The organism is Neorhizobium sp. BT27B (assembly GCF_050455485.1).
GTDB lineage: Bacteria > Pseudomonadota > Alphaproteobacteria > Rhizobiales > Rhizobiaceae > Neorhizobium.
In genome coordinates this window covers 1-55,253 of record NZ_JBCIYT010000010.1, presented here as the reverse complement: position 1 = coordinate 55,253, position 55,253 = coordinate 1, and the positions used below count along the sequence as shown (strand labels likewise).

At 60.0% G+C, this 55,253-nt stretch carries 58 protein-coding genes and 1 riboswitch (1 of these 59 running past the window's edge); of the genes, 42 read left to right on the top strand and 16 right to left on the bottom strand.

Translation table 11 applies throughout. From position 1 onward, the window contains the following. A protein-coding gene (locus AAIH70_RS23375) for a hypothetical protein (protein ID WP_132278343.1) crosses the window boundary here: on the bottom strand, nt 1-114 show its 5' portion. It extends 72 nt beyond the left edge of the window; the window shows 114 of its 186 coding nt (coding positions 1-114); the start codon lies at nt 112-114; its stop codon lies beyond the left edge, outside the window. Between the two features lie 199 nt (nt 115-313). Beyond that, the gene (locus AAIH70_RS23370) at nt 314-1,648 is read right to left on the bottom strand and encodes an aspartate aminotransferase family protein (RefSeq protein ID WP_132278345.1); all 1,335 of its coding nucleotides are present in this window, start codon (nt 1,646-1,648) and stop codon (nt 314-316) included. A 142-nt stretch (nt 1,649-1,790) separates the two neighbouring features. Between AAIH70_RS23370 and AAIH70_RS23365 the strand changes: the two genes are divergently transcribed. Further along, nucleotides 1,791-2,339, top strand: a complete 549-nt coding sequence (locus tag AAIH70_RS23365; RefSeq protein ID WP_132278348.1) for a cupin domain-containing protein — start codon at nt 1,791-1,793, stop codon at nt 2,337-2,339. On the opposite strand, the gene AAIH70_RS23360 is transcribed toward AAIH70_RS23365, so the two are convergent. From AAIH70_RS23360 to AAIH70_RS23350, 3 genes are all read right to left on the bottom strand, one after another. Beyond that, the gene (locus AAIH70_RS23360) at nt 2,336-2,992 is read right to left on the bottom strand and encodes a glutathione S-transferase family protein (RefSeq protein ID WP_132278350.1); all 657 of its coding nucleotides are present in this window, start codon (nt 2,990-2,992) and stop codon (nt 2,336-2,338) included. The genes AAIH70_RS23365 and AAIH70_RS23360 overlap by 4 nt on opposite strands. A 79-nt stretch (nt 2,993-3,071) precedes the next feature. Further along, on the bottom strand, nt 3,072-4,535 hold the full coding sequence (locus tag AAIH70_RS23355) for a phospholipase D-like domain-containing protein (RefSeq protein ID WP_132278352.1): 1,464 nt from the start codon (nt 4,533-4,535) through the stop codon (nt 3,072-3,074). Between the two features lie 88 nt (nt 4,536-4,623). After that, nucleotides 4,624-5,319, bottom strand: coding sequence for a gamma-glutamylcyclotransferase (locus tag AAIH70_RS23350; RefSeq protein WP_132278354.1), 696 nt, complete (start codon nt 5,317-5,319; stop codon nt 4,624-4,626). A gap of 260 nt (nt 5,320-5,579) precedes the next feature. Between AAIH70_RS23350 and AAIH70_RS23345 the strand changes: the two genes are divergently transcribed. Then, complete coding sequence (locus tag AAIH70_RS23345; protein WP_165932109.1) at nt 5,580-5,738, top strand: hypothetical protein; 159 nt, start codon at nt 5,580-5,582, stop codon at nt 5,736-5,738. 4 nt (nt 5,739-5,742) lie between these two features. Here AAIH70_RS23345 and tam read toward each other — a convergent pair whose 3' ends face one another. Beyond that, nucleotides 5,743-6,519: a trans-aconitate 2-methyltransferase gene (tam, locus tag AAIH70_RS23340; protein ID WP_132278356.1), complete on the bottom strand. Its 777-nt coding sequence runs from the start codon at nt 6,517-6,519 to the stop codon at nt 5,743-5,745. Between the two features lie 259 nt (nt 6,520-6,778). Between tam and AAIH70_RS23335 the strand changes: the two genes are divergently transcribed. The 21 genes from AAIH70_RS23335 (at nt 6,779) to AAIH70_RS23235 (ending at nt 31,638) form a co-directional block, all read left to right on the top strand. Next, entirely contained in the window at nt 6,779-7,666 is an 888-nt protein-coding gene (locus tag AAIH70_RS23335; protein ID WP_132278358.1) for a branched-chain amino acid aminotransferase, read from the top strand. 296 nt (nt 7,667-7,962) lie between these two features. Beyond that, nucleotides 7,963-8,934, top strand: coding sequence for a LysR family transcriptional regulator (locus AAIH70_RS23330; RefSeq protein WP_132278360.1), 972 nt, complete (start codon nt 7,963-7,965; stop codon nt 8,932-8,934). Then, on the top strand, nt 8,918-10,420 hold the full coding sequence (locus AAIH70_RS23325; protein ID WP_430035811.1) for an NAD(P)-binding domain-containing protein: 1,503 nt from the start codon (nt 8,918-8,920) through the stop codon (nt 10,418-10,420). The genes AAIH70_RS23330 and AAIH70_RS23325 overlap by 17 nt, the downstream gene beginning before the upstream one ends. Before the next feature lie 40 nt (nt 10,421-10,460). Then, nucleotides 10,461-11,378 (top strand): ABC transporter permease, encoded by a 918-nt coding sequence (locus AAIH70_RS23320; protein WP_132278364.1) that lies wholly within the window; start codon nt 10,461-10,463, stop codon nt 11,376-11,378. Nucleotides 11,379-11,388: 10 nt separating this feature from the next. Then, complete coding sequence (locus tag AAIH70_RS23315) at nt 11,389-12,246, top strand: ABC transporter permease (RefSeq protein ID WP_132278366.1); 858 nt, start codon at nt 11,389-11,391, stop codon at nt 12,244-12,246. After that, on the top strand, nt 12,243-13,427 hold the full coding sequence (locus AAIH70_RS23310) for a M24 family metallopeptidase (RefSeq protein ID WP_132278368.1): 1,185 nt from the start codon (nt 12,243-12,245) through the stop codon (nt 13,425-13,427). The genes AAIH70_RS23315 and AAIH70_RS23310 overlap by 4 nt, the downstream gene beginning before the upstream one ends. 8 nt (nt 13,428-13,435) lie before the next feature. Beyond that, complete coding sequence (locus AAIH70_RS23305; protein WP_132278370.1) at nt 13,436-14,446, top strand: ABC transporter ATP-binding protein; 1,011 nt, start codon at nt 13,436-13,438, stop codon at nt 14,444-14,446. Beyond that, a complete protein-coding gene (locus AAIH70_RS23300) occupies nt 14,443-15,375 on the top strand; it encodes an ABC transporter ATP-binding protein (RefSeq protein WP_207908302.1) in 933 nt (310 codons plus the stop codon). Before AAIH70_RS23305 ends, AAIH70_RS23300 begins: the two co-directional genes overlap by 4 nt. Nucleotides 15,376-15,378: 3 nt before the next feature. Further along, nucleotides 15,379-17,640: a molybdopterin-dependent oxidoreductase gene (locus AAIH70_RS23295; RefSeq protein WP_132278372.1), complete on the top strand. Its 2,262-nt coding sequence runs from the start codon at nt 15,379-15,381 to the stop codon at nt 17,638-17,640. 11 nt (nt 17,641-17,651) lie between these two features. Next, nucleotides 17,652-18,143: a CMD domain-containing protein gene (locus tag AAIH70_RS23290; protein ID WP_132278374.1), complete on the top strand. Its 492-nt coding sequence runs from the start codon at nt 17,652-17,654 to the stop codon at nt 18,141-18,143. Further along, nucleotides 18,140-18,718 carry a peroxidase-related enzyme gene (locus AAIH70_RS23285; protein WP_132278376.1) on the top strand — a complete coding sequence of 193 codons (579 nt, stop codon included), beginning with the start codon at nt 18,140-18,142 and terminating at the stop codon, nt 18,716-18,718. The genes AAIH70_RS23290 and AAIH70_RS23285 overlap by 4 nt, the downstream gene beginning before the upstream one ends. A 156-nt stretch (nt 18,719-18,874) precedes the next feature. Then, nucleotides 18,875-20,380 carry an ABC transporter substrate-binding protein gene (locus tag AAIH70_RS23280; RefSeq protein ID WP_132278378.1) on the top strand — a complete coding sequence of 502 codons (1,506 nt, stop codon included), beginning with the start codon at nt 18,875-18,877 and terminating at the stop codon, nt 20,378-20,380. A gap of 86 nt (nt 20,381-20,466) precedes the next feature. Next, nucleotides 20,467-22,164, top strand: coding sequence for a DUF885 domain-containing protein (locus AAIH70_RS23275; RefSeq protein WP_132278380.1), 1,698 nt, complete (start codon nt 20,467-20,469; stop codon nt 22,162-22,164). A 22-nt stretch (nt 22,165-22,186) separates the two neighbouring features. After that, nucleotides 22,187-23,035 (top strand): alpha/beta fold hydrolase, encoded by an 849-nt coding sequence (locus AAIH70_RS23270; protein ID WP_132278382.1) that lies wholly within the window; start codon nt 22,187-22,189, stop codon nt 23,033-23,035. A gap of 111 nt (nt 23,036-23,146) precedes the next feature. Further along, nucleotides 23,147-24,052 (top strand): LysR family transcriptional regulator, encoded by a 906-nt coding sequence (locus AAIH70_RS23265; RefSeq protein WP_132278384.1) that lies wholly within the window; start codon nt 23,147-23,149, stop codon nt 24,050-24,052. A gap of 179 nt (nt 24,053-24,231) precedes the next feature. Beyond that, nucleotides 24,232-25,176: an ABC transporter permease gene (locus AAIH70_RS23260; protein ID WP_132278386.1), complete on the top strand. Its 945-nt coding sequence runs from the start codon at nt 24,232-24,234 to the stop codon at nt 25,174-25,176. Further along, nucleotides 25,173-25,991 (top strand): ABC transporter permease, encoded by an 819-nt coding sequence (locus AAIH70_RS23255; protein ID WP_132278388.1) that lies wholly within the window; start codon nt 25,173-25,175, stop codon nt 25,989-25,991. The genes AAIH70_RS23260 and AAIH70_RS23255 overlap by 4 nt, the downstream gene beginning before the upstream one ends. After that, complete coding sequence (locus AAIH70_RS23250; protein WP_132278390.1) at nt 25,988-27,622, top strand: ABC transporter ATP-binding protein; 1,635 nt, start codon at nt 25,988-25,990, stop codon at nt 27,620-27,622. The genes AAIH70_RS23255 and AAIH70_RS23250 overlap by 4 nt, the downstream gene beginning before the upstream one ends. Nucleotides 27,623-27,635: 13 nt before the next feature. After that, nucleotides 27,636-28,478: a serine hydrolase gene (locus tag AAIH70_RS23245; protein WP_132278392.1), complete on the top strand. Its 843-nt coding sequence runs from the start codon at nt 27,636-27,638 to the stop codon at nt 28,476-28,478. Nucleotides 28,479-28,508: 30 nt separating this feature from the next. Next, nucleotides 28,509-30,053 (top strand): ABC transporter substrate-binding protein, encoded by a 1,545-nt coding sequence (locus AAIH70_RS23240; RefSeq protein ID WP_132278394.1) that lies wholly within the window; start codon nt 28,509-28,511, stop codon nt 30,051-30,053. Between the two features lie 130 nt (nt 30,054-30,183). After that, entirely contained in the window at nt 30,184-31,638 is a 1,455-nt protein-coding gene (locus tag AAIH70_RS23235) for a M20 family metallopeptidase (RefSeq protein ID WP_132278396.1), read from the top strand. Between the two features lie 6 nt (nt 31,639-31,644). Here AAIH70_RS23235 and AAIH70_RS23230 read toward each other — a convergent pair whose 3' ends face one another. The 8 genes from AAIH70_RS23230 to AAIH70_RS23195 all read right to left on the bottom strand — a co-directional run bounded on the left by AAIH70_RS23230 (nt 31,645) and on the right by AAIH70_RS23195 (nt 37,867). Continuing rightward, on the bottom strand, nt 31,645-32,583 hold the full coding sequence (locus AAIH70_RS23230; protein ID WP_132278398.1) for a FecR family protein: 939 nt from the start codon (nt 32,581-32,583) through the stop codon (nt 31,645-31,647). Nucleotides 32,584-32,670: 87 nt separating this feature from the next. After that, nucleotides 32,671-33,186: an RNA polymerase sigma factor gene (locus tag AAIH70_RS23225; protein ID WP_132278400.1), complete on the bottom strand. Its 516-nt coding sequence runs from the start codon at nt 33,184-33,186 to the stop codon at nt 32,671-32,673. A 123-nt stretch (nt 33,187-33,309) separates the two neighbouring features. Further along, nucleotides 33,310-33,927 carry an alpha/beta hydrolase gene (locus AAIH70_RS23220; RefSeq protein WP_132278402.1) on the bottom strand — a complete coding sequence of 206 codons (618 nt, stop codon included), beginning with the start codon at nt 33,925-33,927 and terminating at the stop codon, nt 33,310-33,312. 144 nt (nt 33,928-34,071) lie between these two features. Beyond that, a complete protein-coding gene (locus AAIH70_RS23215) occupies nt 34,072-35,814 on the bottom strand; it encodes a putative bifunctional diguanylate cyclase/phosphodiesterase (RefSeq protein WP_430035803.1) in 1,743 nt (580 codons plus the stop codon). Between the two features lie 128 nt (nt 35,815-35,942). Further along, nucleotides 35,943-36,668 (bottom strand): hypothetical protein, encoded by a 726-nt coding sequence (locus AAIH70_RS23210; RefSeq protein WP_132278404.1) that lies wholly within the window; start codon nt 36,666-36,668, stop codon nt 35,943-35,945. A gap of 122 nt (nt 36,669-36,790) precedes the next feature. After that, nucleotides 36,791-37,192 (bottom strand): c-type cytochrome, encoded by a 402-nt coding sequence (locus AAIH70_RS23205; protein WP_132278406.1) that lies wholly within the window; start codon nt 37,190-37,192, stop codon nt 36,791-36,793. Between the two features lie 72 nt (nt 37,193-37,264). Next, on the bottom strand, nt 37,265-37,612 hold the full coding sequence (locus AAIH70_RS23200; RefSeq protein WP_132278408.1) for a hypothetical protein: 348 nt from the start codon (nt 37,610-37,612) through the stop codon (nt 37,265-37,267). 51 nt (nt 37,613-37,663) lie between these two features. Then, entirely contained in the window at nt 37,664-37,867 is a 204-nt protein-coding gene (locus AAIH70_RS23195; protein ID WP_132278409.1) for a hypothetical protein, read from the bottom strand. A gap of 11 nt (nt 37,868-37,878) precedes the next feature. Between AAIH70_RS23195 and AAIH70_RS23190 the strand changes: the two genes are divergently transcribed. From AAIH70_RS23190 to AAIH70_RS23180, 3 genes are all read left to right on the top strand, one after another. Beyond that, a complete protein-coding gene (locus AAIH70_RS23190) occupies nt 37,879-38,481 on the top strand; it encodes a superoxide dismutase (RefSeq protein WP_132278411.1) in 603 nt (200 codons plus the stop codon). 112 nt (nt 38,482-38,593) lie between these two features. Continuing rightward, a complete protein-coding gene (locus AAIH70_RS23185; protein ID WP_245519306.1) occupies nt 38,594-39,460 on the top strand; it encodes a metallophosphoesterase in 867 nt (288 codons plus the stop codon). A gap of 315 nt (nt 39,461-39,775) precedes the next feature. Then, entirely contained in the window at nt 39,776-40,393 is a 618-nt protein-coding gene (locus AAIH70_RS23180) for a cytochrome b (RefSeq protein ID WP_132278413.1), read from the top strand. 33 nt (nt 40,394-40,426) lie between these two features. On the opposite strand, the gene AAIH70_RS23175 is transcribed toward AAIH70_RS23180, so the two are convergent. Continuing rightward, nucleotides 40,427-41,110, bottom strand: coding sequence for a helix-turn-helix transcriptional regulator (locus AAIH70_RS23175; protein ID WP_132278415.1), 684 nt, complete (start codon nt 41,108-41,110; stop codon nt 40,427-40,429). 128 nt (nt 41,111-41,238) lie between these two features. On the opposite strand from AAIH70_RS23175, the gene AAIH70_RS23170 reads away from it, so the two are divergent. From AAIH70_RS23170 to AAIH70_RS23135, 8 genes are all read left to right on the top strand, one after another. Beyond that, nucleotides 41,239-41,874, top strand: a complete 636-nt coding sequence (locus tag AAIH70_RS23170) for a LysE family translocator (RefSeq protein ID WP_132278417.1) — start codon at nt 41,239-41,241, stop codon at nt 41,872-41,874. Between the two features lie 180 nt (nt 41,875-42,054). After that, the gene (locus AAIH70_RS23165; protein WP_132278419.1) at nt 42,055-42,495 is read left to right on the top strand and encodes a c-type cytochrome; all 441 of its coding nucleotides are present in this window, start codon (nt 42,055-42,057) and stop codon (nt 42,493-42,495) included. A 60-nt stretch (nt 42,496-42,555) separates the two neighbouring features. Next, nucleotides 42,556-43,470, top strand: coding sequence for a c-type cytochrome (locus AAIH70_RS23160; protein WP_132278421.1), 915 nt, complete (start codon nt 42,556-42,558; stop codon nt 43,468-43,470). A gap of 77 nt (nt 43,471-43,547) precedes the next feature. Continuing rightward, nucleotides 43,548-43,757: riboswitch (cobalamin riboswitch) on the top strand. A 25-nt stretch (nt 43,758-43,782) separates the two neighbouring features. Then, a complete protein-coding gene (locus AAIH70_RS23155) occupies nt 43,783-43,971 on the top strand; it encodes a CbtB domain-containing protein (RefSeq protein ID WP_132278423.1) in 189 nt (62 codons plus the stop codon). A 15-nt stretch (nt 43,972-43,986) separates the two neighbouring features. Next, on the top strand, nt 43,987-44,736 hold the full coding sequence (locus tag AAIH70_RS23150) for a CbtA family protein (RefSeq protein WP_430035798.1): 750 nt from the start codon (nt 43,987-43,989) through the stop codon (nt 44,734-44,736). A 7-nt stretch (nt 44,737-44,743) separates the two neighbouring features. Next, nucleotides 44,744-45,091, top strand: a complete 348-nt coding sequence (locus AAIH70_RS23145) for a hypothetical protein (RefSeq protein WP_132278427.1) — start codon at nt 44,744-44,746, stop codon at nt 45,089-45,091. Nucleotides 45,092-45,128: 37 nt separating this feature from the next. Continuing rightward, on the top strand, nt 45,129-45,383 hold the full coding sequence (locus AAIH70_RS23140; protein ID WP_132278429.1) for a type II toxin-antitoxin system HicA family toxin: 255 nt from the start codon (nt 45,129-45,131) through the stop codon (nt 45,381-45,383). After that, a complete protein-coding gene (locus AAIH70_RS23135) occupies nt 45,380-45,712 on the top strand; it encodes a type II toxin-antitoxin system HicB family antitoxin (RefSeq protein WP_132278431.1) in 333 nt (110 codons plus the stop codon). The genes AAIH70_RS23140 and AAIH70_RS23135 overlap by 4 nt, the downstream gene beginning before the upstream one ends. A gap of 52 nt (nt 45,713-45,764) precedes the next feature. On the opposite strand, the gene AAIH70_RS23130 is transcribed toward AAIH70_RS23135, so the two are convergent. Beyond that, nucleotides 45,765-46,301: a GNAT family N-acetyltransferase gene (locus AAIH70_RS23130; RefSeq protein ID WP_132278433.1), complete on the bottom strand. Its 537-nt coding sequence runs from the start codon at nt 46,299-46,301 to the stop codon at nt 45,765-45,767. Between the two features lie 301 nt (nt 46,302-46,602). Between AAIH70_RS23130 and AAIH70_RS23125 the strand changes: the two genes are divergently transcribed. The 8 genes from AAIH70_RS23125 to AAIH70_RS23090 all read left to right on the top strand — a co-directional run bounded on the left by AAIH70_RS23125 (nt 46,603) and on the right by AAIH70_RS23090 (nt 55,048). After that, on the top strand, nt 46,603-47,364 hold the full coding sequence (locus AAIH70_RS23125; RefSeq protein ID WP_132278435.1) for a DeoR/GlpR family DNA-binding transcription regulator: 762 nt from the start codon (nt 46,603-46,605) through the stop codon (nt 47,362-47,364). Nucleotides 47,365-47,493: 129 nt separating this feature from the next. Next, on the top strand, nt 47,494-49,002 hold the full coding sequence (glpD, locus tag AAIH70_RS23120) for a glycerol-3-phosphate dehydrogenase (protein ID WP_132278437.1): 1,509 nt from the start codon (nt 47,494-47,496) through the stop codon (nt 49,000-49,002). A gap of 51 nt (nt 49,003-49,053) precedes the next feature. Then, nucleotides 49,054-50,136: an ABC transporter ATP-binding protein gene (locus tag AAIH70_RS23115; protein ID WP_132278439.1), complete on the top strand. Its 1,083-nt coding sequence runs from the start codon at nt 49,054-49,056 to the stop codon at nt 50,134-50,136. Nucleotides 50,137-50,147: 11 nt separating this feature from the next. Next, complete coding sequence (locus AAIH70_RS23110; protein WP_132278441.1) at nt 50,148-51,233, top strand: ABC transporter ATP-binding protein; 1,086 nt, start codon at nt 50,148-50,150, stop codon at nt 51,231-51,233. Nucleotides 51,234-51,235: 2 nt separating this feature from the next. Next, the gene (locus AAIH70_RS23105) at nt 51,236-52,105 is read left to right on the top strand and encodes a carbohydrate ABC transporter permease (protein ID WP_132278443.1); all 870 of its coding nucleotides are present in this window, start codon (nt 51,236-51,238) and stop codon (nt 52,103-52,105) included. Nucleotides 52,106-52,115: 10 nt separating this feature from the next. Then, the gene (locus tag AAIH70_RS23100) at nt 52,116-52,946 is read left to right on the top strand and encodes a carbohydrate ABC transporter permease (RefSeq protein ID WP_132278445.1); all 831 of its coding nucleotides are present in this window, start codon (nt 52,116-52,118) and stop codon (nt 52,944-52,946) included. Nucleotides 52,947-52,962: 16 nt separating this feature from the next. Next, nucleotides 52,963-53,244 carry a DUF2160 domain-containing protein gene (locus tag AAIH70_RS23095; RefSeq protein ID WP_132278447.1) on the top strand — a complete coding sequence of 94 codons (282 nt, stop codon included), beginning with the start codon at nt 52,963-52,965 and terminating at the stop codon, nt 53,242-53,244. A gap of 82 nt (nt 53,245-53,326) precedes the next feature. Continuing rightward, on the top strand, nt 53,327-55,048 hold the full coding sequence (locus AAIH70_RS23090) for an ABC transporter substrate-binding protein (protein ID WP_132278449.1): 1,722 nt from the start codon (nt 53,327-53,329) through the stop codon (nt 55,046-55,048). Nucleotides 55,049-55,253: the final 205 nt, after the last annotated feature.

Sequence of the window (55,253 nt, the reverse complement as noted above, 5' to 3'; positions counted from 1 at the left end):
CAGGAATGCGCCGATCGCACCGGCGATGATCAGCGCCTTCCGCATCCACGGAGGCGTCTGACGCGGCGGCTTTGGCGTTTCTTTTTTGCGAAACTTGATGACGTTATCGTTCATGGCTTTTTACTGCGTGCGTGTGACCTGCGATGTGCCGCCATACTTAAACGAGGTGAGTGAGCAACGCCATCGCAATACAGGCACTTTCGGCCCATAAAACCCCGCTTGCCTGCAAATACAATCGAGCTGTGGTATCTGGATTGCGCCTTTTGGAAAAGCGGGCCGTCGGCAGTTCTCCGGCCCGCTTTGCTTGTCAGGCTCAGGCCACGCGTTTCAGCGCGTCGGCGATCATCGAGACGATCGTGCCGATCTGCTCGCGTTCGATGATCAATGGTGGCGACAAGGCAATGATGTCGCCGGTGACGCGGATCAGCAGTCCCTTCTCGAAGCAATCGACGAACACGTCATAGGCGCGTGTTCCGGGAGCACCGTCGCGGGGGCTGAGCTCGATCGCACCGACCAGGCCGAGATTGCGGATATCGACCACATGCGGCAGGCCCTTCAGGGAATGCAGCGCATTTTCCCAATCCGTTGCCAGATCGGCAGCGCGCGTCAGCAGTCCTTCTTCCTCGTAGATCTCCATCGTCGCAAGGCCGGCAGCGCAGGCCACCGGATGGCCGGAATAGGTGTAACCGTGGAAGAGTTCGATGGCGTTTTCAGGCCCGGTCATCAGGCTATCGTAAACTTTGCGGCTGGCGTAGACGGCACCCATTGGAATGGTGCCGTTGGTGATGCCCTTGGCCGTGGTGATCAGGTCTGGCACGACACCGAAATAATCGGTGGCGAACGGCGTGCCCAGACGACCGAAACCGGTGATGACTTCATCGAAGATCAACAGAATGCCGTGCTTGTCGGCAATTGCCCGCAGCCGCTCCAGATAGCCCTTGGGCGGCAGGATAACGCCGGCCGAACCGGACATCGGTTCGACGATGACGGCGGCGATGGTTTCTGCGCCATGAAGCTGGACCAGCCGTTCCAGATCCTCGGCAAGCTCGACACCGTGCGTCGGCAGCCCCTTCGTGAATGCATTGCGTTCGACATCCAGCGTATGGCGCATGTGATCCGCCGGGATCTGCGGAAAAACGCGGCGGTTGTTGACGAGGCCGCCCACGGAAATCCCGCCGAAACCAACGCCGTGATAGCCTTTTTCACGGCCGATGATGCGTGAGCGTGTGCCCTGGCCGATGGCGCGCTGATAGGCGATGGCAATTTTCAGTGCCGTATCGACGGATTCCGAACCGGATCCGGTGAAGAACACGCGGTCGAGCTTCGAGCCGGGACCGCCGGGGGCATGCTCCGCCAGTTTGGCGGCAAAATCGAAGGCGATCGGATGGCCCATCTGGAACGTCGGGGCAAAGTCCAGTGTCGCCAGCTGGCGTTCGACGGCCTGCGAAATTTTCTTGCGGCCGTGGCCGGCATTGCAGCACCACAGGCCTGCTGTGCCATCAAGCACCTTGTTGCCGTCGACATCGGTATAATACATGCCGTCGGCCGCAGCCAGCAGGCGAGGCGCCGCCTTGAACTGCCGGTTGGCCGTGAACGGCATCCAGAAGTTTTCGAGATTGACCGTGTTTGCCTTGCTGGCGTGATCCATGATTGCCTCCATTGAGTGAAGGCGAGTTTGGCTATTTGGCTGTTTTGAACAAGTCGTTTTCTTGTGCTCGTCAAGCAACTGATTTTGTTGACAGCTGGCAACTTGTTTTCGATATTTCGAACATGGACAACAGGAGGTGGTCATGTCGCTCGATGTCGGAAGCCGTTTGCGGCAATTGCGCATGGCGCGCAACCTTTCCCAGCGCGAGCTCGCGAAGCGCGCAGGCGTTACTAACTCGACCATTTCGCTGATCGAGTCGAACTCCGCCAATCCCTCCGTGGGGGCCTTGAAACGCATTCTCGACGGCCTGCCGATCGGGCTTGCGGAGTTTTTTGCCTTCGAACCGGAAAAATCCAGGCAGGCCTTTTATGCGGCCGAAGATCTGGTCGAGATCGGCAAGGGCCCGATCTCCTACCGGCAGGTCGGTGAAAACCTCTTTGGTCGCAGTCTGCAGATCCTCAAGGAATGTTACCAGCCAGGTGCCGACACCGGCAAAGTGCCGCTCGTTCACGAGGGAGAGGAGGGTGGTATCGTCCTGTCCGGTCGGCTGGAGGTGACGGTCGAGGACGAGCGTCGGATATTGGGGCCGGGCGATGCCTATTATTTCGAAAGCCGCAGGCCGCACAGGTTCCGGTGTGTCGGCCCGGTGCCGTGCGAGGTCATCAGCGCCTGCACCCCGCCGACTTTCTAGTCGCGATCCGGTGCGCCGAGCGGAAAGTTCTTGCGGTAAGGCCGCGCTTCATCGACGGCACGCGCAAACGATGGCCGTGCCAGAAGCCGCTGTCGATAGGCGGTGACGTGCGGGAAACGATCTTCTAGCGGATGTGACCAGTCGGCGTAAAATAGCGATGGCGCCGCCGCGCAATCGGCCAGCGTAAAAACCTCGCCGGCGGCCCATTGGCGGTTTTCCATATGGCGATCCAGCCAGCCATAAGCGGCATCCAGCATGTCGCGCGCCTCCTTGACGCCGTAGGGATCGCGGTTTTCCGATTTCCGTAAGGCGTCGAACACGATCTTCTGTTGTGGTGTCGAGATGTAATTGTCGAAGAAGCGGTCGAACATGCGCACGTCGACTGCAAAGGCTTCGTTGACGGGGATCAGGCGCACCGGGCCGGGATAGTGGACCTGAAGATATTCGATAATACTCGTGGCCTCATGGACCAGACGCTTGCCATCCCTCAGCATGGGAAACCGTTTGACGGGCCATGCCGCCACCAGTTCCTCATAGGCGCCTTCATCCTCGCCCAGTATGCGGGCCTCGAAATCCGTACCGTTTTCGTAAAGCGCGATCAGCACTTTCTGGCAGTAGGACGAAAACGGATGCGAATAGAGAACAGGTCGCATGTCAGGCCTCCCGAACCGATTGCGAAGTGAAATCGGTTCGATCGTAACATCGCGTCTGCTCCTTACAAGCTGTTGGCGCTCAGATGGCGGCTTTCAGCTTGTGCCCGAACCGATGCTTGAGAAAACGCGAGGCGCGATAGCGTACGCCGCTTGGACGCTCCGGATCAGCGATGTCGCTTTCGGCAAAAATCTCCTCGTCCGCCGTCAGGTCCCGCATCGGCACGGGCAGAAGTCCTCGCCCGGTCTTGGCGTTGAGAGCCTCGATTGCGCCGATCAGCGAGCCGCCATGCGCGGCGATCGCTTCGCTGACCTCCTCCGGTGAGCAGCCCAGATGTTCCGCCAGAAGGTCGTCACGCGTGGCGATGATCTTTTCCCGCAAGACGTCCTGACCTTCCTGCGCTGAAAGGATCACGTCGCATTCGGTGTCATACCCCATCGAGCGGTTGTTGAGATTGGCGGAGCCGATCTTGATGACGCGGTCGTCGGCAAACATCATCTTGGCATGCACATAGATCGGCGTGCGGGCATCGTTGACCGGATAATATAACCTAAAACGGCCGAACCGGTCGGCATCCTGCACCAGTTTCATGAGCCGGATGCGGGCGCTGTCCATCGCCTTGGCCTCGAGATATCCCTCGCAGCCTTCCGGGTTGATCAGAACAATTTCCGGACCATCTTCTTCCTTCAGTCGTTCCGCCATCGCCTCGGCCACGCGGCGCGAGGCAAAATACTGGCTCTCGACATAAAGCGTCTTTTTCACTGCGGCGATGATTGCCAGCTTGGCTGTCTCGATTTCGACGATCTGCTTGCGATCATCATATTCAGGGGCCGTGCGGGCAATGCCGATATCGACATCCTCGAACCCGACCTCAAGACCGTCCGGCCAGGGATCGCCGTCGCACTCCTTCGGTTCGAGGTCCTCGTCCGTTGCGAGTTTCCACCGGCGCCGTGCCACCTCACCCAGAGCTGCTGCGGCAGGGCCGGAAAGGCAGGTGGTCGCGTCGTGCCAGGGCTCCTGCGCAAATCCCATCGGCGAACGGCGGCCCGGTGCATTTTCGGCGTGGTCGCGTGTGTCCCAGCGCCCGACAGTCATGTCAATGCCACCGCAGAATGCCACGCGATCGTCGATGACGAGAAGCTTCATGTGGTGAGCCGACATGCCGGGATGCGCACCATCGAGTTTCAGGTGGATGCGCTTGTCAAAAATCCATTTCAGCAGATAAAACGGCGTTTCGCCACGCGTAAACGAATTGATCAGACCGATATCCCATTTGAGAATGCGGACATCGAGATCGTCGTTGCGGCGGGCAAGCGCATTGATGAACGAGCCGAGCTGATCCGGCCATTCGCCATGTTTTTCGCCGTCCGGTTCCAGCCTGATGCGGGTATCGAAATCCCAGCCGATCAGATAGATCGAGCGCTGCGCCTTGATCATGGCGCTTTTGGCGGAACGGAAGAAATCGGCAGCATCGACAATGATCGACAGTCGCTCCGCCTTGGCGATCCGCCAGCACGTTTCGCCTTCTTTGAGAATATCGTGCATGTTGTCCGGCCCGCCTCGATTGTATTGAGGAGGCGCATATAGGGCAGCTGCAGGCGGCGACCATTGCTGCAGCGCACAAGAATTGGATTTATACAGTCGCGATGTTTGTCAGGCCGTGCAAAGAGCGGATTTCTTCAGCAACAAGCTTTTGCAGACGCCATAGATTGCGGTCGCGGATACCAAAATCCTCCAGATGAACGACCGTATTGTAAAGGTATTCGGCGCCGGAACCGCCATGGCCGCAGGCGCGCGCCAGAATTTTGGCGACCTCTGGAAGTGGCAGCAGCGGCAGGGTGCTGCGCTCGGTGTGTCCGACCCAGAAGCAAAGGACTTTCTTTTCGCCGTCCGGCGTTTTGACCTTCAGCCAGCGGATCGACGCCAGCATCTCGTGGCTGTCCACTTCGCGGCGAAGAACGCGCTCTATCTGGACCAGTCGGTCTTCCTGCGGCATGCGGTAGATCATGCCGTCGCAGCGTCCGCCGCGCGACAGCGCCATCATCAGGCCCGGCTGGACGGGTGAGCCGCGCCAGCGGTTTATCTTGAGGGTGAACGCGCGGTGCCAGCCATAAGCAGTTGCGCGCTGGCGTGCATCACTGTCGAAGCCGGGTTTCCAGATCAATGATCCATAAGCGAATACCCAAAGCGGCTCGCTTCCCGCTTCGTCACTCAGCTTCTGCGCAATGGCGGCATAGTCTTCGTCGGTCAATGCCGTCCAGAGCGGCTCACGCCCGGGGTCGCATTCCTCCCGGAAGCACAGCTTCACAAGCTCGGCCGTCAGCGCCATTTCGCCACGTTTTCCCAGAGGCGACGTGCTGCGCGGCAAGGTGTCGAGAACATCTTTTCGCATCGCATCAAAATGATGTTTTGGCGGCGCTGCGTCAAGGCTGCGGCAGAGGCGGCAATTCACGGGATGTAACGGTTGTTAATAAAAAAGGCGTCACATTCCTTTTTTTGATCGCATCACGGCCCAAGTCTCTGTCTCATATTAAAGCAGATTTGAATGAACCGCCGGCAGGCGGTCGATGCTGACTGGAGGTTGGGGAAATGCGGATAACATGGTTTCTGTTGGTGGCCATTCTTGTGGCCATGGTTTTGAGTATTCTGCTGATCGACACGCGTCAGCCGGCGCCGATGGGTGTGCAGCCGGGCCAGACCGAGCCGGCTCCGGCCAACCCGCTGGCGCCGCCGCCTGCGCAACAATGACGTTTCAGTCCTGCCCTTTGACCGCGACCAGAAAGAAGCGAGGAAAGGCCAGCAACCTTCGGCCATCCGCCATCGGCGGATAGGCCTTGTCGATGCGGGCTTCGTAATCGGCCAGAAAAGCCTCCCTGTGGTCAGCACCGGCGGCGTCGAGATAGGGGCGAAGGCCGGTACCCTTCACCCATTCGACGATCGCCGCCGCATCCGCCATCGGGTGGTAATAGACCGTATGCCAGACATCGACGAGCAAGGATTTGGATGACAGCCTGTCGAGATAGGCGGCGGGTGCCGGCAGTGGCTTGCGCCGCACCTTGCCGCCTTCGAACGCTTGCGACCATGGTCCGGCAAGTCCGCTTTCCTCCATCATCAGGTGGGAAGGTTCGGAAAGATTGTCGGGCATCTGCACGGCCAGAACGCCTCCCGGTTTCAAATGGTCCATCAGCTTTGCCAGTACTGAAATATGGTCCGGCACCCACTGGAACACGGCATTGGCATAAAGCAGGTCCACCGGCGTTTCCGGCACCCAGTTGCCGAGGTCGGCCTTGTCGAATGTCACGGCCGGCAGGCGTTGGCGTGCGGCGGCCAGCATGTTGTCATCGCTGTCGAGCCCGGTGACGTTGCCCGCGCCAAAACGCTCAATCAGAAGCTCGGTGGAATTGCCCGGTCCACAACCGAGATCGAAGGCTCGGCTGGCGGTGGCAAGCGGCACCTGCGCCATCAGATCTCGGGCAGGGCGGGTGCGTTCATCCTCGAATTTCAGGTATTGCTGCGAGGACCATGCCATGTCGTCTTCCTTTCACGAAAGCCAGTATTGGACACGGTATGGAAAACGGGGACAAGGCCTTTGATCCCGTTTTCTCCGGCAGAGCGGACTTTCTATCACAGAAGCTGATGCACCCATTTATGTCGGAACTGGATTGCTGCGCATGTCGTCACAGGTGTGCGATTTTTGGTATTGGAAGGCTTTTTTCGGCAAAAATGTCCTTGACCTCGGCGCCTCAGCGCGCCTTCACTCCGCGCACGAAATTTGCAAGGAGAATGCCATGTCTGTTGATACATCGCCAAAAAGCACCACCTGGACCTTCGTCGATGGCGAGTGGCTTTCCGGCAACCCTAAGCTGATCGGCCCCACCTCGCATGCCATGTGGCTTGGCTCCACCGTGTTCGATGGTGCGCGTTGGTTCGATGGCATTTCGCCCGACCTCGACCTGCATTGCCAGCGCATCAACCGCTCGGCCGTCAACATGGGCATGAAGCCCACCAAGACCGCGGAAGAGATCGAGGCTCTGGCGCTCGAAGGCGTGAAGAAGTTCGACGGCAAGACCGCCATCTACATCAAGCCGATGTACTGGTCCGAGCACGGCACGTCCTACAGCGTTGTTGCCCCCGATCCGGAATCGACCCGTTTTGCGATTTGCCTGTTCGAAGCACCGATGAACACCGCCATGCCGTCGTCGCTGACGGTTTCGCCCTACCGCCGCCCGAACCCGGAAGTCGCCATGACCGCCGCCAAGGCCGGCAGCCTCTACCCCAATAGCGGCCGCATGATCATCGAAGCCCGCAACCGCGGCTTCGACAATGCGCTGGCGCGCGACATGAACGGCAATGTTGCCGAAACCGCCTCGTCCAACATCTTCATCGTCAAGGACGGCGTTGTCTTCACGCCGATCGCCAACGGCACCTTCCTTGCTGGCATCACCCGCTCGCGCGTCATCGGCCTGCTGCGGCAGGACGGTTACGATGTGCGTGAGGCAACTGTCACGGTCGAAGACGTTGCCAATGCCGACGAGATCTTCACATCCGGCAATTATTCCAAGATCGTTCCGGTCAACAAGTTCGAGGATCGCGAACTGCAGCCGGGTCCGGTCGCAGCCAAGGCGCTCGAGCTTTACATGGATTGGGCCAATGCCGGCCGCAAGGCTGCTGCCTGAGTGTAGCCTACCGAATGAGATAACGACGACGGCGCCCACGGGTGCCGTCTGTGTTTTGCGCCAGTTCGTTACCGACAATGCTCTCGCCGAAGCGAGACGCCCCGTCGTTCCGGAAGCCATACGGTCGCTCGATCTAGCGACCGGGAACGACTTTCCAAAGAAATGCCGTCACAAAGAAAAATCGGCTAATATAGCTCAATTTATGAGCATGGGCAGCTATTGCGCATTTTCTAAATCATGCAATATTTGAATTGATAAATGCCAATCCTGCAAAATATGCATCATAGGCCGGCGCCATGGAAATAAAGCAGCTCGAAGTGTTCCTCGCCGTCATGTCGGCAGGCAGCATCACTGCGGCCGCCCGGCTGATGGATCGTTCGCAGTCACAGGTCACGCGGCTGATCCAGGAACTGGAAGCATCGGTCGGATTTGCGCTGTTCGAACGCAATGGGCCACGGATCACGCCAACCGCCAAGGCGATTTCCTTTCACTCCGAGGCAGAGCGGTTCTTGAGTGGCATCGGCCAGCTGCAGGAGCGGGCCAAGACGATCCTTTCCGAGGAGGCCGCGCCGATTGAGATCGCCGCCATTCCTGCCTTTGCCAGCGGTCTTGTGCCATTGGCGCTCGCGGAAATGCCGGAGGATATCGTGCCGCGCAGTGTCCACCTGCGCAGTGTTTCGGCCGAGGCTGCGGTGCAATCGGTTCTCGGTCGCACCGCCGATTTCTGCGTTGCGTCGCTTCCCGTCGAGCACCCCGGCCTCGAGATTCACGGGCTTTTCCAGGCACCATGCGTCGCTGCCGTTTCATCGGATGATCCGCTGGCGCAACGCCGGACGATCTCCATCGGCGATCTGGCGGGCCGTAACGTCATCACCATGGCGAACCCGTTCCGGCTGCGCCGCCGTGTCAATCAGGCGCTGGCTGCCGCGAATGTCCGGGCCGCCCGGCTGGTCGATACCAATGCCGCCATCAATGCGCTGCAACTGGCTTCGACGGGATTTGGTGTCGCCATCGTCGAGCCGGCGACGGCTTATGGCGTGCAGCTGAAGAACATCGAGATCCGGCCGCTCGATGTCGATATCCCGTTTCTATGGGGCATTTTTTCGGCGGCTTCCAAGCCGCTGCCCGAAAGCGCGCGGGAACTGATCCAGTTGATTATCCGCATTTCATCCGCCCGCATGCCCGGTTTCGTTGCGCACGATCCGCGGCATATCGAACGGGTCGCCGATGCCACATTCGGTGTCGACAAGCATGCACAGGAGCCTTGACGTGAACGCCCAGCCCACCCTGTCGGCCGCCGGTCTTGCCAATCTCGAGCAGAGGCTCGCCGAAGACCTGTCCTTGCTTGAACTGCCGCCCAAGGAATGGGTGCCGGTCAGCGAGCATTACGGTCAGCGCGTTTACGATGCGGTGGTGATCGGTGCCGGCATGTGTGGTCTGGTGGCGACTGCTTCGCTGAAAATGCTCGGCATTCGCAATGTGCTGTGCCTGGATCGCGCGCCGCGGGGACTGGAAGGGCCGTGGGTCACCTATGCCCGCATGGAAACGCTCCGGTCTCCGAAAATACTGACCGGGCCGGCGCTTGGCCTGCCGTCTCTGACATTCCGTGCCTGGTACGTCGCGCAGTTCGGCGCGCAGGCTTGGGAGGCGCTTGGAAAAATTCCCAAGGGCCAGTGGATGGATTATCTGGTCTGGTACCGCAAGGCGCTCGACCTTCCGGTGCGCAACCGCGTTGCCGTCACCGACCTCGAAGCGGTCAGCGATGATCTGATCGCGCTGACGGCGGCCGATCTTGAAAACGGTTCGAATGAGCGTCTTTACGCGCGGCATGTGGTGCTGGCGACCGGCCGTGACGGTCTCGGCAGCGGTTACGTGCCGCCCTTTGTCGAAAAGCTCGATCGCCGCTTCTGGGCGCATTCCGCCGACGATATCGATTTTGCCGCCCTGAAGGGCAAACGTGTGGCCGTCGTCGGCGCAGGTGCCTCGGCCATGGACAATGCCGCGACCGCGCTCGAAGCCGGTGCCGCCGGTGTCGACATGATCATCCGCCGCAAGGATCTGCCGCGCATCAACAAGTTCACCGGCATTTCCAGCCAGGGTGTCGTGCACGGCTTTGCCGGCCTGAGCGATGACTGGAAGTGGAAATTTTTGCAGCACACGCTGGGCGCCCAGACGCCGCCGCCGCGCGATTCGACGTTGCGCGTGTCGCGTCATCCGAATGGCCGCTTCTTCCTCGGCACTGGCGTCAACGGCGTTCGCGAAGAGGGCGATCGCGTCGTTCTCGAAACGGCGCGCGGCGACATGGCCTATGATTTCGTAATTTTTGCCACCGGCTTCAATGTCGATCTGGCCGAGCGGCCGGAACTGAAGAATTTTGCCTCTGAGATCCGCTTCTGGAGCGATGTTTATCGCCCGGAGGAGGGGATGGAAAACGGTGAACTGGCGACCTCGCCCTATCTCGGTCCGGATTTCGAGTTCACCGAAAAAGTGCCCGGCAGCAGCCCGGCGCTGCGGCTGATCCACTGCTTCAACTACCCTGCCTCGCTCAGCCACGGCAAACTGTCGGGCGATATCCCCGCCGTCAGCGATGGCGGACGCCGGCTGGCGCGCGGCATTGCCCGCAGCCTGTTCGTTGCCGATCGACAGATCCATTTCGACAATCTCGTCGCCTATGAGACGCCGGAACTGCAGGGCGACGAATGGACCGATTCTGCCGATCTGATCCCGACCCTGATGAAAGGTGCCGCGGAATGAGATTGGCCGCAACCGCAGCAGTAGCGGCAGGAGGGACGCCATGAGCCGTTACCTTCTCGGCAAACTTGGCGAATCCGCGCTGGCCATCTGGGGCGTGGTGACGATCGTGTTTTTCGTCAGCCGTGTGCTTGGCGATCCCGCAGTGCTTCTGGTGCCGGTCGGCGCCAGCCAGCAGGATATCGATACGATCCGCGCCTCGCTCGGCCTCGACCGGCCGATCCTTGAACAATATGTCGTTTCGCTTGTGTCCACGCTGCGCGGTGATTTCGGCATGTCGTTCCAACAGGGCCGGCCTGCCATGGACATCGTGCTGGAGCGTATGCCCGATACGGCGCTTCTGGCGGGCACGGCCCTGCTGTTCGGCTCCATCATCGGTGCCGTCTGCGGTGCAATCGCGGCCCTGAAGCGCGGCACCGTCTCCGAATTCATCGTCATGGTCGCCGCTCTCTTGGGGCAGGCAACGCCTGTCTTCTGGCTCGGCATCATGCTGATCCTCATCTTTTCGGTCGATCTCGGCTGGCTGCCCACCGGTGGCGCCGGAACATGGGCGCATCTGATTCTGCCGGGCCTGACGCTGTCCGTCTTCGTGTCCGCTTCGATCGCGCGCCTGCTGCGCTCCTCGCTGCTCGATATCATGCGCGAGGATTATGTCCGCACCGCCCGCGCGAAAGGGCTTCTGCCGCGCACCGTGTTCTTCTGGCATATCGCCCGCAACGCGCTGATCCCGGTCGTCACCATGATCGGCATCATTGCCGGCGAACTGCTCGGTGGTTCGGTCGTCATCGAAACGGTGTTTGCATGGCCGGGTGTCGGCCGCGTCATCATGCAGGCGATCCAGTCTCAGGATTTTCCGGTGATACAGGCCGGTGTGGCGCTGATCGCCGCGATCTTCATCGTCGTCAACCTGCTGGTCGATCTGCTTTACGGCGTGCTCGATCCGCGCATCCGTCGGCGATAGGGGCGATGCCATGAAATCCTTTTTCCTCGCACTTATCAAAAGCCGCGCCGGCCTGTTCGGCTTCCTGCTGGTCCTCGTTTTCGTGCTGGCCGCGCTGTTTGCGCCCTATCTAGGCCTGCCGTCGCCGACCCGTTCCAACCTCGTTGCCCGCATGGCGGCGCCGACATGGACAGGATTGTTCTCGCCCGGCGCGCATCCGCTCGGCACCGATGAACTCGGCCGCGATATTCTCTCGCGCATCGTCCACGGTAGCCGCATCACACTGGCGATTGCCGCGGCCTCGGTGATCCTCGGCGGTATCGTCGGCACGCTGCTCGGCATCGTCGCCGGTTATTACCGTGGCGTCGTCGATCGCGTGCTGATGCGCGTCGTCGATATCCAGCTGGCGCTGCCGCTGATGCTGCTCGCTCTGCTGGTCGTGGCAGCCCTCGGCCCCTCGACGCGCAACCTCATCATCGTTCTGGCGCTGACCAGCTGGCTTCGTTACGCCCGCATCATCCGCGGGCAGGTTCTGGCGCTCAGGGAACGCGAGTTCATCCTGTCCGCCCACGCGATCGGTGCCGGCACCTGGCGGATCATGCTCAAGCATCTTCTGCCCAACGTCATGACGCCGGCGCTGGTGATTGCCACGCTGGAACTCGCGCGCATCATCATCATGGATGCGGCGCTGTCCTTCCTCGGCCTTGGCGTGCAGCCGCCCAATCCGAGCTGGGGTCGCATGCTGGCCGATGGCCGCGTCTATATCTCGACGGCCTGGTGGATCGTCACCTTCCCCGGTGTCGCCATCGTGCTGACCGTGCTCAGCGTCAACCTTTTAGGTGACTGGCTGCGCGACTATTTCGATCCAAAATTGAGGACCATGCGATGACCCAGATTTCCTCCCTGCCTCCGCGTGTCGGCCGTCTGAAAGCCGGCATGGCGAAACGCGACATCGACGTGATCGTCTCCTTCAAGCCGGAAAACAGTTTTTATTTCACCGGTTTCAACCCGATCATCTATTCGCACCCGGTCATCGCCATTCTGACGCGCGATCATGATCCGATCATGCTCGTACATGCGCTGCGCGATGACCATGGCCGCGCCAGCGCCTGGGTGCCGGATATCCGTCTTTACGGTTCCTGGTCGACCAAGGTGACGATGGGACCGAACTGGCAGGGCGCGCTTGCCTCCATTCTCGGTGATCTCGGCCTTGCCGGCAAAACCATCGGCCTCGAGGAGGAATTCATCTCGATCCAGCGCATGAAGCAGCTGCAGGCAGCGCTTCCCGATGCAAAGTTTACTGATGCCAGCCACCTGGTCGACCATTGCCGCCTGATCAAGGATCCGGATGAGATTGCGCATGCCCGCATTGCCGCGCGCGTCGCCGATCTCGGCATGGATACGGCTGTTGCAACCCTCGCTGCCGGTGGCAACGAGCGCGAAGTCGCGATCGCCTCCATGCACGAGATGAACAAGCTTTGGGCGGCAGAATATCCCGATGTGGAAGTGGCCGATTTCGGTTCGCTGGAAGGCGGCGTGCAGAACGGCATGGCCACCTGGGTCCTGTCCGGCCCGCGCATGTTCTTCAATTGCGACAACCCCACCCAGCGCAAGCCGCAGCGCGGCGAGGCCGTGTCGGTGCTGATCTGGACGATCGCCAACGGCATTCATGCGGAAAACGAGCGCACCATCGCCATGGGTCCGCTGCCGGATGCCAACCGCCGCGCACTCGATGCCATTCTGGAAATCCGCGACGAGGTCGACCAGCTGATCAAGCCCGGCACACCCTACAAGGACCTGTTCGAAAAGACCCGTGTGGGCCTGCAGGCGCGCGGTTACGGCGCCAATATTCCGGGCCGCATTGGCCACGGTATCGGCCTTGGCGCGCATGAGCATTCCTCGCTCGATGCCGCTTCGACGCTGGTTCTGGAACCCGGCATGCTGTTCACCTTCGAGCCGAATATTCGCGTTCCCGGCGTCTGCGCCACCCAGATTTCCGACACCGTACTCATCACGCAGGACGGCCGCGAATATCTGACGCGCTCGGCCGGCGGTTATCTGGAGGTCTGAAGGCACACATGGCGCCCTTGCTCGAAGTCCGCAATCTGACCGTCGCATTCGACACACCGTCCGGCACGGTGCATGCCGTCAATGACGTCTCCTATACGCTGGAAGAAGGCGAGACGCTGGGCATTGTCGGCGAGTCCGGTTCGGGCAAGAGCGTGCATGCCTTGTCCATGGTCGGGCTGATCGCCTCGCCGCCGGGCCGTGTCGTCGCAGGCGAGGTTTTGTTTCAGGGCCGCAACCTGCTGGCTCTGTCGCAACGCGAACTGTTCGAAGTGCGCGGCAAGGAGATCGGCTTCGTGTTTCAGGACCCGATGACCTCGCTCAACCCGGTGCTGACCATCGAGCGGCAGATCGCCGAGCCGCTGCGCCGGCATTTCGGCATGTCCGCCACGGCAGCACGCGACCGGGTGGTCGAACTGCTGGAACTGGTCGGCATTCCCGATGCCGCCCGCCGTTCCAAACAATATCCGCACGAGTTTTCCGGCGGCATGCGCCAGCGGGTGATGATCGCCATTGGCATTTCCTGCAATCCCAAACTGCTGATCGCTGACGAGGCGACCACCGCACTCGACGTCACCGTGCAGGCGCAGATCCTCGATCTGGTGCGTGATCTCAAGCGCCGCATCGGCACGACCGTGATCTGGATCACCCATGACATGGGTGTGGTCGCCGGTCTCGCCGATACGGTTCAGGTCATGTATGGCGGCCGTATCATGGAGCGCGGCCCCGTGCGCCCTGTCTTCCACGATCCGCGCAGCGCCTATACCTGGGGCCTTCTGAAATCGCTGCCGCATGGCGGCAAGCGCGGCGTCACCCGCCTTTACCAGATCCCCGGCAATCCGCCCGACATGAGCAAGCCGCCGGTCGGCGATCCGTTTGCGCCACGCAATCCGTTTGCCACGCCGCGCTGCCTGGATGAGGTGCCGCCGCTGGTCGATGTCGCCGGCAGCATACCCGGCCACAAGGTTGCCGCCTGGTACGATCTGAAAGCGGAACTTGCCAAACAGGAGGCCCAGCCATGAGCGACATGCAGGTTTCCTCTGCCGGTGTACCACCCCTCGTTTCCGTTCAGAACCTGAGCAAGATCTATGGTGGCGAGAAGCGTTTTCTCGGCGGCAATGCGCCGGTGCTGAAGGCCGTCAACAATGTCAGCTTCGACATCGCGCCGGGTGAAACGCTCGGTCTCGTTGGCGAATCCGGCTCCGGCAAAAGCACGACCGGTCGCGTTCTGCTGCAGCTGGAAGCGCCGAGCGGCGGTGACATTCTATTCAAGGGCCAGAACATCACCGGCCTCTCGAAATCGCTGCTGAAACCGTATCGGCGCGACATGCAGATCATTTTTCAGGATCCGTATGCCTCGCTCAATCCGCGCATGACGGTGGGTGAATTCGTCGCCGAACCGCTGGACGTACATGGCCTCAGCGGCAATCGCAGCGAACGGCAGGATCGGGTAGCCGGCCTTCTCAGAAAAGTCGGGCTCGATCCGTCCTTCATGAAGCGTTATCCGCATGAGTTTTCCGGCGGACAGCGCCAGCGGGTCAACATCGCCCGTGCGATTGCGCTTGATCCGGCCTTCATCGTCGCCGACGAGCCGATCACCGCGCTCGACGTGTCGATCCAGGCGCAAATCGTCAACCTGTTCCAGGACCTGCAGGACGAGCTGGGGCTGACCTACCTGTTCATCGCCCATGACCTGTCGATGATCCGTTATCTCTGCCACCGCGTCGCCGTCATGCTGCGCGGCCGCATTGTCGAGATCGGACCCTGTGAGGCGATTTTCGAAAACCCGCAACACCCCTATACGCAGGCACTGCTCTCGGCCATCCCGGTGCCGGATCCCGATATCGAGCGCGACCGCAAGCCGATGCTTTTTGACGTCAATGCAAACCTGCCCCCCGAGACGGCGCAATTGCAGCCGCTCGGTGGTGGTCACTTCGTGTTAAGGGCCTGAGCGATGCACCTGTTCGCCACGCATTTCGGTACCTATGAAGTCGGCGCGGACGCGAACGGAAAACCCTGCCTTCTGCCGTTTCGGCATGACCCGGATCCATCACAGATGGGGCTCGGATATCTGGCGCTTGCCGATCATCCTGAGCGGGTTCGCACGCCGATGATACGAAAGTCGTGGCTGGAAAACGGCCCGCTGGCCGGCACCGGCCGGCTGCGTGGTGACGATGAATTCGTCAGTGTCAGCTGGGATGAAGCGGCGGATCTGATTGCCGGCGAAGTCAGGCGCGTGTCCTCCATCCATGGCAATCAGGCGATCTTTGGCGGCTCCTACGGCTGGGCGAGTGCCGGCCGTTTCCACCACGCGCAAAGCCAGCTCAAGCGTCTGCTCAATCTCGCCGGCGGTTTCACCTCTTCGGTCAATACCTATTCCTACGGCGCGGCCGGCGTGCTGCTGCCGCATGTGCTTGGTGCCGATTACAAGGATGCCTGCGATACGTCGCCATCCTGGAATGACGTCGCCGATCATTGCCGAATGCTCGTCGCCTTCGGTGGTTTTCGATTGAGCAATGCGCAGGTTGAAGCCGGCGGCACCGGCAGTCACCGCGCCACGGAATGGCTGAAACGCTGCCAGCAGAAGGGCGTCGAGATCGTCGTCTTCAGCCCCGCAGGCAGCGATGCACCTCCCGGCGACAATGTGCGGCATATCCCGCTGCGTCCCAATACGGATGCGGCGGTCATGCTCGGCATGTGCCACACGCTGCTGACACAGGGCCTGTTCGACTGTGCTTTCCTCAGGCGCTGCACGGTCGGTTTTTCGGAACTCGAAACCTATCTGATCGGCGAAATCGATGGCATCCCCAAGGATGCCAAATGGGCTTCGAGGATATCCGGCGTGCCGGCCAGGACGATCATCGAGATCGCCGAAAACCTGCATGACATGCCGAGCCTAATCAATGTCGCATGGTCGCTGCAGCGGGCGCAGTTCGGCGAGCAGCCGTTCTGGGCGGCCATCGCGCTTGCCTGCATGGCCGGCCATGTCGGCAAGGCAGGCTGCGGTTTCGCTTTCGGTCTGACGGCGGTCAACTCCGTCGGCCAGCCGGTGCGGCGTCTGAAGGGACCGGCTTTCGAGCAGGGCCGCAACCCGGTCGAGCACTATATTCCCGTGGCGCGGATTACCGAGCTTCTCGAAAATCCCGGCGGCACGATCGATTATGACGGACAGGTACTGAGCCTGCCGGATATCCGGCTGATCTGGTGGGCGGGTGGCAATCCCTTCCATCATCATCAGGATCTCAACCGGCTGAGAGATGCTTTTCGGCGGCCGGAAACGATCATCGTCGCCGAGCCGATGTGGACGGCAACGGCGAAGATGGCCGATATCGTTCTGCCCTCCGCCTTTCCGTTCGAGCGCGACGATATCGCCGCATCCTCGCGCGATAACTGGCTGGTCTATAGCCGCCGGGCGATGGAGCCACTGGGCGGTATTCTCAGCGATCATGAATTTTATTGCCTCGTCGCCGACCGGTTGGGTTGTCGCGCTCAGTTCGATGGCGGACTGACCACCGATGAGTGGCTGGCGAAAATCTACGAGGGTTATCGCGACCGTTATCCGGAACTGCCGGATTTCCAGCGGTTTCGGTTGCGTGGTTTCGCGGCGCTGGACGAAGGCGAGGATGCGCCGGCGCCGGCCGACCATTTCCGCCGTTTTGTGGGTGACCCTGACGCCGCACCGCTGAAGACGCCGAGTGGTCGTATCGAGATCGGCTCAGCCGCGATTGCGGCATTCGGATATGGCGACATGCCCGGCCATCCGGTGTGGATGCCGCCCGCCGAATGGCTGGGTGCACCGCTTTCAGCAAAACACGGTCTGCATCTGCTGTCGCCGCAACCGGCGCACCGCCTGCATGGCCAGCTTGAATATGGACCGGCCAGCCAGAATGCAAAACGCCACGGGGCCGAACAGTTTTCGCTGAGCACCGCCGATGCCACGCGCCTCGGCTTGGGTGATGGCGACCTCTGCGAGATCTACAACGATCGCGGCCGGGCGATCGCGGCGTTGGCCATCGATGCCGGCCTGATGCCGGGCGTGGCCGTGCTGGCGGCGGGCGGCTGGTTTTCTCCCGATGCCGAGGGTCTGGACCACGGCGGCAACCCCAACACGCTCACCGATATCGCGCCGGCCTCGACACTGTCGCAGGCGACGGCCCCCAATTCCTGTCTGGTCTCGGTTCGTCTGTGGAGACGGATCGGCCAGCAGGCAGCATGAGGACAAAGGATATGGACCAGATCGACCGTCTTTCCGGCATCGCGCCGGGTTCCGAACTCTACGACATCCGGCGACAAAGGCCGGATTTCGTCGATGGCACAGAGCTTTGCCGCCAGACGGTTCTGACGCCGACCCATGGGTTCGATCTCGGCCACGATTTGCGCGCGGCGCTTGCCGCCCGTATGGCGCGGTTTCTCGGTCACGAGGAACTGGCGAAAACTTATGACGAGATGCTGGCGCAGGCCGGCGCGACGCCGCTTCTCTCCGGTATCGCTGCTGGCGGTGAACTGCCTGCCGAGGCAGACAGTTTTCTGCGCACCATCCTGCGCCATGCAGACCTCGTCACCAAGACACCACGCGAAAACACCAAGGCGGATATCGAGGCCTTGGAAGCGGCGGGCCTCAGCAATCCGCAGATCATCGCGCTGTCCGAACTGATCGCCTTCGTCAATTTCGAGGCCCGCGTCATCGTTGGTCTGGCTGCTCTGGGAGAGGTCGCATGAGCGGCGCGCGTTTCAAGGTCAAGGCTCTCTCGTGGTCGCCTTATATCGAGCCTGTCGACGTGACGACCGCGACGGAAGAACAGCTTGCCGCCATGCAGGTGACACCGTCCAACACAAAGGTTTCGCCCTATGTGCGCACTCTGGCGCACGACCCGGAATCCTATGTGGCGCGGACAAAACTGTTCAATGCCATCATGTATGCCAAGGGTGGTCTCGACCGGGCGGAACGGGAACTGGGTGCGCTGGTGGCCTCGGCGGTCAATCGCTGCGTCTACTGCGCATCTGTGCATGCGCGCCGGTATGTCGAGCTTTCCGGCCGTGACGAGGTGGTCGAGGAAATCTATGTCCGCGGTCTCGAAGGCAGCTTCGACGAGAAGACGAAAGCCATCGTCGATTTCTGCAAGACGCTGTCGCAGACGCCGTCGCAGGTGACGAAGGAGCAGGTTCAGACACTGCGCGACCACGGCATGTCTAAGGCTGACATCGTCGACCTCATCCATTCGGCGGCCATCTTCGGCTGGGCCAACCGGTTGATGCATACGCTCGGCCACGCGGAGCCGGTGGACACCAAGTGATGGAAATATCGTGGAAGCGCCACAACCGCTTCCACGATATCGGCAATTGCGAAATGCTTATTCTCAAGGGGGCGGAAAAGAGGGAAGTCCGTTCCTTGCGAGTGCATACAAGAGCATGAAAAGACAAGACAATTCAGGGTCATTAGGAGACGAAACATGACACGTAAACTGCCTTTGGCGGCAATTGCCGCCTTGTCGATCGGCACACTGATTTCTTCCACGGCGCTGGCGCAGGAAAAGACCCTGACGATTGCCGTCACCAACATGATGAACACGTTCGATCCGCATATGACCGCCTCGGTCGGCACGGATCTGAGCCTGCTCAGCCACATCTATCCGTCGCTCGTCCTGCGCGGCCCGGACCTCAAGATCGCGCCGTCGCTTGCCACCGAATGGAGCAATGTCGATGACCTGACATGGCGCATCAAGCTGCGTTCCGACGCGACATTCAACGACGGCGAAAAGATCGACGCGGAAGCAGTGAAGTGGAATTTCGACCGCGTCCGCGATCCGGCGGTCAATGCCCGAATCAAGGCATGGTTCACGCTGATCAGCGACGTCAAGGTCGTCAGCCCGACGGAAATCGAGATCAAGACCAGCTCGCCTTATCCGGCGCTGATCGACCAGATGTCGATGTTCTTCCTGCTGCCGCCGAAATGGGCCGCCGAACACAAGCCGGCCACCGAAACCACCTCGGGCGGACCCTATGTGATCTCGTCGGTCAAGGCGGGCGACAGCGTCACGCTTGAAGCCAACCCAAAATACTGGGGTGAAAAGCCGGCCTTCGACAAATATGTCATCCGCGTCATTCCGGATGCGGCGAGCCGCGTTGCGGCCCTTCTGGCCGGCGAAGTCGATTTCATCAACTCGATCCCGACCACCGAAATCGAGCGCATCAAGACCAGCGGCCAGGCACAGGCTGGCGCCGTGCCGAGCACGCGCACCGTGTTCATCAAGTTCAACACGCAGAAGGCGCCGCTCGACAACAAGCTGCTGCGTCAGGCGCTGAACTATGCGGTCGACAAGGAAGGCATCGTCAAGGCGATCTTCAACGATCAGGCGGAAGTGGCGCATTGCCAGGTCACGTCGAAGAGCTACTTTGGCTTCAACCCGGATCTGAAGGCCTATTCTTACGATCCCGACAAGGCCATCGAACTTCTCGAACAGGCTGGTGGCGCGCCGAAGGATCCGATCGAGATCGAAGTGCCGACCGGCACCTATCTCAACGGGGAGGAAGTCGTTCAGGCGGTTGCCAGCCAGCTGGAAGAGATCGGTGTAAAAACCAAGATCACCGAGATGCAGTTCAGCACCTATATGGACAAGTATCTGAAGGCGAAGGATCTTGGCCGCATGAGCCTGCTCAGCCAGGCATGGCCGACCATCGATGCCGATGGCCTGCTGACCCTGTTCGCACCGGGCAACATGTATGCCTATTGGGACAATGCCGATTTCGGCAAAGCGCTTGCCGATGGCCGTTCGACCATGGACAAGGCCAAGCGTCAGGACGCCTACAAGAAGGCAACCGAAATCATGTGCGATGATGCGCCGGCGCTCTTCCTCTACACCCAGCCGACCACCTATGGCCTGTCGAAGAAGATCACCTGGGCGGCGCGTGGCGACGACTGGGTTCGTGCCTTCGACATGAAGCCGGCTGCCAACTAACGGAACCGGCACTTCGCGCCTAGTGGCGCGGAGTGCCTCTCTGCCGTCAATATTTGGGCGGCCATTCCATCACTTCCGAGAATGCCATGCCGACTGTCGATTTTCCCGCCGACCGGATGCTTGCCGATATTGCAGCGCGCGAATGGTCGTTCCGGCGTCAGCATGTGGTGCGTGAACTCGGTGCATATGTCCCACTGAGGGGCGTGCTTCCAAACATTGATCCGGCAAGCCAAGCGGAAAAGCTGGCATTCTGGACGTCGGTTCTCTGCGAGCTGCATGAACTGGACGCGGATGCACTGTCGCCGACCGGTCGCGAGGACCGGCTTGTGCTGCGCCAGCAGGTGGAAGCCCTGCGGCTGTCTCAGGTGTTTCGCGATTACGAGCGGCCGTTCAACGGTTCTACCAGTTTCTGGGACGATACCGCTGCCTCCATCCGCGAGGAGGCTTTTGACAGCGAGCGCAAATATCGGGACGCGATTGGCCTGATGCGCGACATGCCGCGCTATTTCGACGAGGCGATCGCCAATATGCAGGCCGGGCTGGCGCGTGGTTTCAGCCAACCGGCGATCATCCTGCCGGCGGCCATCCGAACGATCGAGGCGGTGCTCGCGCAGGCCCTGGATGACACCGATTATTTTCAGCCATTCCGTGCATTTCCTCAGTCCGTGCCGGTCGCTGTGCGGGATGACCTCGCGCAGCAGGCCAGCGTCGCGATAGCCGACGCCGTTCTGCCCGCCTATGCGCGGCTTCTGGTTTTCATGCGCGATGTCTATGCGGCTGGTGCAGTCACGCCGATCGCCGCGACAGAACTGCCGGATGGACAGGCCTATTATGACGCCAAGGTGCGCGAGTTCACCACGCTCGACATGCAGGCGGACGATATCTACGACCTCGGGCTTGCCGAAGTCGAAACCTGCAGTGCCCAGATGCTGCAGGCAATGCGCGCCAGCGGTTTCGACGGAACGCTGCCAGAATTTCTGGCCTTCTTGAAGAACGATCCGCAATTTTATCCGGTCTCGGCGCAGGATCTGCTGATGCGGGCCGCCTGGATCACCAAGAAGGTCGAGGCAAAACTCGACCGATTTTTCGGCCTTCTGCCGCGTCGCCGTTTTGCCATCGAGCCGGTGCCGGACAGTATTGCACCGACCTATCCGATGGGCACCGGCGCGCCGGGCCTTTACCTGCTCAACACCCACAATCTTGCCGCCCGGCCGCTTTACATCCTGCCGGTGCTGACCCTGCACGAGGCGGTGCCCGGCCATTGCTTCCAGATGTCGCTTGCCGCCGAAAACGATGCACGGCCGGCCTTCCGCTCGCAGACCTACGCCATCGCCTATGGCAATGCCTGGGCGCTTTATTGCGAAAAGCGGCTCGGCGTCGAGATGGGCATCTACGAGACGCCTTATGATCTGTTCGGCATGTGGAGCCTGCTGACCCTGCGCGCGGTGCGGATGGTCGTCGATGTCGGCGTTCATGCTAAGGGGTGGGATTATGACCGCGCCCGCGATTACATGACTGAGAAGACCGGCCTGCCGCTGCCGGTCATCGAAGCCGAACTGAAGCGTTATATCAGCTGGCCCGGTCAGGCGCTGGGTTATTATCTCGGCATGATGGCGATCGAGCGTGCCCGCGAAAAAGCCGAGAAACTGCTTGGACCGGCCTTCGATATCCGCGCTTTCCATGACCGCATTCTGGCACTCGGCCCGGTTCCGATGACGGTGGTCGAAAACAGTATCGACCAGATGATCGCCGAACAGCTCGACGCTCAATCCAAACTCGCATGACAGCACAAAGAGGACGCATCCCATGCCGACAGTGACCCTCAACGACGCAACCTTTGTCTACGACGAGGCCGGCGATCCGGCCGCCGAAACCATCATCGCCCTGCATGGCGGCCGCGGCATCGGCGATCGCAAGGGCGAGTTTAACGCCTACAAGGTGCTGTCGGACAGATATCGGGTGATCGCTTATGATCAGCGCGGCTGCGGTGAGACGAGCCTGACGCCGCCCTATACGTTCGAGCAGCTGGCCGATGACGTCGAGGCCTTTCGCGTCAATCTCTGCGGGGGGAAGAAGATCATCCTCGAAGGCGGTTCCTTCGGCGGCATGATCGCGCTCACCTATGCGGTCAAATACGGGCACAATCTCTCGCGTCTCATCCTGCGCGGCACGGCGGCCAGCTATCACCACGAGGACGATGCAATGGTCGTCTTCAAGGAGCGCATCCATAAGGCACCGAGCGCGTCGCTGGGCATGCTCGACAAGATGTTTTCCGACAAGGTGATCGACGATACCGAATTGCGGCTGATCTGGCTGGCCTTGCAGCCGCTCTATTACGAAAAATTCGATCCCGATGCAGCACTTGAGCGCACCCGCACCATGCACCTGCATGCCGAAACGCATAATGCGCTTTTCAAGGAACGGCTCTATGATCTGCGCGACCGGCTGAAGGATATTCCGGTACCGACGCTGGTCGTCTGCGGCGCCGAAGACTGGATCTGCCCGCCAAATCATTCGAGGCTGATTGCCGAAAGCGTTCCGAAGGGTGAGTTTTTCGAAGTGCCTGGCGCCAATCATGCAGTCCATGTGGAAGCGCATGAACAGGTTATTGGCGCCATTCGCGAATTTCTGGCGCGAACTGCCGTCGATGCCTGAAGCGTGGCGGGCATAGGGGGGGCGAGAAGAGCGTATTGCCGGGCTTGAGGACGTCGTCGCCCGGCACTACTCTCTCCGGCCAATGCCCACCCCTGCAAGAGCATCCGCCACATGAACATCAAGCAACTCGAAGTGCTGCGCACGCTTTTGGCCACCGGCTCGACGATCGCAACGGCAAAGGCTATGGGGTTGAGCCAGTCCGGTGTCAGCCGTATGTTACAGCAGCTGGAGCAGGACCTCTCGATCACGCTGTTTGCGCGCGACAAGGGACGCCTTATCGCCACGCCGGAAGCACTTGCGCTCGGTCGTGATGCGGAAAACATCCTGCTTGCCGTCGACCGCATGTCCGGCCATGCGGAAGACCTGCGCAGCGGTGCGTCGGGGCCGGAAATCGTGCGTATCGGCCTGCCGAGCAGCATGTGGGAAAACTTTGCCCCGGCCATGCTGGTCGATTACATCCGCGATTTCCCCGGTGTGCGCATCGAAACCTTTTTCGAAACGACGACTGCAATCAACAAATTGGTCGGCGAGCGGGTGATCGATATCGGCTTCCTTCGTATGGAGGGAGAGACGGGACCGGGCATCGTGGTGGAAAAGGTCGCGAGCGGCAAAAGCGTCTGCGTCGTGCCGAAGGATCACCCGCTGGCGGAACGCGATGAAATTTCCGCAAAGGATCTTCGCAATGTGCCGCTGGTGCTGATCGGTCGGCAGAGGCCAAACCGCATGGCGCTCGACCAGACATTTGCGCGTGCGGGCGTGAAACAGATGGTGAAGATCGAGACTCATACCAACAGCTCGGCCTGCGCCTATGTTGCGCAAGGGTTGGGTGTGTCCATCATCAGCAGTTTTTACGCCAATCTCTATCGGCATCTTCCGGTCGTGCAAAGGCCGTTCGTTCCGCAAGCCACTCAGGATTTCGGTCTGGCACGAGCGGCCGGGGTTCCGCTGTCCATTGCGGCGCAGGCCTTGAGTGATGCTCTCCAGCGGCAAATTCTGCTTTCGCAAAAAATCGAATAATAACAGATATCTAAGCCTAGAGAATGCGATTTTTAATTGTGCTTTCATATCTCTCGATGCGCATAGATGTATGACGAAAACGCATAGTATTGCGCTTCAGTCGTCATCCAATCATAGTCTCGCATAACGAAACCGATGCTGGCGGAAATGGAAAGTCCGCCTTCAATCGTGGGGAAAACATGCTGAGATTTATCCTGAGCCGTCTTGTGATGGCGCTGCCGACGATCGTGCTTGTCTCGATCACGGTTTTTGCGCTGATCCGCTTCATTCCCGGTGATCCCGCAGCCCTGATGCTGGGCGATATGGCGCAGCCGGAGCAGATTACCGCAATGCGCACCGAACTCGGTCTCGACAAGTCGATGCCGCAGCAATTCGTCATCTGGGCCGGTAACGTCCTGCAGGGTGATTTCGGGCGTTCCATCGTCAATGACGAGGAGGTCTTGCCGCTCGTCGTCTCGCGTTTCATGGTCAGCGCCGAAATCGTCGTGATTGCCGTGCTGCTGGCCAGCCTGATCGCCGTGCCTGCCGGTGTCATCGCCGCGTGGCGCCAGAACAGTGCGACGGACTTGGCGCTGGTGGGCACCGCAACGGTGCTCCTGTCTATCCCCACCTTCTGGCTCGGCCTGTTGCTGCTGCTGTTATTCGGCTTGAAGCTCGGTTGGCTACCCGTTCTCGGCTATGTCTCGATCGGGGACAATGTTGTCGGTGGTCTGCTTTATCTCGTGTTGCCGGTAATGACGCTGGTCATCCATGAGGCGGGCGTGCTGATCCGCATGGCGCGCGCCTCAACGTTGGAAGTGCTGCGGCTCGACTATATCACCCACGCGCGCGCCAAGGGCCTTTCGGAAAGCGCCGTTTTGTGGCGGCATGCCTTCAAGAACGCCTTTGGACCGACATGGACGATGATCGGCCTGATCCTCGGCAATCTGCTGGGCGGTATCGCGGTGATCGAAACGGTCTTCACCATACCGGGTCTCGGCCGCCTGATGGTCGACAGCATTTTTGCCCGCGACTACCCGGTGATCCAGGGCTGCCTGCTGTTCGTGGCCCTGTCCTACGTGCTGGTCAATCTCCTTGTCGACCTGCTCTATCCTCTCTTTGATCCGCGTGTGGTTGCCGAATGAAAAAGATCAGTCTCAATGGCCTCATCGGCGGCATTCTGATCGCCGTGCTTTTGGCCAGTGCCGCCCTCGGCCTCGTCTGGACACCGTTCGATCCGATGAAGCTGTCCTTCACCGCCCGTCTTGCCGCACCGAGCGCCCTGCATCTGCTCGGAACCGACGAATTCGGTCGGGATGTGCTGAGCCGCCTGATGGTCGGCGCGCAGGCCAGCGTCTGGATCGGCTTTCTGACCGTCAGTTTCGCCACTATCTTCGGCACACTCATCGGCCTTGTCAGCGGTTATGCACGCGGCTGGATCGATGGCGTCATCATGGCCATCAACAACGCGCTTCTGGCCTTTCCGGGCATTCTTCTGGCGCTTGGCCTGCTCGCCGTCTTCGGCGCCAACCAGTACGGCATCATTTTTGCGCTCGGCATCGCCTACACGCCGTCGATGGCCCGCGTGGTGCGCGGTGCCGTGCTCTCGCTGCGGGAGCGCGAGTTCATCGAAGCCTCGCGGGTCATGGGCAATGGCGAACTGTTCACGCTGTTCCGTCATGTCCTGCCCAACTGCCTCGCGCCGATCACGGTGCTGGCCACATCTATGTTCGGCTGGGCCATCCTGTCGGAAAGCGCGCTTTCCTTCCTCGGTCTCGGCGTGCCGCCGCCGGCGCCCACATGGGGCAACATGCTGGCCGCCGGCCGGCCGTTCATCCAGCAGGCCGTCTGGCTCGGCCTTTTCCCCGGCATCTGCATCGCGCTGACCCTGCTCGGCATCAACCTCCTCGGCGACGCCCTTCGCGACCGCCTCGACCCGCGCATGAGAGGCCTGAAATGACAGACAATACACTGCTGAGCGTTCGCGGTCTCTCGCTCGAAGTCGCCCACACAGGCCTCGAAGTGGTCAAAGGCATTTCCTTCGACATCGCGGCGGGCGAAATTTTCGGGATCGTCGGCGAAAGCGGCTCTGGCAAGACGCTGGCCACCCGCGCCCTGATTTCGCTTCTGCCGCCCGCCATCAAGGTCACCGGCGGAGCGGTCAGTTACAAGGGGCAGGATGTCCTCAAGATGAAGGACAGGGACTTGCGCCGCCTGCGCGGAGCCGAGGTCGGGGTGGTCTTTCAGGAGCCGATGACCTCGCTCAACCCATCGATGACGATCGGCCGGCAGTTGGAGGAAGGACTGATCCTCCACACGAAATTTTCGCCCGAGGAGCGTCGCGCCCGTATTCTCGACATGCTCAAACGTGTCGGCATCCGCGAGCCGGAAGGCGCGCTTGCCGCCTATCCGCACGAGTTTTCCGGCGGCATGCGCCAGCGTATCATGCTGGCTTCCGTCATGCTTTTGAAGCCGGCGCTGCTGATTGCCGACGAACCGACCACCGCGCTTGATGCCGTCATCCAGCGCGATGTCATGGAACTGATGGTGGAACTGACGCGCGCCGAAGGCACAGCCGTGCTGCTGATCAGCCACGACCTGCCGATGGTGGCACGTTATACCAGCCGCATCGTCGTGATGGAAAAAGGCGCGATCGTCGAACAGGGGCGCACCGAAGATCTGCTGGATGCCCCGCAGCACCCTTATACGAAGAAGCTGCTCTCCTCGCTGCCCTTCCGCGGTGAAGCCCGTGCGCTCGACATGTCGAAACAGCCCATGGTCTCGGCCCAGAACATCGTCGTCGATTATGCGGGCCGCAAGTCGCTGCTGAAGAAGGCCAAGCCCAAGCGCGCTTTGCACGGCGTCAGCATCGATATCCATGAAGGCGAGGTCGTTGCGCTTGTCGGCGGGTCCGGCTCGGGCAAGACGACGCTTGGCCGCACCATCGCAGGACTGGTGAAGGAAAACGAAGGCCAGATCCGTTTCCAGGGCCGCGCGCGTGACGAGGACTGGCAGGATTACCGGATGAACTGCCAGATGGTGTTTCAGGATCCGTATTCCTCGCTCGATCCGCGCATGACCATCCTTGCGCTGGTCGAGGAAGCCCTGCGTCTCGTGCCGGATCTGGATGGCGCCGCCAAGCGCAAACGTGCCTTGGAAACGCTGGAGGAGGTCGGCCTTAACGCCGATTATGCCAGCCGTTATCCGCACGAACTGTCCGGCGGCCAGCGGCAGCGCGTGGCCATTGCCCGTGCGATCGCCCGCCGGCCGCGTTTCCTGATCGCCGACGAACCGGTATCGGCGCTCGATGTGACGGTACGCGCGCAAGTGCTCGATCTCTTTTCCGATCTGCAGAAGCGTTACGGCTTTTCCTGCCTGTTCATCAGTCACGACCTCGGCGTCGTCGAGCAGGTGGCCGATCGTGTCGTTGTCATGCAGGACGGTCGCATCATCGAAGAGGGGGATCGCGATGCGATCTTCGACAATCCGCAACAGGATTATACCCGCCGTCTCCTCTCGGCCATCCCGGCGCTCGACCAGAACGAGCGTGGTGGCGTGACGCTCAAATGGCGTCTGGAAAAGGACATTTAACAGGATGAACACGATGAGCATTTCCGAGCAACTGTACGCGATCTGCGATGCACAGCCCTTTGTCACCCGCTTTATGGTGCGCAATCTGCTGACCGGCGAGGAAATTCGCCGCGGCGCAGATGAGGAGACCCCCTCCGGCAGCACGCGCAAGACGTCGATCATGATGGCTGCACTCAAGGCGGCTCATGAAGGGCGGCTTAATCTGGACGAGCCGGTCACCTATGAGGAGCGGTTGTCCAAGGAAGTCGCCAGCGGCATGTTCCGCTACATGACGCCGGGCATCGTCATTTCGCTGCGCGACGCGATCACCGGCATGATGACGCTGAGCGACAATGTCTGCACGAAAATGGTGCTGGAGCGGCTGACACTGGAAGAGGTGGACGGCTACTGCAAGGCGCTTGGCATGGCCAACACCCATCACCGTTTTCTCATTCCGCCGCTTGCCCTGCCGGCCGATCATGCGCTGACGACGGTGACGACCACCTCTGCTGCCGATCAGGTGCTTCTGCTGCAGACCATTCTCGATGCGCAATCCTCCGCCGAGGCGCAGAACAAACTCGGATGCAGCGCGCAACTGTGTGCCTTTGCCATGGAAACGTTGAAGCATCAGATTCTGCGATACGGCATCCGCTCGCGCCTGCCATTCGAGGCTGTCGTTGCCAGCAAGAGCGGTCGCGGCAAGCGTGGGCGCATGGATGCGGGCATCGTCTACAACAAGGGCGCGCCGTTTTTCATCATCACCGCCTATACCGATGATGTGCCGCAGGTCATGGCCGATGGTACGCCGGGATATACGGTTTCGCTCGAAACGATCGGCCGGCTGGCGCAGGCCTGCTGGAACGGTTTCCAGTCATAAAAATCAACAATAGCAAAAGAGGGTAGAACAATGAAAAAGCTTCTTCTGGCAGGCACCGCTCTGCTTGTTATGACCAGTATTTCTGCTGCGCGCGACATCACCATCGCGCAGAGTTCCGACCTGCGCAGCGCCAATCCCGGAGTGAACCGCGACGGCAATACCGATGGCGTCATCCTGCACATCGTTGAAGGTCTGGTCGGCTACAACAACAGCGGTGAGGTGAAACCGCTTCTGGCCGCAAGTTTCGAAACCTCTGCCGATGGCCTGACCTATACGTTCAAGCTGCGCACGGATGTGAAATTCCACAACGGCAAGACTTTGACGGCTGATGACGTCGTCTGGAACTGGACGCGTTATCTCAAGCCTGAGACCAAATGGACCTGCCTCAACGATTTCGCCAAGGGCGGCGCTGCACCGGTATCGGAGGTGAAGGCTGTCGATGCGTCAACGGTTTCTATTACACTGGAAAAGCCCTCCGCCGTTTTCCTTGGCCTGATGTCGCGGCCTGAATGCGGTTATACCGGCATGATCTCGCCGGACTCGATTGCCGCCGATGGCAGCTTCGTCAAGCCGATCGGCACCGGCCCGTTCCAGTGGGACGAATGGAAGAAGGGCGAATATATCCACCTCGCAAAATTCGCTGATTACGTTTCTCCGCAAAACGATGGCAAGCCGGATGGCATGGTCGGTTCGAAACGGCCGCTGGCCGACGGCATCAAGTTCATGGTCATCCCGGATGCCTCGACCGTGAAGGCCGGTCTCGAATCCGGCGTGCTCGATACGGCCGAAATCTCGCCGGATCTGATCCCCGAATTCAAGTCGAACGACAAGACGCAGCTGATCGTGTCGCGCAACAACGGCAAGAACCTCTTCTACATCCAGACGCGCGACAAGTTGCTCAGCAATCCGGGCGTCCGTCGCGCCATGGCTATGGCGCTTGATCTCGATGAACTGGTCGCTGCCGCATCCAACGGCACCGGCGAGGCGAATGGCTCGATGGTTTCGCAGGACAGTGTCTATTTCAACGACACCCAGAAGACGCGCCTGCCTTACGATATCGAAGCGGCCAAGAAGGAACTGGCGGCTGCCGGTTATAAGGGCGAGCCGATCTCGATCATCGCCAACAAGCGCGGCAACGTGCCGAGCTTCCCGGCTGCCGTCATGGCGCAGGCGATGATGCAGCAGGCGGGCCTTAACGTGCAGATCGAAGTGCTGGATTATGCCACGCAGGTCGATCGCCGTCGCTTCGGCAATTATCAGGTGATCTCGCAGTCGGTCGCGCCGCGTCTCGATCCGGCCCTGATGTATGCTTTCTATGTCGGCAACAAGGACAAGAACGCCTCGCTGATGTGGGACGATCCGAAGGCCGTCGAGCTGATGAATGCCGCTTACGCGGAGGCCGATCAGGAAAAGCGCCAGAAGATCTTTGACGAGTTTCACGAACTGATGCTGAAGGAAATGCCGGGCATCTTCCTTTACGACATGGTCGATGTCTGGGGCGCGACGAAGAAGCTGAAAGGCCAGCCTGTCTGGCAGTCCAACGCCCGTCTTTGGGAAGTTTCGGTCGACAACTGATCGCTTTTACCGCGCCGGCGGTGAATGCCGGCGCGGCACACAAACCCAAATCGATATCTGATCCGGCCGTTTGACTGCCGGCAGGAAAAACGCGCCTTGAAACGGGCGCAAACAGACCGCGAGGACGCCCATGAACCGCGACGCCGTGACCTCGATCGCCGAGGCGATCGAGAAGATGAAACCGCAATTTACCAGCCTCAGCGACAGTATCTGGGATTTCGCCGAACTGAAATTCGACGAAAAACAATCCTCCGGTCTTCTGGCGGAAACTCTGGAGGCCAACGGTTTTGCTGTAACGCGTGGCGTTGCCGGCATGGAGACCGCCTTCATCGGCGAATTCGGCCAAGGCCAGCCGGTGATCGCCATTCTCGGCGAGTTCGATGCGCTGGCCGGCATGAGCCAGGCAGCCGGCATTGCCGAACATCGGCCGCTTGCCTCCGGTGGCACCGGCCATGGCTGCGGCCATAATCTTCTGGGCGTCGGCTCGCTGATGGCGGCCATCGCCCTTGCCCGCCACCTGAAGGATAACAGCATTGCCGGCACCGTGCGTTATTACGGCTGCCCCGGCGAAGAGGGCGGCTCCGGCAAGACATTCATGGTGCGCGCTGGCCTGTTCGATGATGTCGATACGGCACTGACCTGGCATCCCGCCCCGTTCAACGGCGTACGCTCCACCAACAATCTTGCGGTTCTCGAATATTTCTACCGCTTCAAGGGTGTTGCCGCCCATGCGTCGAACGCGGCCCATCTCGGGCGCTCGGCACTCGACGCGGTGGAACTGATGAATGTTGGCGTCAATTTTCTGCGCGAGCACATGCCGCAGGATTGCCGCGTCCATTACGCGATTACCGATACCGGTGGACGCGCCGCCAATGTCGTGCAGGCCCAGGCGGAAGTGGTCTATCTGATCCGGGCGCCTGAAATGCCGCAGGCACTGGATCTCGTCAAACGCGTCGACAAGGTGGCACGCGGCGCCGCGATGATGACCGAAACGGACGTGGAGATCGTCTTCGACACCGCTTCCACCAATCTTTTGCCCAACATCACGCTCGAAACCGCGATGCATGAAAACATGGTAGCGCTGGGACCAATCGCTTTCGATGAGGCTGATCTCGATTTTGCCAAATCGATCCAGGACACGTTTACCGAAGAAGCGATCAAAAGCAGCATCCGGCTTTACCAGATCAAGGGCGACGTCTTTTCCAATGCCAGGGTCGATGGCGCGACGCCGCTGCATCTGGGCCTGCGCGAGTTCGAGGGCCATTCGCATTTTCGTGCCGGCTCGACGGATGTCGGCGATGTCAGCTGGGTGACGCCGACGGCGCAATGCTGGACGCCGACCTGGGCGATCGGCACCAACCCGCATACGTGGCAGGTGGTGGCACAGGGCAAAAGCGCCGGCGCTCACAAGGCCATGGCGCATGCCGCCAAGGCGATTGCCACGACAGGCCTTTCGCTGATGACTTCCCCGGAGCTTCTGGCGGCAGCCAAGGCGGAATGGGCGGAAAAGACGGATGGACAGGCCTATATATGTCCAATTCCAGCGGAAATTTCGCCGGCGGTTCATTCCCCGAAGGTCAAATGAGATGCCCTAACGGCGCTCGGAGACGACGGTGAGCAGCGGTGTGTAGCTCGTCAGCGTGATGGGCAGCCCCTGTTCGAGCGTGCGGTCTATGCGGCTGATATCGTTGACGTCGATGATCGCCGTCACGCGTCGGTTGGCAAGTGTCGGATCCAGCACCATGAGGCGTCCCGAACGCCAGCGATTGAGTTCCGCGATAACCTCGCCGAGCGGGCGGGACAGAAAAACGAGCTGGCGGCTGCGCCAGCCGAGGCGCCCTTCCGTCTCTTCCCTGACGACCTTGCCGAGCCTGCCGTTTTCGTAGTCGACGGCATCGCCTTCATGCAGTTCCAGCCGCTGGCCGGCGGCCTCGACGCGGACATCGTGCTCGGTGACGGCGACGCTCAGCCGTTCTGGCGCGATGGAAACGGAATAGGCTGTGCCAAGCGCGGTTGCCTCCAGCGAGCCGGCTTCCACGACGAAAGGCCGCCCGGCGTCCGGTGTCACCGTAAAATAGGCTTCGCCGGCATGCAGGATGACATGGCGTTCGGATGGGCGGAAATCCAGCGATATGGCACTTCCGGCCGACAGTTCCGCGGTTGAGCCGTCGGGCAGTGATACGGTGCGAATTTCACCCTTTCCGGTCGAAAAATCGGGCCGCCTGCCACCCGAGGTCCAGGCCGTGCCGATACCGGCCAGCAACAGAACCCCGCCGGCCGTTTTTATGAATGTACGGCGATTGCCTCCGGCGTTGGCCCGCCGTGGTTCCGCTGCCGCCTGTCCCCACAGGCTTTCTATCCGGGCATAGGCCATGGCGTGGCGCTCGTCCGCTTGCAGCCACTGGCGAAAACGGGCGTAATCCGATTGCGGGGTGGCCGGATCGAGCAGATGTGCAAACCAGGTCGCGGCCTCGTGCGCCACGCTGTCGCTGACACCGTCCGGCATTTCCGTCTGCGTGCTGTTGCCCATTGCGCCTCCGTGCGTCACCCGCCGCAGCCATCCATGCCTGTAATACGATCAGCGATGCCAAAAACCTTGGTCGCTATCCGATCTTTGTCATTCCTGATCCGGATGGCAGGAAGAATCCAGCTTTTCGAGGGCGGTCACCATATGGCTGAACACGGTTTTAGGTGAAATCCCAAGCGCCTTGCCGATTTCGACATAGGTCAGGCCATCGATACGAGCCATGGTGAAAACCTGACGCGCGCGTGGGGGGAGAGCTTCGATGGCTGCAGACAGCGCCTGCACTTTCTGTCGCGCTATTGCCGTATCTTCAGGCGTCGGCACCGTATCGGCGACAAACTCCAGATGCTCGATCCCGTGCACGAATGGTGCGATCCGTTCTCGGCGCTGGAAGTCGATGGCGAGGTTGCGGCCGGTGCGCAGGACGTAATTCTGCAGATGCCCCGGATCGATGGATACCGCGCGCCGTTCCCATAGCCGCAGGAACGTATCCTGTGCCAGATCTTCCGCGGTCGCGTGCGAATGCACCAGCCGCGAAATGGTGGAGAGCAGGCGCTTGCGCAGACTTAGAAAAGTGCCAAGCAGGTCCGGTGTAAGGGCCGATTGCATGATCGAGCGACTATCAGGCCGATTTGACCAAGGCAATCTCGCAAAATCAAAATATTACTGCTTTTGTCATGTTTTGATTTCCGTGCTGCGATCTCGTCACACCAGAAAGTCAGCGGACAGCCTTCAGCCCTTCACCAGCTTTTCGAGGAAGTCGCATGCGCGATCCGCACCGCCGATCGAAATCGTGTGTCCAAGTCCGGGCTCGATCACTGTTTCTATGTCGAGACCCGCGGCAGTCAGTTCCGTCTGCGCTTTCTCTGTTTCCCATGAGGGGATGACACCGTCCGACGTGCCGTGCACGAGCAGGATTTTTGTTTCCTTTGCCGGTGTCAGTGGCTTCTCGGTTGCGAGCCTGCCGGAAAAGCCGATCACGGCTGCAACGGGCCAACGGCCACTCGCCACGGCATCGAGTGACATGATCGTTCCTTGCGAAAAACCGACCAGCACGACCCGATCAAGGCGGTCGCCAAAGCCATGTTCCTGAACGATGCCGGAAATCACCGCATCGAAAGAGGGGCGCGCTGATGTGATGCGGGCAGGGCGGTTTTCTTCGGTCACACCGGCAACGCTGAACCATTGATAACCGGAGCCGAAATTCGATGGTTCGGGCGCATTCGGGGCAACAAAGGTGACGCCGGGCAGTCTCGGCGCCCAGCTTTTGCCGAGTGGTGCGAGGTCGGCACCGTTGGAGCCGACACCATGCAGCAGGATGACGAGGAAGGAGCTGTTTGAAACCGTCATGATAAAACCTTGTGTGCAGTCGAGGCGGACTACCCGCACCTTGCCTGACCAGTGGTTTACGATGAAAGGCAAGGCGCGCGATAGAGAGCGGTCAGTGACCACTCCGTTCAACGATAACGCATCATGAGGTGATCTGATCCGCGCTCAGCGACGGCGCAGGTGCGTGATTGTGGCCGATGTCGTCTGCGGAGCGGGTGGAGCGGCGGTCTGGTCGGCGCCCGTCAGCCCGGAATATTCGGCAATCGGTTCGGCCTTGCCGATCAGATAACCCTGGATGTGCTGGCATTGTGCCTCTTCCAGAAAGGCGCGCTGTTCTTCCGTTTCCACGCCTTCGGCAACGATCGGGATGTTCAGCCCGCGGCCGAGCCCGATGACCGCGCGAACGATCTCATCGGCACTCGAATCTGCGTTGAGCTTTGCGGTGAAGGACTTGTCGATCTTGATGGTATCGAAGGGAAATGCCTGAAGGTAGGAGAGCGACGAATAACCGGTGCCGAAATCATCCATGGCGATCTGTGCGCCGAGGCTTTTGAGGCCCCGCAGGATCTGTAAGGCGCGGGCGAAATCCTGCACCAGCACCCCTTCCGTCACCTCCAGTTCCAGTCGCTCGGGCGCAAGGCCCGTCTGCAGCAGAACCGTGTGAACATCGCTGACAAGATCCTCCTGACGGAACTGGATCGGCGAAATGTTGATGGCGATCTTCAGCCTGTTCGGCCAGCTTGCGGCTTCCCGGCAGGCTTCGCGCAGCACCCAGCGGCCAATTTCCACGATCAGCCCGCTCTCTTCGGCCAACGGCACGAAATGGTCTGGCGTGATGAGACCCCGGGTCGGGTGATGCCAACGCAAAAGAGCCTCGAAGCCAAAAATTTCGCCTGAAACCGAAGCCTGCGGCTGATAATGAAGTGCCAGTTCGCGGCGGCCTATGGCGTGGCGCAGGTCCTGCTGCAAGACGCGGCGGTCATGCATGCGCCGGTCCATGCCGGAATTGAAGGCGCAGAAGCGTCCACGCCCTTCCGCCTTGGCGCGGTAGAGTGCTGCATCGGCATTGGCAAGCAGGGTCACGGCGTCGTCACCATCCTGCGGAAACATGGCGATGCCGATGCTCAACCCCACGCGAATCGAACGGCCATCAACCTCTATTTCTTCTTCCATCGCCTGCGCCAGATTTTCTGCCAGCCGTGTCACCGCTTCCGGCTGGCCTTCGCCGGCGCTGATGACCGTAAACTCGTCACCGCCCAGCCGTGCTGCCATGTCCTGCTGCCCAAGGACGCGTTTCAACCGCAGTGCCAGTTCGGTCAGGACAATATCGCCGGCATTGTGACCGAACAGATCGTTGATATCCTTGAAACGGTCGACGTCGAAGCTCAACACGCCGAAGCTCCGCCGGGTTACCCGGCTTTCCTCGATCAGGTTTGCCAGCCGCGCGGAAAAATGCGTTCGGTTCGGAAGATCGGTGAGCGGATCGTGATGCGCGAGATAGGAAACGCGCTGTTCCGCCTGTACGCGGGCGGTAATATCCTGCTGCGTGGTCAGTATGTAGCGACCATCGAGCAGCGTGTCATGCACGGCGATGATCTTGTCGCCAACCTCGATCTGCGCCTGCACGCTACGTCCCGCGGCCAGTTCTCGCTGGACGTTTTCGAAGAAGGTTTTGGGGTCCTGCTTCCAGTCGGACATACGGTCTGTTTCGACCAGATCCGTAAATGTCTCAAGCCCGGTGACCCAGCGATTATCGATGTCATGAAGCAGCCGAAAACAACGGTTGGCGTAAACCGGCTTGCCTTCGAACTCGAAGATCGCAACGGCAACCGGCAAATTCTCCATTGCCATTTCGAGAGCCGCCAGCGTCGCCACGCTGGAGGGATGTTCATTCGCCTTGTCGCCCATGCCATGCTCCCGGAACGAAACCACATCCTAGGTTGCACAATTTAAACATTAGGCAATAGGCATATAATAATTTAGGCCAAACGAACAGCTCAAGATGGCTGCTCAGCGTCGGCGGCACGGAAGTAGGATCAGGCTGCGCGCCGGTGCCAGTTCAGCGCTGCCGTCAGCACGGCTTCAAGGCGGTCAGCCGCCTGGTGGCCGCGTTCGCCCAGATGCGCAGCAATGGCGCGCATTGGCTTCATGGCCTCGGCAATATCCCTGACAGTCAGATCGGCATGTGGTGAGGGACCGTTGCGGCGCTGTCTGTCGGCCAGCTGAAACGCTTCTTCGGCGAGAACGGTGAAAAGCCGGTCGCCGGCCGTTGCCCGGTTGCCTTCCTTGTCGACCGAGCGCCAGAGCTGCCGCTGTGCCACCAGCCGATAGCTTGTCAGGCGCTCGAACAGCATCAGGTCGCTGATGCTGTAGACGCGGACTGGCATTGGCTCCGCGGTCACCTGCGAAACCGGCTCCGGTTCTTCAGGCAAAGCTGTGTCGGCAACGTCGATTGCTACCGGTTCCGTGCGCTTCGGTGTCACCGCTGCGAGCGGCTCACCAACGGTTGCGTCGGCCAATACGCTGCCTGTTCGCACCGCCTCGACAATCATGGCCTCGGGAAAGACCGCATCATTCGAGCCTGCGCTCGGATTATCGAATGCCGGGGTGATGGAGGAGAGCGAGATTTCCGGAGCTTGCGAGATCAACTCGGCCAGAAGGTCATCGAGCGATCCGGATGAGGGGAGCGCATCGGCGTCATCGAAATGATCGTCAGCACGATCGCTTCGGAAATGTGCGTCATCATGCATTCCGTCCAGCATTGAAATATCCTTCGTGAATTCAAATCGCCAGTCGTAAAATCAATGATGCCTTTGATAAGTGCGCAACCATGCGCAAAGCTGACTACTAATCCTTTTTTGATTTGCCGAAAAGCTGAAGGTCGTCAGGGGATGGTTTTCAGATAGGCGATGACGTCGTCGATTTCCGACTGACTCCAAAAGCCCCAAAAACGCATGCTGGTGCCCGGCACCTTTCCCTTCGGGCTTGATAGAAATTCCGACAGGTTTTTTTCGTCCCAGAAAAGCCCGCCGGCACCGGCGTCGCGCATCGCCTGAGAATAGCGGAACCCTGCGACGCTGCCGGCTGTGCGGCCAAAAACGCCCTTCAGAGAGGGGCCGAGCTTGTTGGTATAGGCGTCCGGCACATGGCAGGGCAGACAAACGCGATAGACCTGTCGACCGTGTTCTGCGTCCTGTGCCGACGCTGGCTGGGAAAATGCCAGCGCCGCCGGGAACAGGAACGCGGAAAAGAGTGGTCTGGCGGTTTTTTCATATGCGGCGATCATGCAATCCGACCTACCGCGTGGAGAGCGGTACGTCGAGATGCCGCGCCATCTGATCAACTGATCACAGGCCGGTCAGCGCGACTTGGGCGCTGCCGTCACCTTGCCGATCTCGATTTCACCACCGACTTCGGCCAGTTTTGTCTTCTTGTCGTAGACACAAATGACGCTGATATCGGCGATTTTCTTTGTTTTCGGCACGCCGCTGGGGCGGCCTGTGACGATGGCCATTCCGTATTTCTCGCTGCCATAGGGATCGACAACGGCGCGGCCTTTTTCAATCTGGCTGGCGGCGGTTTTGATGCAGGCCTTTTCGACCGAGGCCGCAAACTCGGCCCAGGCTCCGTCAGAAGAGGCATGGACGGGCGAGGTGAAGGCCAGCGTGGCGGCCAGAACAGACAAAGCCGAAAAGGCAATTTTCATCGAATCACATCCTCCATTCGGGTTGCCGTCATTGCCATGACTGTGCGGCAATCACGTGGCGGCGTGCAGGATTTTGGCGGTGATTGCGGCCGCACCGACAAAGCCGGGAACGATGTTCCACGAACGGGCGTTACGAAAGAACGATACACCGCCGGAGCATTGATTTTTGCCAGAATTTTGGTCTCGCAACCGTTGCCACGGTGCCGCCAGACACCTATGTTCCCGCTCACCTTCACCCAGCTTGTTTTTGCCCAAGGAGTAAGATCATGGCTTTTGAACTTCCAGAACTCCCTTATGATTACGAGGCTCTCGTGCCCTTCATGTCGAAGGAAACACTCGAGTATCACCACGACAAGCACCACAAGGCCTATGTCGATAACGGCAACAAGCTGGCCGCTGAAGCCGGTCTTGCCGACCTTTCGCTGGAAGAAGTCGTCAAGAAGTCGTTCGGCACCAATGCCGGCCTCTTCAACAACGCGGCCCAGCACTACAACCACGTCCATTTCTGGAAGTGGATGAAGAAGGATGGCGGCGGCAACAAGCTGCCCGGCAAGCTGGAAAGCGCGATCGCTTCCGACCTCGGCGGTTACGACAAGTTCAAGGCTGATTTCATCGCTGCCGGCACCACGCAGTTCGGCTCCGGCTGGGCCTGGTTGTCCGTCAAGGATGGCAAGCTTGAAATCTCCAAAACCCCGAACGGCGAAAACCCGCTGGTTCACGGCGCAGCGCCGATCCTCGGCGTCGACGTGTGGGAACATTCCTACTACATCGACTACCGCAACGCCCGTCCGAAGTACCTCGAAGCTTTTGTCGACAGCCTGATCAACTGGGACTACGTCCTGGAGCGTTACGAAGCTGCCACTAAGTAAGTTTTCGGATTTCTGAGTTTCATGGACACCCGGTGCCGCAAGGTGCCGGGTGTTTTTTATTGGTCGGGATGTTCGCTTGCCGGCCGCAAATCGCCGCCGTCACACGCCTGTCATGCGTTCGTCATATCTCCCGCGCATGTCCCGTGAAAATCCTCTCATCCGCTTCGGTGTTCTGGCCGATCCCCAATATGCACCGCTTCCGCCACGTCCCACGCTGAACCGCCACTATCAGGCGAGCAAGGCCAAGATCGCGCAGGCGCTTGATGTTCTGGATGGCGAGGATCTGGCCTTCATCGTGACACTCGGTGATCTGATCGATCGCGGCTGGGAGAATTTTGACGAGGTCCTGCCGCTTTTTGACAATTCACGACACGACTGCATTTTCCTGCCCGGCAATCACGATTTTCTTGTCGAGCCGGAACATCTGCCGAAGGTTCACGAGAAGCTGCGCATGCCAGCGCCGTATCACCACTTTGCACGCGATGGCTTTCGTTTCGTTATCCTCGATAGCTGCGAGGAAAGTCTGTTTGCCACCGCGCATGATCCCGATCGGCGGGCGCAGGCAGGTGATCGTCTGGCGCGGCTTGAGGCAGATGGCGCGATCAATGCCAAGGACTGGAATGCCGGTATCAGTCGCACCCAGTTCGAATGGCTGCGCAATGTTCTCGATCATGCCGCCTGGGATGGCGAGAAGGTCGTGATCATGGGGCATTATCCGCTTTACCCGGATGGTGACCACAATCTCTGGGACAGTGCCGAAGTGGCGGCGCTGATTGCGTCCTACAGCAATGTCGTGGCCTATCTGAACGGCCATCAACATACCGGCAATCTCGGTCAACTCGGGAAAAGCTGGTTCGTCAATTTCAAGGGCATGGTCGACACGCCTGACGAAAACGCGTTTGCGGTGATGGAAATTTTTGCCGACCGCATCGAAATCATCGGCCACGGCCGCGAAGAAAGCCGCATCCTGCCGCTCTAACAGGCGAGCGCATTCGCTATCGCTTCATGACGCCAGATTTTGGCCTGCAATGACCGATTCCATCTGCCTGAATGAGCGGATCTGTCATCGCTTGTGTATGTAATCTGCCCTCCGACCGTTCTTTAATGTAATTGACAGATGTCAGCGACCTTTTGACACCGTTGTCGAGAGACTAGATATAATTCTATTTTGATTTCGTAAGTAATAAATGGCATCAATATTGATTTTTGTGAATTTTATCAAAGATCAATTCATTCGCGGTGCCTGAGCAAGAGATTTATTGATGACGTTATCACTCTGTCCGAGAGGCATGATATGGCCAGCACGCTAGACACGGGGACCATCGAAAGAACGGCGACCGCCCGCGCTCCAAAGGTCCGCAACTTCAATCCGACTTCGAAATTTTTTCATTGGCTGATGGCGGCGATCATCATCGTCGCGTGGGTCATCGGCTATTACGGCGGCGCCATGCTGCATTACGGCGTCAACGACATCGAGACCGCACAGAAAGTCTGGGCGATTACGCTGCACAAGAATATTGCCACCACGACGCTGTTCCTCATCGCGTTGCGCATCGTCTGGCGGCTGTTCCACAGCCCGCCGCCACTTGGCGAAATGCCGTCGATCATGAAGCTCGCCACGCATATGGGCCATTGGTCCTTGTATTTCCTGATGGTGGCAGTGCCGCTTTCCGGCTGGTGGAATTCGTCGTCGGCAGGTTATCCGATCCCGGTCGCCGGCCTGTTCACCATTCCGGGCCTCGGCGGCAAAAATCCGGAGCTGACGCCTTACCTCGTCACGGCGCACTGGTTCCTGTCCTGGGCGCTGCTGATCGTCGTCGCCGGTCACTTTGCCTTCGCGCTGAAGCACCATTTCATCGACAAGGACGATACGATCGAATCGATGATGCCGAACAATCACGCGAAGGATTGATGGCACGACCGCTGACGTGGCGCCTGCGACGGATCACTGGCTTTGCCAGCCATCGGTCCAGAGTTTTCGCAAGCGGTCACCTTCGCCGATAAAGAAAGCATCGACCGGGCGACACTCCGCCACCCGGTCGGTGCGAAAATTGCGGATCGCGGCGCGCAACTCGCACCAGGCAACGATATTGGCGGTTTGCGAATAATAGATCAGCGCAATCGGCTGGATCGTCCGGTCGCTTTGCTGTCCGTGCTCGTCGCGATAGCAAAGATGCAGCTTCTGTTCGGTGCGAATGGCCTGCCGCAGCAGGGCCAGATCCACTCCTTCCGGCGCAGGGGCGGAGCTGCCCCAGGCATGAAGCGCATTGGTGGTGAATGTGCCGGCAAGTGGTTGCGGCACGACTGCCGAAATCTTGCGGTTCACCTGCCGTGCCGCTTGTCTCAATCCCTGGTCGCCGGTGCGCTCCAGCAGCGCAAGCGCCACCACGATCGCCTCGGTTTCCTCGATCGACAGCATCAAAGGCGGCAAAGTGAAGCCGGGTCGCAGGATGTAGCCGATACCGCGTCCGCCCTCGATCGGCACCCGCATGCCCTGCAATGCGGCGATGTCCCGGTAGATCGAGCGCACCGTCACTTCCAGCTGTTCGGCAATCGTTGCCGCCGTCACCGGTCCCTTGGCAAGCCGAAGGATCTGGATGATCTCGAACAGGCGCGACGCCTTGCGCATTTTTCTGCCTCTCCCCGTCGCTCCTGACAGAACGCTGTCAGGAGCGAAATCGTATAGAGCCGAAAATCGCACGGTGAGACAAGGCTTTTGAAAGCCTCTGCTGCACAGGTACAAGGGTGGCTACTGACATGACCTATACGGAAAACCTCTGGCTCTTTTTCACGCTTCTGTTTGGCATTATCGTCGTGCCGGGCATGGATATGATCTTCGTTCTTGCCAATTCGCTGACCTGCGGTAGGGCATCGGGCTTGGCGGCCACGGCCGGCATCATGCTGGGTGGCCTCGTTCACTCGCTTTATGGCGCGCTCGGTGTCGGGCTTCTGGCCAATCTGCTGCCTGTGCTATTCAAGCCGCTGCTGATCGTCGGCGCGCTCTACATGGCCTGGATCGGCTTCACTCTGATCCGCAGCGCCATCACCGTCGACCATGTCGGTCCTGCCGATACGCGTTCGCAATGGGAGGCTTTCAGGCGTGGTGCCGTCACCTGCCTGATGAACCCAAAGGCCTATCTTTTCATGCTGGCCATCTATCCGCAGTTTCTTCGTCCCGATTTCGGGCCGTTGGCACCACAGGCCGCGGTGATGGCGGCGATGACGGCGGCAACGCAGCTTGCCGTTTACGGTGGGCTTGCCATTGTTGCGGGCCGGGCGCAGTCGGCGCTGGTCGGCAATCCGGCCGTCACCATCTGGGTCGGGCGTATTTCCGGTCTTCTGCTGGTCGTCGTGTCTGCCCTCACGCTGTGGGAGGCTGTCGAAATCGGCTGACCGGCTAACTTGAGTGGGTTGGGCGTATTCAGATGGTGAACGCAGTGTCGTCGAAGACGGCATGTATCTGCGCAGACCTGACGGAAACGTGACTTCTTTCCGTCGCTTGAGCTTGTCATTCTCCCGGCGCAGATCTTTCGGCTGCGTGTGATGCGGGCCGATAAAACCGGGAGATTTCAAATGCGTATCAAAATTCTGGCCGCTTCGGCCGTGGCGCTCTGTCTTGGCTTCGGTTCGGCTTTTGCTGCCGAGCCGCAGGTTGACCGTCAGGCCGGTATGAAGGCCATCGGCGGCTCCATGGGCGCGCTTGCCGCCATCGCCAAGGAGCAGAAGCCGTTCGATGCTGAAGCAGTGAAGGCTGCGCTGACCACTATCAGCACATCCGCCAAGGCTTTCCCGGACCAGTTCCCGGTCGGCAGTGAAACCGGTCACGACACCGAGGCTTCGCCAAAGATCTGGGAAAATCCATCGGATTTTCGCGCAAAGGCATTGAAGCTCGCGGCTGACGCGGATGCCGTTCTGGCTTCTGCGCCCACCAATGTTGCCGGCGTCATGAACGCCATGCAGACGCTGGGTGCCGAATGCGGCCAGTGCCACCAGACCTACCGTTTGAAGCGTTGATGTAAAACGGCGGCCGGTCTTTCGTCCGGCTGCCGTGACGCCTTGTGGCAGGAGAGTGGAATGGCATCGACCTTCACGAAGATCGTGGCGGCAGTCGTGGTCGCAGGCGCGGCTGGTCTTGGCGCGGCTTACGCCCTGACAGCGCCCGATCCGCAACCGGAAAGCCATTGGGCCAATCTCGGCAATCCGGATCTCGCCAATGGTGAACAACTGTTCTGGGCAGGTGGTTGCGCCGGCTGCCATGCGGCACCGGGTGCCGAAGGCGATGCGCTGAAAATCATGTCCGGTGGACGCGCTTTGCCGAGTGATTTCGGCACGTTTCATATCCCCAATATTTCATCCGACCCACAGGCGGGGATAGGAAGCTGGAGCCTGGCTCAGTTCGGCAACGCGATAACGCGTGGCGTCGGACCAAAGGGCGAACATCTTTATCCATCCTTCCCGTACGGTTCCTATGCGCGTCTCGCCCCGAAGGACGTCAACGACCTGTTCGGATATCTGAAATCACTGCCAGCGAGTTCCAATGTCGCGCCGGCTCATGATCTGCCGTTCCCCTTCAACATCCGGCTTGCCGTCGGCGGCTGGAAGTTTCTCTATTTCGACGATACCCCGCGTGTTGCTCTTGCCAATCCGTCCGAGCAGGTGAAGCGTGGCCAATATCTGGTCGAAGGGCCGGGTCATTGCGGAGAATGTCACACACCACGCAATGCTCTGGGCGGTTTCGAGGCCGGTGCCTGGCTGGCTGGCGGTCCCAACCCGGAAGGCGAGGGCCGCATACCCGACATCACCTCTGGCTCGGAGGCGATCGGTGCCTGGAGCGAAGACGAGATCGTCAACTATCTCGAGACCGGTTTTACGCCTGATTTCGACAGTGTCGGCGGCTCGATGGTCGAGGTGCAGAAAAATATCGCGCATCTGCCGAAAAGCGACCTTGAGGCGATCGCCGCTTATCTGAAGGCTGTGCCGGGCCGCTGAACGGTGCCAGCAAATGACCATGTATTGCGCGGCGGTTGCAGCGCAGCCGTGTCTTGACACTCGCAAAAGCCGGGCGCACAAGTTGCACCCGCAATGGTTCCCCTCGTTTTTGTCTTTGAAGGCTGGGGGATGAAAAGGGAACGCGATAGGGAGTTTTCCTCATTCGCGGCTGCCCCCGCAACTGTGAGCGGCGAGTCCGGACGATCAAGGCCACTGGGAAACCGGGAAGGCCCGCCCTGCGACGACGACCTGCGAGCCAGGAGACCTGCCATTGCGACTATGTGCAACGCATGTGCAACGAGGGGTTTCACCATGCAGAATAACACCGCTACGACCGCGGCCAAGGCATCCGGTTCCGCCAAGGCTTCCAATCTTGTCCAGTCCGCCATGGCAGCCTGCCTTGGGGTTTTCGTGATCGGCTTCGTGGGTTTTTCCCATCTGGAAGTCGTCCATAATGCTGCGCATGACGTCCGTCATGCCAATGCTTTCCCCTGCCACTAAGGGGAGCAATCTTACATGTTCAGAGCTATTGTCTTCTCCGCCGTCCCGGTGGGGATCATAACCGGTATTGCCATCACGCTGATGCAGATGGTCGGGACCGAACCGCTGATCCTCAAGGCCGAAACCTATGGAAATGCCGCTCCCGCCGTGGCGGAAGCTGCTGCCCCTGCCGAGCATGCCCACGCGCCCGGCGTGGCCGCGCATGATCATGCCGCCACGACAGATGAAGCCGCAGGCCATGACCACGGCGATGGCTGGGCGCCTGCCGACGGTTTCGAGCGCACAGCCTATACGCTCGGTGCCAATGTGCTGACCGCCATCGGTTATTCGCTCGTCCTGACGGCTTTGCTGTCGATGACCAATCTCCAGCATAATTGGCGCACCGGCCTGTTTTTCGGCGTTGCCGGTTTTGCCTCGGTGATGCTGGCGCCGATGGTGGGCCTGCCACCGGAACTGCCGGGCAGCCCCGCTGCCGAACTCGCCGCCCGCCAGACATGGTGGATTGCAACGGCTCTGGCCACCGCCGCAGGCATCGGACTTCTGCTTCTGCGCCGCGAACCTTGGGCAGCAGTGCTGGCCATCGTGCTGATCGCGGCCCCGCATGTCATCGGCGCGCCGCTGCCGCCGGCCGGGGAAGAGCCGTTGGCACCGCTGGAACTGGAGCGCCGTTTCATCATTGTCGCCACCGTCACCAGTTTTGTCTTCTGGGCTCTCTTGGGCGCACTCAGCGGCATATTCCTGAAACGCCTCAGCCCGTCGGCCTGAGGTTGTCATGGATGAGGTGGCGATCTGGCGTGATGATGTCGATGCGCTCAGCTTCGCCGTCCTTGCCGATGATCGTGACCGTCGTCACGACCATGGCGCGGCCTGCTTCGTGCATCGCCGCGCCTTTCGCATTCTGATCGGCGCCGATCCTGTCGGTGCCGATTGTCTTGCCTATCATGCAGAGCACGCCCACGCCTTTCAGGCGGCCGCATGGGAAAAGATCGATCGCCAGTCGATCCCGCCGGGCCGCAGCCTCAATCTCAACAGCCGCGATATTCGCCGTGCGCTCGGCAAGCTTGAGGTGGGTGCGGGGGAGGGGAAAGGCGCACAGTGTCAGGTTTTGAGCAAAGAGTGATGCTTGCAAAAAATGCTAGCGTTGGCCATATTGCGGAATGAACGCCAAACAGCGGAAAACTTTAGAGGCGATTTTCAGAGATCCGGTTTCCCCTGCGATCGAGTGGGCGAATATCGAAGCGCTGCTGATTTCTATTGGTTGCCGCTTGCTCGAAGGCAGCGGTTCACGCGTTCGTTTTGAAAAGGACGGTGCGGTTGCGTCTTTTCATCGCCCGCATCCCGACAAGGAGGCCAAGCGGTATCAGGTCCGTGACGCCAGAGTGTTTCTGAAAGAACTGGGTATAATGCCATGAACGCCATGCACTACAACGGTTATGCCGCTCGTATCGAGTTCGATGCCGACGACGAGCTGTTCACTGGCCATATCGCAGGCATAAATGATGTCATAGGCTTTCATGCAGATAATGTTGGTGATCTCAAAGCCGCATTCCACGAAGCTGTCGATGACTATCTTGCAACATGTGTAAAGCTCGGGCGAGAGCCGCAAAAGCCCTATTCCGGCCGCGTCATGTTTCGCATCGATCCCGAGGTGCATGCCAATGTCGCCCGGGCGGCCAAACTTTCCGGAAAGAGCCTGAACGAATGGGCCGGCGAAGTTCTCGCCAAGGCCGCGTCACGCTGATGGTGCCATCCGGCGATCCCAGCCAAGGTAGGGATCGCCGGTTGCGCAATCTTTAAGCCAGCGCCTGCGTATAGCGCATGCCGGTGACCGGCCGCGGCTTGAAATCCATGTGTTCATAGAATCGATGCGCGGCAAAATTGCCGGTGGCAGCGCCGACCGAGAGGTAATCGCAGCCGGCATTGCGAGCGAGATCGCGTGCGCGCGTGACCAGATGGTGGCCGATGCCATGGCCGCGGTGGCCATCACGCACGAACAGGTGGTGCAGGTCCATGCCGCGCTGGCCTTCCTGGGCGCGGTAGAGCGGCACAAGAATGGCGTAGCCGATCAGGCCTTCGCCGCCATCTGCCACCAGTGCGGTGATCCATGGCACGGGCCCAAACAGATCGCGCTCGAGAATTTCAGGGGTGATCGCGGCGGCATCGTTGTGGTGCGTGGCCAGAGCCGTGATCATTTCGCCAAGTTGCGGCAGGTCGGCGCGGCGGGCGGCACGAATGGCAACGACCGGCGGGCGGGCAATGACTGCCTCGGCAAGATTGATATGGCCCGCTGATTTCAGCGGGTCCAGTGCGATGGCGGAAGTGGTGGGCATTGTGTTCGTCCTTGGCTTTTCTTTTAAGAGGTTTGCCATCAGGACGCTGTTTTCATCAAAAAGCCGCCTGACGGCGGCTTTTTTGACAATATGATCTGTCTGGCCGCCCTTTAAAGGTACGACCAAAAATACGAGCGGGCGGTGGATAGGTTCGTGATCATGACAGGATAAATGCGCCTGATTCTACGGCTTGTCAACGGGGGGGTTGCAGGCATTTTCGGCGCTGAAAAATGCGTTCGAATTTCCTTGTTGCGGTTTCGTTTTTCTTTAAAATGGCGGAAAACGAAAATCGGGGCAGGTCATGCAGCTATCAGGTCGGCAAGAGGAAATTCTGGCGATTGCGAAAGCGCAAGGGAAGGTTCTGGTCGAGGATCTGGCCAACCTTTTCCAGGTGACGCCCCAGACGATCCGCAAGGACCTCAATGATCTCTGCGACGGCAAGGCCCTGAACCGCATCCATGGCGGCGCCGTTTTCCCGAGCGGCAATGAGAATGTTAAATATGATGCGCGCCGCCTGATGGCTGCCGCCCAGAAGCAGGCGATCGGCAAGGCAGCCGGCGATGTCATCCCCGACAATTCCTCGCTGTTCATCAATATCGGCACGACGACGGAAGCGGTTGGCGAAGCGCTGGTGGATCATCGAGAGTTGATGGTGATCACCAACAATATCAATGTTGCCAATCGCTTGAGGGTTTATCCGTCGATCGAGGTGATCATTGCCGGCGGCGTGGTGCGCGGGTCCGATGGTGGCATTGTCGGCGAGGCCGCCGTCGATTTCATCCGCCAGTTCAAGGTGGATTATGCGGTCATCGGTGTATCCGCCATCGATGCTGACGGCGCGCTTCTCGATTTCGACTTTCGGGAGGTGAAAGTGGCGCAGGCGATCATGGCCAATGCGCGTCATGTCATCCTGGTTTCCGATGCCAGCAAATTCGAGCGAACCGCACCGGTTCGCATGGGGCATATCTCGCAGGTCCATACTTTTATAACGGATTCCTGTCCGTCCCCTGAGATAAGGCGGATCTGCAATGAGAATGATGTTCGACTTGTCGAGACCGGCTGAAATCACCGTATTTTGGCTTTCCTCAATCTTCATTTGACATTCGTTTTTCTTTCATTTTAGACTGTTATTGGTTTCGCAACTGCGTGATTTTGTGCGATGCGAAAATGATGACGCAAGATCGGTAAGGCAATGTCAGGCAATACGGTTTTCGATCTCTTCGTGATTGGCGGCGGCATCAATGGCTGCGGCATTGCGCGTGATGCTGCCGGCCGTGGTTATTCCGTGGCACTTGCGGAAATGAACGATTTTGCCTCCGGCACGTCTTCCGGCGCCACCAAGCTCATCCATGGCGGGCTGCGTTATCTCGAACATTACGAATTCCGTCTGGTGCGCGAAGCGCTGATGGAGCGTGAGGTTCTGTGGGCCATGGCGCCGCATGTCATCTGGCCGCTGCGTTTCGTGCTGCCTTACCAGAAGGGCGGCGTGCGCCCGGCCTGGCTGATCCGGCTTGGCCTGTTCCTTTATGATCACCTCGGCGGCCGCAAGCTGCTGCCGGCGACGAAAACGCTGAACCTGAAGAGTGATCCGGCCGGCCGGCCGTTGAAGCCGGTGTTCGGCAAGGCTTTCGAATATTCCGACGGCTGGGTGGATGACGCGCGCATGGTCGTGCTGAATGCCCGCGATGCCGCCGAGCGCGGCGCAAAGATCATGAGCCGCGCGAAAGTGGTGTCCGCGCGTCGCGAGGCCGGGTTGTGGCAGATCGAGGTTCGCGACGAAGTCTCCGGCGCCACCACGAACCATCAGGCGCGCATGCTGGTCAATGCCGGTGGCCCCTGGGTCGATCAGGTCCTGTCAGGCGCAATCGGCCGCAACAATGTCCATAATGTCCGGCTCGTGCAGGGCAGCCATATCATCGTGAAGAAGAAGTTCGATGATACGCGCGCCTATTTCTTCCAGAACCCGGACAATCGCATCTTCTTCGCCATTCCTTACGAGACCGATTTCACGCTGATCGGCACCACGGATCGTGACTATTCGGAGGACCCGAAGAACGTTAAGATCAGTGCGGAAGAGATCCAGTATCTGTGCAATGCGGCAAGCGAATATTTTGCCGAACCCGTGAAGGCGGATGATATCGTCTGGACCTATTCGGCCGTGCGCCCGCTTTACGACGATGGCGCTTCCAAGGCGCAGGAAGCAACGCGTGATTACGTGCTGAAAGTCGATGCCGATGGCGCGCCGCTGCTCAATGTGTTTGGCGGCAAGCTGACGACCTACCGCCGGCTTTCGGAACATGCGCTGGAAAAGATCGGCGAAGCGATCGGCAGCAAGGGCGCACCGTGGACGGCAAAAAGCCGGTTGCCGGGCGGTGATTTCGCCGTGACGGGTGCCGCCGGTGAGGAGCGGAAACTGCTGTCGGCCTATCCGTTCTTGTCCAAGCGCCACGCGGCACGGCTGGTGAAATGTTACGGTACTGATGCAAAGGCAATCCTTGCCGATGCCAAGACAGTGGAAGCACTTGGCCAGCATTTCGGCGGCACGCTTTATGAGGCGGAAGTCCGCTTTTTGATCGAAAAGGAATGGGCGCTGAAGGCAGAGGATGTGCTCTGGCGCCGCACCAAGCAGGGATTGTTCCTGACGGCGGAGGAGGCCGGGGAACTGGAGGAATACATGGCGGGAGTTCGCCGGGCCGCTTGAGGCCATCGAAATCACCGCATGTATCCGAGGGTTGGGAGGCCCGAGGTTCATATGCTGGAATTGCGCAACGTGTCGAAGACGGTGGCGGGCGAATATCATATTCGTCCGACCGACCTGACATTAAAGCGGGGCACGCTGAATGTCCTGCTGGGACCGACGCTTGCCGGCAAGACGTCGCTGATGCGGCTGATGGCCGGTCTCGACAAGCCGACTGAAGGCACTATCCATTTCGACGGTGCCGACGTGACCAGTCTGCCGGTGCAGAGGCGCAATGTCGCCATGGTCTACCAGCAGTTCATCAATTATCCGGCGCTGTCCGTTTATGAAAACATCGCCTCGCCGATGCGCATTGCCGGCAAGGATGCCGCCACAATCGACCGCGAAGTGAAGAAGGCGGCAGACCTTCTGAAACTCACGCCCTATCTCGATCGCACCCCGCTCAATCTTTCCGGCGGCCAGCAGCAGCGCACGGCGCTCGCCCGTGCCATCGTCAAGAACGCCAATCTCGTCCTGCTCGATGAGCCGCTCGCAAACCTCGATTACAAGCTGCGCGAGGAATTGCGCGAGGAACTGCCCAAACTCTTCGCGGCCTCCGGCGCCATCTTCGTTTACGCCACCACCGAACCGTCCGAGGCACTGCTGCTCGGCGGTTATACCGCCACCCTGCACGAGGGAGCCGTGACGCAGTTCGGCAGGACGGTCGACGTGTACCGTCAGCCTGCCGATCTCGTTACCGCGCGCATCTTTGCCGATCCGCCGCTTAACACGATCGAGCTTGTGCGTTCCGGCAATGCCTTCCTGTTCGAAGGGCAACCTGTCATTCCGGTGGCGCCGCACCTGTCGTCTGTGCCCGATGGACCAATCGTGCTGGCCTTCCAGCCGCACCATCTTTTCTTGCATGCCGCAAACGGCCACACCACACCGCTCAAAGCCCGCACGCTGGTCTCGGAAATCGCCGGTTCGGAAAGTTTCATTCATCTCGATTTCGCCGGCCGTCGCTGGGTGATGCTGGCGCATGGCATCCACGACATCGAGCAGGATCGCGAGATCGAGGTCCATCTCGACAGCCGCCATCTCATGGCATTCGACCAGCACACCGGCCGGGCGCTTGTCGCCGCGCCGCTGGCGGCGTGAGGAGAACCGGGATGGCACGCATCACACTCGAACATATCCGCCACGCCTACAGCCCGCGCGCCAAGGCTGCCGGAGATTATGCGCTGAAGGAAGTGCATCATGAATGGGAAGATGGCGGTGCTTATGCTCTGCTCGGACCTTCCGGCTGTGGCAAGACCACGCTTCTCAACATCATTTCCGGCCTGCTGCAGCCGTCTGACGGCCGTATCCTGTTCGACGGCAAGGATGTCACGCAGCTTTCGACAGAAGAGCGCAATATCGCCCAGGTCTTTCAGTTCCCCGTCGTCTACGACACGATGACGGTGTTCGACAATCTCGCTTTCCCCTTGCGCAATCGCAAGGTGCCGGAGGCAGAGGTCGCAAAACGCGTCAACGAAATCCTCGACATGACCGATCTCGCCGGCATGGCAAACCGCCGGGCGCAACGGCTGACGGCCGACCAGAAACAGAAGATCTCGCTCGGCCGCGGGCTGGTGCGCCCAAGCGTCAACGCCATCCTGTTCGACGAGCCGCTGACGGTGATCGATCCGCATATGAAATGGGTGCTGCGCTCGCAATTGAAACGGCTGCACCGGCAGTCGCGTGTCACCATGGTCTATGTCACCCACGACCAGACCGAGGCGCTGACCTTTGCCGACAAGGTGGTGGTCATGCATGACGGGCAGATCGTCCAGATCGGCACGCCGGCGGAACTGTTCGAGCGCCCAAGCCACACATTCGTCGGTTATTTCATCGGCTCGCCGGGCATGAACATCATGCCGGCCACAATCGACGGGGCAACGGCCCGCGTCGGCGACCAGACGATTGCGCTCTCAGGCGCTCCGTTGCTGGAGGGGCAGGGCCGGATCGAACTCGGCATCCGCCCGGAATTCGTCAGGCTTGGCCGCGAGGGCATGCCGGTCACCATCAACAAGGTGGAGGATATCGGCCGCCAGAAGATCGTGCGCGCCACGTTCTGCGGCCAGCCGATATCGATCGTGCTGGCCGAAGATGACGACATTCCAGCGGATGCAAAAGTGTCGTTCGACAAACAGGCCATCGGCATTTTTGTCGATAGCTGGCGCGCCAGAACCGTGACTGAAGGGCAGGAGGGCTGAGCATGGACAAGACCTGGAATAACAAGGCCTGGTTTCTGGTTCTGCCGGTTCTGGTGCTCGTCGCCTTTTCCGCCGTCATTCCGCTGATGACGGTGGTGAATTATTCGGTCCAGGACACGTTTGGAAACAACGAATTCTTCTGGGCCGGAACGGACTGGTTCACCGAAATCCTCACATCCCCGCGCTTCTGGGATGCCCTCTGGCGCAACCTGATCTTTTCCGCCGTCATTCTCGCCATCGAAGTGCCGCTCGGCATCCTGATCGCGCTCAACATGCCCAAACACGGCGTCGGCGTGCCGGTCTGCCTCGTGCTGATGGCCCTGCCGCTGCTCATCCCCTGGAACGTGGTCGGCACGATCTGGCAGGTGTTTGGCCGCGTTGATATCGGTCTGCTCGGATACATTCTCAACGGGCTCGGCTTTGCCTACAATTATACACAGAACCCGGCACATGCCTGGGCAACCGTTATCGTCATGGATGTCTGGCACTGGACGAGCCTTGTCGTGCTGCTGTGTTATGCGGGTCTCGTCTCCATCCCCGACGCCTATTATCAGGCTGCCCGCATCGATGGCGCCTCGCGCTGGTCGGTCTTCCGTTTCATCCAGCTGCCGAAAATGAAGCGGGTGCTGCTGATCGCCGTACTGCTGCGCTTCATGGACAGTTTCATGATCTATACCGAACCCTTTGTCGTCACCGGCGGCGGGCCGGGCAATTCGACGACTTTCCTGTCCATCGATCTCGTGAAAATGGCCGTCGGGCAGTTCGATCTCGGGCCGGCGGCGGCGATGTCGATCATCTACTTCCTGATCATCCTTCTGCTGTCATGGGTGTTCTACACCGTCATGACCCAGAGCGATGCCGAGCAAGGATAAGGAGAGCGCCATGAACAACAGTCTGGTCAACAACAGCTCCGGCGCCCGCTTCGGTTTCCTCATTCCGACGCTCTACATTCTCTTTCTGCTTTTGCCGATCTACTGGCTCGTGAATATGAGCTTCAAGACCAATGGCGAGATTCTGGGGCCGCTGACGCTGTGGCCGACCAATCCGACGCTTCGCAACTACACCGTCATCTTCACCGATCCGGCCTGGTATAACGGGTATCTGAACTCGATCATCTATGTGGTGATGAACACCGTGATCTCGGTTGCTGCGGCGCTGCCTGCGGCCTATGCGTTTTCGCGCTACCGGTTTCTGGGCGACAAACACCTCTTCTTCTGGCTGCTGACCAACCGCATGGCGCCACCCGCCGTTTTCGCGCTGCCCTTCTTCCAGCTTTATTCCGCCTTCGGCCTGATCGACACCCATATCGCCGTTGCCATCGCCCATTGCCTGTTCAATGTGCCGCTGGCGGTGTGGATCCTGGAAGGTTTCATGTCCGGCGTGCCGAAGGAGATCGACGAGACCGCCTATATCGACGGTTATTCCTTCCCGCGGTTCTTCGTCAAAATCTTCATGCCGCTGATCGCCTCCGGCATCGGGGTCGCCGCCTTCTTCTGCTTCATGTTCTCATGGGTGGAACTGCTGATCGCCCGCACACTGACGACCACCGACGCCAAGCCGATCGCAGCCACCATGACCCGCACGGTATCGGCCTCCGGCATGGACTGGGGCGTGCTGGCGGCCGCTGGCGTGCTCACCATCATTCCCGGCGCGCTCGTCATCTATTTTGTCCGCAACTACATCGCCAAGGGCTTTGCCCTAGGCCGCGTCTAGGGAAGGGGAGAAGCCGATGACATTTTCATGGATGGCCTGGACGCTGCCGACGGCCCTGTTCTTCATCACCATCTTTGCGCTGATCGCGGCAATGGGTGTCTGGGAATATCTTTCGCCGGGCGGTGGCCCGCGGGTCGGCATCCTGCGGTTCGAGACGACACGCGGAGACCGCCTGTTCGTGTCACTGCTCGGATCGGCCTTTATTCATCTTGCATGGCTGGGTCTTGGAGGCCCCAGCCTGTGGTGGGCTCTGGCCTTGTCGGTGGTTTACGCAATCGGCGTATTCCGTTTCGTCTGAGGTCAAAGACATACGGCGACGGGAGGAGATCCGGTCGTCGCAAGCCAAAGTGACTGCATCGCATCAACCGGGAGGACGAGATATGCGACGGCATCTTATGACGACAACGGCAGCCATGCTGCTGGCAATGACGGGTTCGGCTTTCGCCGACATGGCGGCTGCCACAAAATTCCTCGATGCGGAAATCGGCGATCAGTCGTCGCTTTCGCGCGCCGAGCAGGAAAAGGAAATGCAATGGTTCATCGATGCGGCAAAACCTTTTGCCGGCATGGATATCAAGGTGGTTTCCGAAACCATCACCACGCATGAATATGAATCCAAGGTTCTGGCCAAGGCTTTTTCTGAAATCACCGGCATCAAGATCACCCACGACCTGATCGGCGAAGGTGATGTGGTGGAAAAACTGCAGACACAGATGCAGTCCGGCGAAAACGTCTATGACGCCTATGTCAACGATTCAGACCTGATCGGCACCCATTGGCGTTACCAGCAGGCGCGCTCGCTGACCAAGTGGATGGCTAATGAAGGCAAGGATGTCACCAATCCCGGCCTCGACCTCGATGATTTCATCGGCTTGAAATTCACCACCGCACCGGATGGCGATCTCTACCAGTTGCCCGACCAGCAGTTCGCCAACCTCTACTGGTTCCGTTACGACTGGTTCAACGACGCCAAGAACAAGGCGGATTTCAAGGCCAAGTATGGTTACGACCTCGGCGTTCCGGTCAACTGGTCCGCCTATGAGGATATCGCCGAGTTCTTCACCGGCCGCGAAGTGGGCGGCAAGAAGGTCTATGGCCATATGGACTATGGCAAGAAGGACCCGTCGCTCGGCTGGCGGTTCACCGATGCGTGGCTCTCCATGGCCGGCAATGGCGACAAGGGCCTGCCGAACGGCCTGCCGGTTGATGAATGGGGCATCAAGGTCAACGAAAAGTCGCAGCCGGTGGGTTCCTGCGTCGCCCGTGGCGGTGATACCAATGGTCCGGCCGCCGTCTATTCCATCCAGAAATATCTCGACTGGATGAAGGCCTATGCGCCAGCCGCGGCCAACGGCATGACCTTCTCCGAATCCGGGCCGGTCCCGGGGCAGGGCGAAGTGGCCCAGCAGATGTTCACCTATACGGCCTTCACGGCAGACTTCGTGAAAAAGGGGCTGCCGGTGGTCAATGACGACGGCACGCCAAAATGGCGTTTCGCACCAAGCCCGCATGGCGTCTACTGGAAGGAAGGCATGAAGCTCGGTTATCAGGACGTCGGTTCCTGGACCTTGCTCAAGTCGACGCCAGACGATCGCGCCAAGGCCGCGTGGCTTTACGCGCAGTTCGTCGTGTCCAAGACCGTGGACGTCAAGAAGAGCCATGTCGGCCTGACGCTGATCCGCGATAGCTCGATCAACCACAAGAGCTTTACGGATCGTGCGCCGAAACTCGGCGGCCTGATCGAGTTCTATCGCTCACCCGCCCGTGTCCAGTGGTCGCCGACCGGCACCAACATTCCGGACTATCCGAAACTGGCGCAGCTGTGGTGGCAGGCGATCGGTGACGCGTCGTCGGGTGCCAAGACGGCGCAGGCAGCGATGGATTCGTTATGCGCCGAGCAGGAGAAGGTGTTGCAGCGCTTGGAGCGTGCCGGTGTCCAGAAGGAGATGGGCCCGAAACTCGCCGAGGAGCACGATCTTGAATATTGGAACAAGGATGCCGTCTCGAAGGGCAATCTGGCGCCACAGTTGAAGATCGCCAACGAGAAGGAAAAGCCGATCACTGTCAATTACGATGAACTGGTGAAGAGCTGGCAGAAATAAGACCGGTTTCCGATCGCAAATACCGCCGGGGCGTGTCCTTGCGCTCCGGCTTCCCGCATTGTGATATGTTGTTTTGTTTGATCAATTGCGGGTCTTGAAAAAAAATTGGCCGCGAAACCCTTGTGGCGCAGGGGATGCGCATTTTTCCGCTTCGAAACATGACATTTTTGCGAAGTTGGTGTTGACTTGAGGAAGTGGTGGGGAC

Excerpts from the sequence above, each read along its gene's own strand:
- AAIH70_RS23370 (WP_132278345.1), bottom strand. The coding sequence starts at position 1,648 with ATGGATCACGCCAGCAAGGCAAACACGGTCAATCTCGAAAACTTCTGG.
- AAIH70_RS23365 (WP_132278348.1), top strand. The coding sequence starts at position 1,791 with ATGTCGCTCGATGTCGGAAGCCGTTTGCGGCAATTGCGCATGGCGCGC.
- AAIH70_RS23360 (WP_132278350.1), bottom strand. The coding sequence starts at position 2,992 with ATGCGACCTGTTCTCTATTCGCATCCGTTTTCGTCCTACTGCCAGAAA.
- AAIH70_RS23355 (WP_132278352.1), bottom strand. The coding sequence starts at position 4,535 with ATGCACGATATTCTCAAAGAAGGCGAAACGTGCTGGCGGATCGCCAAG.
- AAIH70_RS23350 (WP_132278354.1), bottom strand. The coding sequence starts at position 5,319 with ATGGCGCTGACGGCCGAGCTTGTGAAGCTGTGCTTCCGGGAGGAATGC.
- AAIH70_RS23345 (WP_165932109.1), top strand. The coding sequence starts at position 5,580 with ATGCGGATAACATGGTTTCTGTTGGTGGCCATTCTTGTGGCCATGGTT.
- tam (WP_132278356.1), bottom strand. The coding sequence starts at position 6,519 with ATGGCATGGTCCTCGCAGCAATACCTGAAATTCGAGGATGAACGCACC.
- AAIH70_RS23335 (WP_132278358.1), top strand. The coding sequence starts at position 6,779 with ATGTCTGTTGATACATCGCCAAAAAGCACCACCTGGACCTTCGTCGAT.
- AAIH70_RS23330 (WP_132278360.1), top strand. The coding sequence starts at position 7,963 with ATGGAAATAAAGCAGCTCGAAGTGTTCCTCGCCGTCATGTCGGCAGGC.
- AAIH70_RS23325 (WP_430035811.1), top strand. The coding sequence starts at position 8,918 with ATGCACAGGAGCCTTGACGTGAACGCCCAGCCCACCCTGTCGGCCGCC.
- AAIH70_RS23320 (WP_132278364.1), top strand. The coding sequence starts at position 10,461 with ATGAGCCGTTACCTTCTCGGCAAACTTGGCGAATCCGCGCTGGCCATC.
- AAIH70_RS23315 (WP_132278366.1), top strand. The coding sequence starts at position 11,389 with ATGAAATCCTTTTTCCTCGCACTTATCAAAAGCCGCGCCGGCCTGTTC.
- AAIH70_RS23310 (WP_132278368.1), top strand. The coding sequence starts at position 12,243 with ATGACCCAGATTTCCTCCCTGCCTCCGCGTGTCGGCCGTCTGAAAGCC.
- AAIH70_RS23305 (WP_132278370.1), top strand. The coding sequence starts at position 13,436 with ATGGCGCCCTTGCTCGAAGTCCGCAATCTGACCGTCGCATTCGACACA.
- AAIH70_RS23300 (WP_207908302.1), top strand. The coding sequence starts at position 14,443 with ATGAGCGACATGCAGGTTTCCTCTGCCGGTGTACCACCCCTCGTTTCC.
- AAIH70_RS23295 (WP_132278372.1), top strand. The coding sequence starts at position 15,379 with ATGCACCTGTTCGCCACGCATTTCGGTACCTATGAAGTCGGCGCGGAC.
- AAIH70_RS23290 (WP_132278374.1), top strand. The coding sequence starts at position 17,652 with ATGGACCAGATCGACCGTCTTTCCGGCATCGCGCCGGGTTCCGAACTC.
- AAIH70_RS23285 (WP_132278376.1), top strand. The coding sequence starts at position 18,140 with ATGAGCGGCGCGCGTTTCAAGGTCAAGGCTCTCTCGTGGTCGCCTTAT.
- AAIH70_RS23280 (WP_132278378.1), top strand. The coding sequence starts at position 18,875 with ATGACACGTAAACTGCCTTTGGCGGCAATTGCCGCCTTGTCGATCGGC.
- AAIH70_RS23275 (WP_132278380.1), top strand. The coding sequence starts at position 20,467 with ATGCCGACTGTCGATTTTCCCGCCGACCGGATGCTTGCCGATATTGCA.
- AAIH70_RS23270 (WP_132278382.1), top strand. The coding sequence starts at position 22,187 with ATGCCGACAGTGACCCTCAACGACGCAACCTTTGTCTACGACGAGGCC.
- AAIH70_RS23265 (WP_132278384.1), top strand. The coding sequence starts at position 23,147 with ATGAACATCAAGCAACTCGAAGTGCTGCGCACGCTTTTGGCCACCGGC.
- AAIH70_RS23260 (WP_132278386.1), top strand. The coding sequence starts at position 24,232 with ATGCTGAGATTTATCCTGAGCCGTCTTGTGATGGCGCTGCCGACGATC.
- AAIH70_RS23255 (WP_132278388.1), top strand. The coding sequence starts at position 25,173 with ATGAAAAAGATCAGTCTCAATGGCCTCATCGGCGGCATTCTGATCGCC.
- AAIH70_RS23250 (WP_132278390.1), top strand. The coding sequence starts at position 25,988 with ATGACAGACAATACACTGCTGAGCGTTCGCGGTCTCTCGCTCGAAGTC.
- AAIH70_RS23245 (WP_132278392.1), top strand. The coding sequence starts at position 27,636 with ATGAGCATTTCCGAGCAACTGTACGCGATCTGCGATGCACAGCCCTTT.
- AAIH70_RS23240 (WP_132278394.1), top strand. The coding sequence starts at position 28,509 with ATGAAAAAGCTTCTTCTGGCAGGCACCGCTCTGCTTGTTATGACCAGT.
- AAIH70_RS23235 (WP_132278396.1), top strand. The coding sequence starts at position 30,184 with ATGAACCGCGACGCCGTGACCTCGATCGCCGAGGCGATCGAGAAGATG.
- AAIH70_RS23230 (WP_132278398.1), bottom strand. The coding sequence starts at position 32,583 with ATGGGCAACAGCACGCAGACGGAAATGCCGGACGGTGTCAGCGACAGC.
- AAIH70_RS23225 (WP_132278400.1), bottom strand. The coding sequence starts at position 33,186 with ATGCAATCGGCCCTTACACCGGACCTGCTTGGCACTTTTCTAAGTCTG.
- AAIH70_RS23220 (WP_132278402.1), bottom strand. The coding sequence starts at position 33,927 with ATGACGGTTTCAAACAGCTCCTTCCTCGTCATCCTGCTGCATGGTGTC.
- AAIH70_RS23215 (WP_430035803.1), bottom strand. The coding sequence starts at position 35,814 with ATGGGCGACAAGGCGAATGAACATCCCTCCAGCGTGGCGACGCTGGCG.
- AAIH70_RS23210 (WP_132278404.1), bottom strand. The coding sequence starts at position 36,668 with ATGCTGGACGGAATGCATGATGACGCACATTTCCGAAGCGATCGTGCT.
- AAIH70_RS23205 (WP_132278406.1), bottom strand. The coding sequence starts at position 37,192 with ATGATCGCCGCATATGAAAAAACCGCCAGACCACTCTTTTCCGCGTTC.
- AAIH70_RS23200 (WP_132278408.1), bottom strand. The coding sequence starts at position 37,612 with ATGAAAATTGCCTTTTCGGCTTTGTCTGTTCTGGCCGCCACGCTGGCC.
- AAIH70_RS23190 (WP_132278411.1), top strand. The coding sequence starts at position 37,879 with ATGGCTTTTGAACTTCCAGAACTCCCTTATGATTACGAGGCTCTCGTG.
- AAIH70_RS23185 (WP_245519306.1), top strand. The coding sequence starts at position 38,594 with ATGCGTTCGTCATATCTCCCGCGCATGTCCCGTGAAAATCCTCTCATC.
- AAIH70_RS23180 (WP_132278413.1), top strand. The coding sequence starts at position 39,776 with ATGGCCAGCACGCTAGACACGGGGACCATCGAAAGAACGGCGACCGCC.
- AAIH70_RS23175 (WP_132278415.1), bottom strand. The coding sequence starts at position 41,110 with ATGCGCAAGGCGTCGCGCCTGTTCGAGATCATCCAGATCCTTCGGCTT.
- AAIH70_RS23170 (WP_132278417.1), top strand. The coding sequence starts at position 41,239 with ATGACCTATACGGAAAACCTCTGGCTCTTTTTCACGCTTCTGTTTGGC.
- AAIH70_RS23165 (WP_132278419.1), top strand. The coding sequence starts at position 42,055 with ATGCGTATCAAAATTCTGGCCGCTTCGGCCGTGGCGCTCTGTCTTGGC.
- AAIH70_RS23160 (WP_132278421.1), top strand. The coding sequence starts at position 42,556 with ATGGCATCGACCTTCACGAAGATCGTGGCGGCAGTCGTGGTCGCAGGC.
- AAIH70_RS23155 (WP_132278423.1), top strand. The coding sequence starts at position 43,783 with ATGCAGAATAACACCGCTACGACCGCGGCCAAGGCATCCGGTTCCGCC.
- AAIH70_RS23150 (WP_430035798.1), top strand. The coding sequence starts at position 43,987 with ATGTTCAGAGCTATTGTCTTCTCCGCCGTCCCGGTGGGGATCATAACC.
- AAIH70_RS23145 (WP_132278427.1), top strand. The coding sequence starts at position 44,744 with ATGGATGAGGTGGCGATCTGGCGTGATGATGTCGATGCGCTCAGCTTC.
- AAIH70_RS23140 (WP_132278429.1), top strand. The coding sequence starts at position 45,129 with ATGAACGCCAAACAGCGGAAAACTTTAGAGGCGATTTTCAGAGATCCG.
- AAIH70_RS23135 (WP_132278431.1), top strand. The coding sequence starts at position 45,380 with ATGAACGCCATGCACTACAACGGTTATGCCGCTCGTATCGAGTTCGAT.
- AAIH70_RS23130 (WP_132278433.1), bottom strand. The coding sequence starts at position 46,301 with ATGCCCACCACTTCCGCCATCGCACTGGACCCGCTGAAATCAGCGGGC.
- AAIH70_RS23125 (WP_132278435.1), top strand. The coding sequence starts at position 46,603 with ATGCAGCTATCAGGTCGGCAAGAGGAAATTCTGGCGATTGCGAAAGCG.
- glpD (WP_132278437.1), top strand. The coding sequence starts at position 47,494 with ATGTCAGGCAATACGGTTTTCGATCTCTTCGTGATTGGCGGCGGCATC.
- AAIH70_RS23115 (WP_132278439.1), top strand. The coding sequence starts at position 49,054 with ATGCTGGAATTGCGCAACGTGTCGAAGACGGTGGCGGGCGAATATCAT.
- AAIH70_RS23110 (WP_132278441.1), top strand. The coding sequence starts at position 50,148 with ATGGCACGCATCACACTCGAACATATCCGCCACGCCTACAGCCCGCGC.
- AAIH70_RS23105 (WP_132278443.1), top strand. The coding sequence starts at position 51,236 with ATGGACAAGACCTGGAATAACAAGGCCTGGTTTCTGGTTCTGCCGGTT.
- AAIH70_RS23100 (WP_132278445.1), top strand. The coding sequence starts at position 52,116 with ATGAACAACAGTCTGGTCAACAACAGCTCCGGCGCCCGCTTCGGTTTC.
- AAIH70_RS23095 (WP_132278447.1), top strand. The coding sequence starts at position 52,963 with ATGACATTTTCATGGATGGCCTGGACGCTGCCGACGGCCCTGTTCTTC.
- AAIH70_RS23090 (WP_132278449.1), top strand. The coding sequence starts at position 53,327 with ATGCGACGGCATCTTATGACGACAACGGCAGCCATGCTGCTGGCAATG.